At 68.1% G+C, this 55,078-nt stretch carries 57 protein-coding genes and 1 pseudogene (1 of these 58 cut by a window edge); 20 read left to right on the top strand and 38 right to left on the bottom strand.

The features are described from left to right. Positions 1–160 carry the 5' portion of a DUF1206 domain-containing protein gene (locus ACIA49_RS04615; protein WP_396375716.1) on the bottom strand. Its footprint begins 608 nt before the window's first position, so the window shows 160 of its 768 coding nt (coding positions 1–160); it begins with the start codon at positions 158–160; its stop codon lies beyond the left edge, outside the window. Between the two features lie 30 nt (positions 161–190). Beyond that, entirely contained in the window at positions 191–1,180 is a 990-nt protein-coding gene (locus ACIA49_RS04620) for a stage II sporulation protein M (protein WP_396375717.1), read from the bottom strand. An 81-nt stretch (positions 1,181–1,261) separates the two neighbouring features. Between ACIA49_RS04620 and ACIA49_RS04625 the strand changes: the two genes are divergently transcribed. Genes ACIA49_RS04625 through ACIA49_RS04635 form a run of 3 tightly spaced genes read left to right on the top strand, consistent with a single transcriptional unit; the run spans position 1,262 to position 3,670 of the window. Then, the gene (locus tag ACIA49_RS04625) at positions 1,262–2,224 is read left to right on the top strand and encodes an RDD family protein (RefSeq protein WP_396375718.1); all 963 of its coding nucleotides are present in this window, start codon (positions 1,262–1,264) and stop codon (positions 2,222–2,224) included. A 19-nt stretch (positions 2,225–2,243) separates the two neighbouring features. Continuing rightward, positions 2,244–2,993, top strand: coding sequence for a class I SAM-dependent methyltransferase (locus ACIA49_RS04630; protein ID WP_396375719.1), 750 nt, complete (start codon positions 2,244–2,246; stop codon positions 2,991–2,993). Between the two features lie 56 nt (positions 2,994–3,049). Then, positions 3,050–3,670, top strand: a complete 621-nt coding sequence (locus tag ACIA49_RS04635; protein WP_396375720.1) for a hypothetical protein — start codon at positions 3,050–3,052, stop codon at positions 3,668–3,670. A 50-nt stretch (positions 3,671–3,720) separates the two neighbouring features. Here the strand turns inward: ACIA49_RS04635 and ahcY are convergent, their stop codons facing one another. Next, entirely contained in the window at positions 3,721–5,157 is a 1,437-nt protein-coding gene (gene ahcY, locus ACIA49_RS04640; protein WP_396375721.1) for an adenosylhomocysteinase, read from the bottom strand. 116 nt (positions 5,158–5,273) lie between these two features. Between ahcY and ACIA49_RS04645 the strand changes: the two genes are divergently transcribed. Then, positions 5,274–5,633, top strand: coding sequence for a MerR family transcriptional regulator (locus ACIA49_RS04645; protein ID WP_396375722.1), 360 nt, complete (start codon positions 5,274–5,276; stop codon positions 5,631–5,633). A 99-nt stretch (positions 5,634–5,732) separates the two neighbouring features. Here ACIA49_RS04645 and ACIA49_RS04650 read toward each other — a convergent pair whose 3' ends face one another. The 8 genes from ACIA49_RS04650 to ACIA49_RS04685 form a co-directional block, all read right to left on the bottom strand. Continuing rightward, on the bottom strand, positions 5,733–6,692 hold the full coding sequence (locus ACIA49_RS04650; protein ID WP_396375723.1) for a cation diffusion facilitator family transporter: 960 nt from the start codon (positions 6,690–6,692) through the stop codon (positions 5,733–5,735). 25 nt (positions 6,693–6,717) lie between these two features. Further along, positions 6,718–7,875 carry a mannose-6-phosphate isomerase, class I gene (gene manA / locus ACIA49_RS04655; protein ID WP_396375724.1) on the bottom strand — a complete coding sequence of 386 codons (1,158 nt, stop codon included), beginning with the start codon at positions 7,873–7,875 and terminating at the stop codon, positions 6,718–6,720. Further along, the gene (locus tag ACIA49_RS04660; protein ID WP_396375725.1) at positions 7,869–8,945 is read right to left on the bottom strand and encodes an SIS domain-containing protein; all 1,077 of its coding nucleotides are present in this window, start codon (positions 8,943–8,945) and stop codon (positions 7,869–7,871) included. Before ACIA49_RS04660 ends, manA begins: the two co-directional genes overlap by 7 nt. Continuing rightward, entirely contained in the window at positions 8,942–9,148 is a 207-nt protein-coding gene (locus ACIA49_RS04665) for a Trm112 family protein (RefSeq protein WP_396375726.1), read from the bottom strand. The genes ACIA49_RS04660 and ACIA49_RS04665 overlap by 4 nt, the downstream gene beginning before the upstream one ends. After that, on the bottom strand, positions 9,148–10,551 hold the full coding sequence (locus ACIA49_RS04670; protein WP_396375727.1) for a phosphomannomutase/phosphoglucomutase: 1,404 nt from the start codon (positions 10,549–10,551) through the stop codon (positions 9,148–9,150). The genes ACIA49_RS04665 and ACIA49_RS04670 overlap by 1 nt, the downstream gene beginning before the upstream one ends. A 37-nt stretch (positions 10,552–10,588) precedes the next feature. Further along, positions 10,589–11,332, bottom strand: a complete 744-nt coding sequence (locus tag ACIA49_RS04675) for a ThuA domain-containing protein (protein ID WP_396375728.1) — start codon at positions 11,330–11,332, stop codon at positions 10,589–10,591. Further along, positions 11,325–12,413 carry a Gfo/Idh/MocA family protein gene (locus ACIA49_RS04680; protein ID WP_396375729.1) on the bottom strand — a complete coding sequence of 363 codons (1,089 nt, stop codon included), beginning with the start codon at positions 12,411–12,413 and terminating at the stop codon, positions 11,325–11,327. Before ACIA49_RS04680 ends, ACIA49_RS04675 begins: the two co-directional genes overlap by 8 nt. An 81-nt stretch (positions 12,414–12,494) precedes the next feature. Then, positions 12,495–12,941, bottom strand: a complete 447-nt coding sequence (locus ACIA49_RS04685; RefSeq protein WP_396375730.1) for a metallopeptidase family protein — start codon at positions 12,939–12,941, stop codon at positions 12,495–12,497. 31 nt (positions 12,942–12,972) lie between these two features. Between ACIA49_RS04685 and ACIA49_RS04690 the strand changes: the two genes are divergently transcribed. Continuing rightward, on the top strand, positions 12,973–13,344 hold the full coding sequence (locus ACIA49_RS04690) for a DUF3499 domain-containing protein (protein ID WP_391548940.1): 372 nt from the start codon (positions 12,973–12,975) through the stop codon (positions 13,342–13,344). 4 nt (positions 13,345–13,348) lie between these two features. Here ACIA49_RS04690 and ACIA49_RS04695 read toward each other — a convergent pair whose 3' ends face one another. The 4 genes from ACIA49_RS04695 to ACIA49_RS04710 all read right to left on the bottom strand — a co-directional run bounded on the left by ACIA49_RS04695 (position 13,349) and on the right by ACIA49_RS04710 (position 19,732). Then, entirely contained in the window at positions 13,349–14,830 is a 1,482-nt protein-coding gene (locus ACIA49_RS04695) for a DUF5719 family protein (RefSeq protein ID WP_396375731.1), read from the bottom strand. Next, positions 14,827–17,739 carry a glycosyltransferase gene (locus ACIA49_RS04700; protein WP_396375732.1) on the bottom strand — a complete coding sequence of 971 codons (2,913 nt, stop codon included), beginning with the start codon at positions 17,737–17,739 and terminating at the stop codon, positions 14,827–14,829. Before ACIA49_RS04700 ends, ACIA49_RS04695 begins: the two co-directional genes overlap by 4 nt. Positions 17,740–17,925: 186 nt before the next feature. Further along, positions 17,926–18,177, bottom strand: a complete 252-nt coding sequence (locus ACIA49_RS04705) for a WhiB family transcriptional regulator (RefSeq protein WP_203589828.1) — start codon at positions 18,175–18,177, stop codon at positions 17,926–17,928. A 334-nt stretch (positions 18,178–18,511) separates the two neighbouring features. Continuing rightward, positions 18,512–19,732, bottom strand: coding sequence for a hypothetical protein (locus ACIA49_RS04710; RefSeq protein WP_396375733.1), 1,221 nt, complete (start codon positions 19,730–19,732; stop codon positions 18,512–18,514). Between the two features lie 114 nt (positions 19,733–19,846). Here ACIA49_RS04710 and cofD point away from each other — a divergent pair, with 114 nt between their 5' ends. The 3 genes from cofD to ACIA49_RS04725 all read left to right on the top strand — a co-directional run bounded on the left by cofD (position 19,847) and on the right by ACIA49_RS04725 (position 22,602). Then, the gene (gene cofD, locus ACIA49_RS04715) at positions 19,847–20,824 is read left to right on the top strand and encodes a 2-phospho-L-lactate transferase (protein ID WP_396375734.1); all 978 of its coding nucleotides are present in this window, start codon (positions 19,847–19,849) and stop codon (positions 20,822–20,824) included. Further along, on the top strand, positions 20,821–21,795 hold the full coding sequence (locus ACIA49_RS04720; RefSeq protein WP_396375735.1) for a coenzyme F420-0:L-glutamate ligase: 975 nt from the start codon (positions 20,821–20,823) through the stop codon (positions 21,793–21,795). The genes cofD and ACIA49_RS04720 overlap by 4 nt, the downstream gene beginning before the upstream one ends. Positions 21,796–21,933: 138 nt before the next feature. Next, a complete protein-coding gene (locus tag ACIA49_RS04725) occupies positions 21,934–22,602 on the top strand; it encodes a DUF3105 domain-containing protein (protein ID WP_396375736.1) in 669 nt (222 codons plus the stop codon). Between the two features lie 169 nt (positions 22,603–22,771). Here ACIA49_RS04725 and ACIA49_RS04730 read toward each other — a convergent pair whose 3' ends face one another. From ACIA49_RS04730 to ACIA49_RS04750, 5 genes are all read right to left on the bottom strand, one after another. After that, on the bottom strand, positions 22,772–23,869 hold the full coding sequence (locus tag ACIA49_RS04730) for a mannose-1-phosphate guanylyltransferase (RefSeq protein WP_396375737.1): 1,098 nt from the start codon (positions 23,867–23,869) through the stop codon (positions 22,772–22,774). An 11-nt stretch (positions 23,870–23,880) separates the two neighbouring features. Next, on the bottom strand, positions 23,881–24,948 hold the full coding sequence (locus ACIA49_RS04735) for an NAD(+)/NADH kinase (protein WP_396375738.1): 1,068 nt from the start codon (positions 24,946–24,948) through the stop codon (positions 23,881–23,883). Positions 24,949–25,310: 362 nt separating this feature from the next. Further along, positions 25,311–26,405 carry a hemolysin family protein gene (locus ACIA49_RS04740; protein WP_396375739.1) on the bottom strand — a complete coding sequence of 365 codons (1,095 nt, stop codon included), beginning with the start codon at positions 26,403–26,405 and terminating at the stop codon, positions 25,311–25,313. After that, positions 26,402–27,739, bottom strand: a complete 1,338-nt coding sequence (locus ACIA49_RS04745) for a hemolysin family protein (protein WP_396375740.1) — start codon at positions 27,737–27,739, stop codon at positions 26,402–26,404. Before ACIA49_RS04745 ends, ACIA49_RS04740 begins: the two co-directional genes overlap by 4 nt. Before the next feature lie 164 nt (positions 27,740–27,903). Further along, positions 27,904–28,182, bottom strand: a complete 279-nt coding sequence (locus tag ACIA49_RS04750) for a twin-arginine translocase TatA/TatE family subunit (RefSeq protein WP_396375741.1) — start codon at positions 28,180–28,182, stop codon at positions 27,904–27,906. Positions 28,183–28,249: 67 nt separating this feature from the next. Here ACIA49_RS04750 and ACIA49_RS04755 point away from each other — a divergent pair, with 67 nt between their 5' ends. After that, the gene (locus ACIA49_RS04755; protein WP_396375742.1) at positions 28,250–28,930 is read left to right on the top strand and encodes a TIGR03089 family protein; all 681 of its coding nucleotides are present in this window, start codon (positions 28,250–28,252) and stop codon (positions 28,928–28,930) included. Then, on the top strand, positions 28,930–29,709 hold the full coding sequence (locus tag ACIA49_RS04760; protein WP_396375743.1) for an SDR family NAD(P)-dependent oxidoreductase: 780 nt from the start codon (positions 28,930–28,932) through the stop codon (positions 29,707–29,709). The genes ACIA49_RS04755 and ACIA49_RS04760 overlap by 1 nt, the downstream gene beginning before the upstream one ends. Here ACIA49_RS04760 and ACIA49_RS04765 read toward each other — a convergent pair. The 5 genes from ACIA49_RS04765 to ACIA49_RS04785 form a co-directional block, all read right to left on the bottom strand. After that, positions 29,706–30,020 carry a hypothetical protein gene (locus ACIA49_RS04765; RefSeq protein ID WP_396375744.1) on the bottom strand — a complete coding sequence of 105 codons (315 nt, stop codon included), beginning with the start codon at positions 30,018–30,020 and terminating at the stop codon, positions 29,706–29,708. The two genes, ACIA49_RS04760 and ACIA49_RS04765, sit on opposite strands and share 4 nt — an antisense overlap. A gap of 17 nt (positions 30,021–30,037) precedes the next feature. After that, positions 30,038–30,994 carry a UDP-glucose 4-epimerase GalE gene (galE, locus tag ACIA49_RS04770; RefSeq protein ID WP_396375745.1) on the bottom strand — a complete coding sequence of 319 codons (957 nt, stop codon included), beginning with the start codon at positions 30,992–30,994 and terminating at the stop codon, positions 30,038–30,040. 182 nt (positions 30,995–31,176) lie between these two features. Further along, positions 31,177–31,785, bottom strand: coding sequence for a class I SAM-dependent methyltransferase (locus ACIA49_RS04775; RefSeq protein ID WP_396375746.1), 609 nt, complete (start codon positions 31,783–31,785; stop codon positions 31,177–31,179). 53 nt (positions 31,786–31,838) lie between these two features. Further along, positions 31,839–33,923, bottom strand: a complete 2,085-nt coding sequence (locus ACIA49_RS04780; RefSeq protein WP_396375747.1) for a spermidine synthase — start codon at positions 33,921–33,923, stop codon at positions 31,839–31,841. Between the two features lie 147 nt (positions 33,924–34,070). After that, complete coding sequence (locus ACIA49_RS04785; RefSeq protein WP_396375748.1) at positions 34,071–34,898, bottom strand: serine protease; 828 nt, start codon at positions 34,896–34,898, stop codon at positions 34,071–34,073. Between the two features lie 291 nt (positions 34,899–35,189). Between ACIA49_RS04785 and ACIA49_RS04790 the strand changes: the two genes are divergently transcribed. Both ACIA49_RS04790 and ACIA49_RS04795 read left to right on the top strand, forming a co-directional pair. After that, positions 35,190–36,659: an LCP family protein gene (locus ACIA49_RS04790; protein ID WP_396375749.1), complete on the top strand. Its 1,470-nt coding sequence runs from the start codon at positions 35,190–35,192 to the stop codon at positions 36,657–36,659. A 6-nt stretch (positions 36,660–36,665) separates the two neighbouring features. After that, positions 36,666–37,670 (top strand): glycosyltransferase family 2 protein, encoded by a 1,005-nt coding sequence (locus ACIA49_RS04795; protein ID WP_396375750.1) that lies wholly within the window; start codon positions 36,666–36,668, stop codon positions 37,668–37,670. Between the two features lie 122 nt (positions 37,671–37,792). On the opposite strand, the gene ACIA49_RS04800 is transcribed toward ACIA49_RS04795, so the two are convergent. Continuing rightward, positions 37,793–38,494 (bottom strand): tyrosine-protein phosphatase, encoded by a 702-nt coding sequence (locus ACIA49_RS04800; protein ID WP_396375751.1) that lies wholly within the window; start codon positions 38,492–38,494, stop codon positions 37,793–37,795. 21 nt (positions 38,495–38,515) lie between these two features. On the opposite strand from ACIA49_RS04800, the gene ACIA49_RS04805 reads away from it, so the two are divergent. Next, entirely contained in the window at positions 38,516–39,271 is a 756-nt protein-coding gene (locus ACIA49_RS04805; RefSeq protein ID WP_396375752.1) for a S1 family peptidase, read from the top strand. On the opposite strand, the gene ACIA49_RS04810 is transcribed toward ACIA49_RS04805, so the two are convergent. Genes ACIA49_RS04810 through ACIA49_RS04820 form a run of 3 tightly spaced genes read right to left on the bottom strand, consistent with a single transcriptional unit; the run spans position 39,268 to position 40,931 of the window. Then, positions 39,268–39,915 (bottom strand): hypothetical protein, encoded by a 648-nt coding sequence (locus ACIA49_RS04810; RefSeq protein WP_396375753.1) that lies wholly within the window; start codon positions 39,913–39,915, stop codon positions 39,268–39,270. The two genes, ACIA49_RS04805 and ACIA49_RS04810, sit on opposite strands and share 4 nt — an antisense overlap. Before the next feature lie 18 nt (positions 39,916–39,933). Beyond that, positions 39,934–40,254: an AzlD domain-containing protein gene (locus ACIA49_RS04815; RefSeq protein WP_396375754.1), complete on the bottom strand. Its 321-nt coding sequence runs from the start codon at positions 40,252–40,254 to the stop codon at positions 39,934–39,936. Then, positions 40,251–40,931, bottom strand: a complete 681-nt coding sequence (locus ACIA49_RS04820) for an AzlC family ABC transporter permease (protein WP_396375755.1) — start codon at positions 40,929–40,931, stop codon at positions 40,251–40,253. The genes ACIA49_RS04815 and ACIA49_RS04820 overlap by 4 nt, the downstream gene beginning before the upstream one ends. 68 nt (positions 40,932–40,999) lie before the next feature. Here ACIA49_RS04820 and ACIA49_RS04825 point away from each other — a divergent pair, with 68 nt between their 5' ends. Both ACIA49_RS04825 and ACIA49_RS04830 read left to right on the top strand, forming a co-directional pair. Next, entirely contained in the window at positions 41,000–41,554 is a 555-nt protein-coding gene (locus ACIA49_RS04825) for a helix-turn-helix domain-containing protein (protein WP_396375756.1), read from the top strand. A 102-nt stretch (positions 41,555–41,656) separates the two neighbouring features. After that, positions 41,657–42,739, top strand: a complete 1,083-nt coding sequence (locus ACIA49_RS04830) for a ricin-type beta-trefoil lectin domain protein (protein WP_396375757.1) — start codon at positions 41,657–41,659, stop codon at positions 42,737–42,739. Between the two features lie 51 nt (positions 42,740–42,790). Here ACIA49_RS04830 and ACIA49_RS04835 read toward each other — a convergent pair whose 3' ends face one another. Continuing rightward, the gene (locus tag ACIA49_RS04835; protein ID WP_396375758.1) at positions 42,791–43,621 is read right to left on the bottom strand and encodes an SAM-dependent methyltransferase; all 831 of its coding nucleotides are present in this window, start codon (positions 43,619–43,621) and stop codon (positions 42,791–42,793) included. A 196-nt stretch (positions 43,622–43,817) separates the two neighbouring features. Here ACIA49_RS04835 and ACIA49_RS04840 point away from each other — a divergent pair, with 196 nt between their 5' ends. Further along, positions 43,818–44,651: a helix-turn-helix domain-containing protein gene (locus ACIA49_RS04840; RefSeq protein ID WP_396376034.1), complete on the top strand. Its 834-nt coding sequence runs from the start codon at positions 43,818–43,820 to the stop codon at positions 44,649–44,651. Here the strand turns inward: ACIA49_RS04840 and ACIA49_RS04845 are convergent. Continuing rightward, entirely contained in the window at positions 44,648–45,136 is a 489-nt protein-coding gene (locus ACIA49_RS04845) for a winged helix-turn-helix transcriptional regulator (protein WP_396375759.1), read from the bottom strand. The genes ACIA49_RS04840 and ACIA49_RS04845 overlap by 4 nt on opposite strands. Positions 45,137–45,209: 73 nt before the next feature. Between ACIA49_RS04845 and ACIA49_RS04850 the strand changes: the two are divergent. Next, positions 45,210–45,602, top strand: a pseudogene (locus ACIA49_RS04850) (GNAT family N-acetyltransferase); the annotation flags it as partial. A 78-nt stretch (positions 45,603–45,680) separates the two neighbouring features. On the opposite strand, the gene ACIA49_RS04855 reads toward ACIA49_RS04850, so the two are convergent. The 6 genes from ACIA49_RS04855 to ACIA49_RS04880 all read right to left on the bottom strand — a co-directional run bounded on the left by ACIA49_RS04855 (position 45,681) and on the right by ACIA49_RS04880 (position 51,345). After that, positions 45,681–46,790, bottom strand: a complete 1,110-nt coding sequence (locus ACIA49_RS04855; protein ID WP_396375760.1) for an epoxide hydrolase family protein — start codon at positions 46,788–46,790, stop codon at positions 45,681–45,683. Positions 46,791–46,884: 94 nt separating this feature from the next. Then, the gene (locus ACIA49_RS04860; protein WP_396375761.1) at positions 46,885–47,079 is read right to left on the bottom strand and encodes a ferredoxin; all 195 of its coding nucleotides are present in this window, start codon (positions 47,077–47,079) and stop codon (positions 46,885–46,887) included. Positions 47,080–47,098: 19 nt separating this feature from the next. Further along, complete coding sequence (locus ACIA49_RS04865; protein WP_396375762.1) at positions 47,099–48,310, bottom strand: cytochrome P450; 1,212 nt, start codon at positions 48,308–48,310, stop codon at positions 47,099–47,101. A gap of 25 nt (positions 48,311–48,335) precedes the next feature. Then, on the bottom strand, positions 48,336–49,487 hold the full coding sequence (locus ACIA49_RS04870; protein ID WP_396375763.1) for an NAD(P)/FAD-dependent oxidoreductase: 1,152 nt from the start codon (positions 49,485–49,487) through the stop codon (positions 48,336–48,338). After that, positions 49,484–50,125, bottom strand: coding sequence for a TetR/AcrR family transcriptional regulator (locus ACIA49_RS04875; protein WP_396375764.1), 642 nt, complete (start codon positions 50,123–50,125; stop codon positions 49,484–49,486). The genes ACIA49_RS04870 and ACIA49_RS04875 overlap by 4 nt, the downstream gene beginning before the upstream one ends. Before the next feature lie 5 nt (positions 50,126–50,130). Then, positions 50,131–51,345 carry a cytochrome P450 gene (locus ACIA49_RS04880; protein WP_396375765.1) on the bottom strand — a complete coding sequence of 405 codons (1,215 nt, stop codon included), beginning with the start codon at positions 51,343–51,345 and terminating at the stop codon, positions 50,131–50,133. Positions 51,346–51,467: 122 nt separating this feature from the next. Here ACIA49_RS04880 and ACIA49_RS04885 point away from each other — a divergent pair, with 122 nt between their 5' ends. Beyond that, positions 51,468–52,904, top strand: coding sequence for an MFS transporter (locus ACIA49_RS04885; protein ID WP_396375766.1), 1,437 nt, complete (start codon positions 51,468–51,470; stop codon positions 52,902–52,904). Between the two features lie 4 nt (positions 52,905–52,908). Here the strand turns inward: ACIA49_RS04885 and ACIA49_RS04890 are convergent, their stop codons facing one another. Next, positions 52,909–53,484, bottom strand: coding sequence for a dienelactone hydrolase family protein (locus tag ACIA49_RS04890; RefSeq protein WP_396375767.1), 576 nt, complete (start codon positions 53,482–53,484; stop codon positions 52,909–52,911). 57 nt (positions 53,485–53,541) lie between these two features. Between ACIA49_RS04890 and ACIA49_RS04895 the strand changes: the two genes are divergently transcribed. Together ACIA49_RS04895 and ACIA49_RS04900 are read left to right on the top strand one after the other, a co-directional pair. Next, the gene (locus ACIA49_RS04895; RefSeq protein ID WP_396375768.1) at positions 53,542–54,111 is read left to right on the top strand and encodes an ArsR/SmtB family transcription factor; all 570 of its coding nucleotides are present in this window, start codon (positions 53,542–53,544) and stop codon (positions 54,109–54,111) included. A gap of 9 nt (positions 54,112–54,120) precedes the next feature. Further along, on the top strand, positions 54,121–55,041 hold the full coding sequence (locus ACIA49_RS04900) for an aldo/keto reductase family oxidoreductase (protein WP_396375769.1): 921 nt from the start codon (positions 54,121–54,123) through the stop codon (positions 55,039–55,041). The last annotated feature ends 37 nt before the right edge of the window (positions 55,042–55,078 follow it).

Genomic DNA, 55,078 nt, shown 5'->3' on the forward strand with positions numbered 1-55,078 from the left:
GCAGTGCGCCTTGCTGGGACGCCTCCTGTGAAGACTTTCCCCAGGCCAGTTGGAGGGCGATCCATGCGATCAACAGATAGACGACGCCGTACGCGATCAAACCGACCGTGACGGCGGTGCCGTACCACTTACTGTGTCTGACTTCCTGGGCGGATCTCATTGTGTTCCAGTGCCCAGCGACAAACGACGACTAGGTTGCGAGCGGAGCGGCGGCGTCCGCTTCCTCTACGTCACCGGACTCACCGAGGCGGGCTGCGCGACGGCCGAGGATGAACACGTAGAGGAAGAAACCGATCTCGACCAGGATGCCGATACTGATCCGCACCGGCCCCGGCAGGAACGGCGTCACGAAGGCCTCGATCACGCCAGTCAGCAGCAGGATCGCGGCTAGTCCGATTGCCATCCCCATCGTCGCCCGGCCGGTCTGCGCGAGCGCCTGCATGCGCGTCCGAGCCCCGGGGACGATCCACGACCACCCCAGCCGCAGCCCAGCCGCCGTACCGATGAAGACGGCAGTGAGCTCGAGCAGGCCGTGTGGGGTGATCAGGCTGAAGAACAGGCCGCCCTTGTCGTGCCCGATCATCAGACCGGCGCTCACTCCCAGGTTGAGCGCGTTGTCCCAGAGGATGAAGATCGACGGGATCAATAGGATGCCCAGCGCCAGTACGGCGGCCGTCAGCGTCGCGTTGTTGAGCCAGACCTGCAGGGCAAAGTCCTGGGCCGGGTTGTTCGAGTAGTACGCCTCGAAGTCGTGGTCGACCAACTGCTGGATCTGGGCCGGCGCTGCGATCGAGTCGATCACCTCGGGGTGCGCCAGGACCCGCCACGCGGACCAGGCCGCCACCAGGTAGAAGAGCAGGCCGATAGTCAGCCACCAGCGTCTGGAGACGTAGAGCGATGCTGGGAAGGTCACCAGGAAGTACCGGGAGATGTCTCGCCACACAGGTGCCTGTGCGCCAGTCACAGCGCCTCTGGCGTCGGCAATCAGGCCGGAGAGCCTGCCGATCGACACTGGGTCCGCACCGGCCGCTCTGAGCGCGGACAGGTGCGTACCGACGCGCTGATAGAGCGTGACGAGCTCCTCGGCCTCAGCACCGGTCAACCGCCGCTGCCGCCGGGTCAGGTAGGCCAGACGATCCCACTGCGGCTGATGCACCGAAACGAACGCCTCGACGTCCATGACCCACCTCCTCCCCCAACTGGCTCCTTGCGCTGGCAGACTAGCCCGACTGAGTGTCTATGCAGGAGGGGGGACGGCAGCGTGTCTCAGTTGGTCACGGGGGAGGCGGTCGTCCTCCAGGTACGGATCGCGCGGATGCCGACTCGGGCGCTGGCCTGTGCGATCGACGTGATCATCCAGGGCATGGTGCTGAGCGGCATCATCAGTCTGCTGTTCGGATTCCTGATCAGCGAGCAGTCGAGTGAGGCGCTGGCGGTCGCGCTGGTGATCATCGTCGTCCTGCTCGTGGTGGTCGGCTACCGGCTGGTGATGGAGACGCTCACCCGCGGGCGGACCGTCGGCAAGATGGTTCTCGGGCTCAAGGTGGTCCGCGACGACGGCTCGTCGATCCGGTTCCGGCACGCGCTGGTACGGACGCTGATGTGGTTCTTCGTCGACTTCGCGCCGTGGTTCGCGGCCAGCCCGGGCATCGTGGCGAGCCTGATGAACAAGCAGGGCAAGCGGATCGGCGACATGGTCGCGGGCACGGTCGTGATCCGCGAACGCCAGCAGTCGATGTCGTCGCCGCCCCTGTTCGTCCCCGCTCACCTCGTGGCGTGGGCGCAGTCACTCGAGCTCTCCCAGCTCCCCGACGAACTCGCGAACACGGCCCGCGACTACCTGGCCCGCTTCACCGAACTCCAGCCCGCCGCCCGCGCCGCCCTCGGCGAAACCCTCGCCCACCGCATCGCCCTGGTCACGGCCCCCGCACCGCCGACCCCGATGATCGCGCCGGCCTTCCTCTCCGCCGTCCTGGCCGAACGCCGCCGCCGCGAACTCATCCGCCTGGCCGTCGTCCGCCCGGTCACCACCGGCCCGTTCGCCCCCGCGAACCCGTACGCCGTCCCCGCCGGCCCCTTCGCCCCACCCAGCCCGTACGGCGTCCTCCCGCCCACCCCCGTGCCGGTCTTCGCCCCACCCCCACCCACCGCCGCCGCAACCCCAGCCACCCACAACGCCCAAGGCTGGGCCACCCCCGGCAGCAACTCCTCCGGCTGGACCTGACCGGGTTAGTGTTGCGACTATGTCGCAACTGGTGGAGTGGAAGGCTTGGTCGGAGCGGTGGGATGTTCAGCAGGCTGGATACCTGCCGGATCGGGACGAGCAGTTCTGGTTGATGCTGACGGTGGTTGAGCGGGTGGTTGGGGCGCCGGGGCGGTTGGTGGATCTGGCGTGTGGGCCGGGGACGATTGCGACGCGGGCGGTTGAGCGGTTCCCACAGGCGGAGGTTGTCGGGGTCGACCTGGATCCGTTCCTGTTGGAGATCGCGCGGCAGACGGTCGACGGCGCGCGGTTCGCCGAGGCGGATCTGCGTGCAGACGGTTGGGACGCCGTACTGGGTGCGGATCCGGTCGACGCGGTGTGTTCGGCGACTGCGTTGCACTGGCTGGACCCGGCCGACCTGGAGCGGCTCGCGCAGACCATGGCACGGCGAATCCGGCCCGGTGGCGTCTTCCTCAACGCAGACACGATGCGGCTCGGCCCATCCGACATACCGCGACTGGACGCGCTCGCCGTCGAGCTGCGCGACGAGATCTGGGCCGCGTCGCACGCCTCCGGCGTCGAAGACTGGGCAACCTGGTGGGCGGCCGCCGCGGCCGAGCCGGCCTTCGCCGACCTGCTCGCCGAGCGCGACCGCCGGTTCGCGAACCGCGGCAAGTCGCGAGAGATCACCATCACCGACACCCTCGAGTCGTTCCGCAAGGCCGGCTTCGCCGAGGTCGCCGTACTAGGTCAGGTCGCCGACAAACACCTCTTCGCCGCCATCCGCTGAGGCAGCTTGCTGCCAGCGGATCAACCGGAACCCAGGCCCCACCTAGCGTTGCAGGCATGAGCTTGAGTCTGGAGATTTTCGCCGCCCAACCTGACAGGTTGCAGCGGGCCATCGGCTCACGGGACGCGAGACTGCTGCACGGGCTCAGGACGACGTCTGTCGAGCAGTGGGCGCATGACGACGACTACTGGGCGCAGGAGATCGCCGTCGGCGGGCCGACCAGCAGCTCGGCCGTGCGCGCGGTGCTCGGCGGTGGACCCTTCGACGAGCGCTTCGGTCACCTGTACGGATCGGCGTTCCTCAACATCTGCAGATTCCTGTTCGCCGACTACGAGCTGAGCAACGAGTACTTCAGTGGGTTCCGCAGTGGCTGGCTTGTCGATGTCGGCAAGGGGCTGCGGCAGCTCGGTATCACCACACCCCAGCTGGACGATCTGGTGTTCAGCGGAATGCCGGCTCCGCTGCCGGACTCCGAGGGCCTCGGGTACGGCGCCTGGGACACCGCTACCTGCCGAGCCGGCCTGGCGCAGTGGCAGGCCTCGACGGCTCAGCAACGAGCAGAGCTGCACCCCGAAGTGCTCGGCGCTGTCGAGAACTGCATCGCCTGGATGAGCGAGGCGGTCCTGCTCAGCGACCAGACGCCGGAGGAGTTCGGTGTGGTCGCCTTCCTCGGCTGACACAGCGAAAGCGCCCCACCGGGTAGGTGAGGCGCTTTGCTGTGGGGGGATCAGTAGCGGTAGTGCTCGGCCTTGTAGGGGCCTTCGACCGGGACGCCGAGGTAGGCGGCCTGCTCCTTGGAGAGCTCGGTCAGCTTGACGCCGAGGGCGTCGAGGTGGAGCCGGGCGACCATCTCGTCGAGGTGCTTGGGGAGCACGTAGACGTCGGTCGGGTAGTCGGCGGTGCGGACGAAGAGCTCGATCTGCGCGAGCACCTGGTTGGTGAACGAGTTCGACATCACGAACGACGGGTGCCCGGTCGCGTTGCCCAGGTTCAGCAGCCGGCCTTCGGACAGGATGATGATCGTGTGACCGTCGGCGAAGCGGAACTCGTCGACCTGCGGCTTGATGTTGACCCGCTCGATCCCGGCGGTCTTGTACAGACCGGCCATGTCGATCTCGTTGTCGAAGTGGCCGATGTTGCCGACGATCGCCTGGTGCTTCATCCGCGCCATGTGGTCGGCGGTGATGACGTCCTTGTTGCCGGTCGTGGTGACGAAGATGTCGGCGATCCCGACGACCTCGTCGAGGGTGGTGACCTGGTAGCCGTCCATCGCGGCCTGCAGCGCGCAGATCGGGTCGATCTCGGTGACGATGACGCGCGCACCCTGGCCGCGCAGCGACTCCGCACAGCCCTTGCCGACGTCGCCGTACCCGGCCACGACCGCGACCTTGCCGCCGATCAGGACGTCGGTGGCGCGGTTGATGCCGTCGATCAGCGAGTGCCGGCAGCCGTACTTGTTGTCGAACTTCGACTTGGTGACCGAGTCGTTGACGTTGATCGCCGGGAACAGCAGCGCGCCGGCCTTGTGCATCTCGTAGAGCCGGTGCACCCCGGTGGTGGTCTCCTCGGTGACACCCTTGATGCCCTGACCGATGCCGGTCCACAGCTGCGGGTCCTCGGTCAGCGTCCGGGTCAGCAGCTTCAGGACGACGGCGTACTCCTCGGAGTCCGCGGTCGACGGGTCCGGGACGGCGCCGGCCTTCTCGAACTCGGTGCCCTTGTGGACGAGCATGGTGGCGTCGCCACCGTCGTCCAGGATCATGTTCGGGCCCTCAGCACCAGGCCACTTCAGCGCCTGCTCGGTGCACCACCAGTACTCCTCCAGCGTCTCGCCCTTCCAGGCGAAGACCGGTACGCCGGTGGGGTTGTCGACCGTACCGTCCGGGCCGACGACGATCGCGGCGGCGGCGTGGTCCTGGGTGGAGAAGATGTTGCAGGAGACCCAACGGACCTCGGCACCGAGCGCGGTCAGCGTCTCGATCAGGACGGCGGTCTGGATCGTCATGTGCAGCGAACCCATGATCCGCGCACCGGCGAGCGGCTTGCTCTCGCCGTACTGGGCGCGCATCGCCATCAGACCGGGCATCTCGTGCTCGGCCAGCCGGATCTCCTTGCGGCCGAACTCGGCCAGCCCGAGGTCCGCCACCTTGTAGTCGAACGTCATACCGCTCCCCTGAAGACTTTGTGAGTGCTTCCTGCTTGCCTGAGCCTAGAGGGCCCGGACCGTGCGTTTGATCGCCTGACGGGCGTTTTTGACACCGAAATGTCAGGATTGGGGTCATGCGCATCACCGAAGCCGCGAAACGCCTGGGCACGACCCCCCGGATGCTGCGCTACCGGGAGGCCCTCGGGCTGCTGCCGCACTCCCGCCCGGGCCAGACCGCCCAACGCCAGTACGACGACCGCGACCTGGCCGCCGTCCAGCTCGCGCTCGACCTCGAACGCCGGTACGACGTCACGCCGGCCGCGCTGGCCTTCGCCCTCCGCGCCCTGGCCGAGCCGTCGGTCGCCGCCGACCTCCGCAACCTGGGCTACCGGACCGGCAAACTCACCACCCCACCCACCCAGTCCCAGATCGATCGGGACCGGGCACTGCGCTGGCTGGGACGTTCCGGCGTACTGCCGCCCCGCCCCCGCTGACCCCATTTCGCTGGCTAGGCAGTCATATTGGGGGTTCTCCACCCTTAACCACGGTGCAGAACCCCTAAGGGCGGTGCCTAGCCAGGCAAATGAGGTGGGTCAGTGGGCGGGAGCTTCGGGTACGGCGGGACGCTCGTCGGGGGCGTAGTTCTCGTGGAAGATGTCGGGCTCGAGGTAGATGTGCACCGACATCGGTTCGGCGGCACGGATGGCGCGCTCGGCGGCGTTGATGGTCTCGGCGACGACCGCGCTGTCGGTGGTCGGCTCGACGGCGAGCTTCGCGGCGACGAGCAGCTCCTCGGGACCGAGGTGCAGGGTCTTGATGTGGATCAGGCGCTGGACACCGGAGGTGCCCTCGATCGCGTCGACGATCTTCTGCTGCGCCTCGCGGGTCGCGGACTCACCGAGCAGCAGCGACTTCATCTCGATCGCCAGGAAGATCGCGACGGCGACGAGCAGCGCGCCGATCGCCATCGAGCCCAGGCCGTCGAAGATGCCGTTGCCGGTGATCAGCGTCAGTGCGACACCGATCAGCGCGAGCACCAGACCGGTCAGCGCGGCGAAGTCCTCGAGGAGGATGACCGGGAGCTCGGGCGAGCGGGCCTGGCGGATGAACTTCGGCCACGAGATGTGCCCGCGGATCTTGTTCGCCTCGATGATCGCGGTCCGGAACGACAGCGACTCCATCACGATCGCGGCCACCAGCACCGCGACCGGCACCCACTTCCAGTCGGTGATGCCGTGCGGGTCGTGGACCTTGTGCCAGCCCTCGTAGAGCGCGAACAGACCACCGACGCTGAACAGCACGATCGCCACGATGAACGAGTAGACGTAGCGCTCCCGGCCGAAGCCGAACTGGTGCAGCTCGTCGGCCTCGCGCTTGGCCCGCTGCGAACCGACCAGCAGCAGCACCTGGTTGCCGGCGTCGGCCAGCGAGTGGATCGCCTCGGCCAGCATCGAGGCCGACTGGGTCAGCCCCCAGGCGGCGAACTTGGTGACCGCGATCCCGGTGTTCGCCAGCAGGGCCGCGACCACGGCCTTGTTTCCGCCACCAGCCATGGTTGTTCAGGTCCTCCGTGAAAAATCAGGGTGCGGACACGACGAACGCCGTGCCGGAACCACGCAGGTTACAGGGTCCCTCGGGTCCACCCGCGAACGCGGACTGCCCGGCGGACAACGTCACACCGTCATAGGTGCCCCCGGCACCGACCTCGACCGATCCGTCCACACAGCAGACGATTCGCGGCCCGGACCCGGTGACCGTTTGTTCACCACCGTCGAGGTCGACCCGCCGTACGGCGAAGTATTCGCACCCGGTCTCGTAGACACCGTCGGTCGCGGTGATCACCGGGTCGGTCAGCGGCTCGAAGTCGACCACGGACACCAGCTCCGGTACGTCGACGTACTTGCTCGTCAGTCCACCCCGCAGCACGTTGTCCGAGTTCGCCATCACCTCGAACCCGAGTCCGTGCAGGTACGCATGCACGTTGCCGGCCGGAAGATAGACCGCCTCGAAGCGTTCCAGCCGGACCCGGTTGAGCAGCAAAGCAGCCAGTACGCCGGGATCATCCGGGAAGTCCGCGCACAGCTTCGCCAGCGTCTCGATCTCAAGCGTGTACGCCGAGCCGGCGTACTGCGCGCAGGCCTCGCCCAACGCAGCAACGAGCGGACGGATCGAATCCCGGTCGCTGCTCATGAAGTCCGTGAAGGCTTCCTGCAGCTTGCCGTCGCGCAACTGCTGGGTCAGCCCGTCGAGACCGACCGGGGCCAGCGCCTCCAGCAACGCAACCGTCGACGCCAACGGCCGGAAGCCGACCAGCGCGTCGAACGGCTCGAGGGCAATGAGGATCTCCGGCTTCGGCCAGGCGTCCTTGTAGTTCCGGTCCGCGGCATCGCGCGGGATCCCGGCTGCTTCATCGCGTGCATACCCGTCGATCGCCTGGGCGCGCGAAGGGTGCGCCTGGATCGACAACGGCTGCGCCGCCGCCAACAGCTTGGCCAGGAACGGGAACCGCCCCTCGAACTCCTCGGCGACCTCCACACCCAGTACGTCGGATGCGCCGGCCTGCACCACGTCGTACAGGGACTCACCGCTCGGCAGGATGGAGGGCGCCGACTCGTGCGCGCCCATCCACATCTCGGCCTGCGGTGTGCCGTCCGGCGCGACGCCGAGCAGCGCCGGGATCGCGGTCGACGATCCCCACGCGTAGTCGCGGATGGTGTTCTGCAGCCGAACTACCACGCCGGGTCCTCCGAGGGGATGCCTGGCTCGGTCGGTCCGTCGTCGACGGCCGTGCCGTAGCGGCCCAGCCCAATGCCCAGGTACGCCGCGGCATAGCGGCCGTGCTGGGTCAGAGCAGCGTACCGGGCGATGTCTGTGCCCGCCGCCTGCGTCACGACGTGCACTCGCACCTCGTGGCGCTCCGCCTTGAGTGCAAGCTTGTTGCGGGTCTCCGTGACGGCAGTGTCGGCCAGACCGTCGTCCAGAATGATCAGTGCGGGTCGCAGCTCATCGCCCTGGTCGAACGGGTCGGCGAAGAGGTCACGCGGCGGCTGGTTGAGCACCGGCAGCAGGTGACCGGCATCCGCAGCCAGAGCAGGCCGTCCACTCGCCAGCCGGAGTGCCTCGACCACTCGACGCGCTGCGCGGGCAGCCAGCACCGAGCCACCCCACACGAGCGGCAGCGCGTCGGCCAGCACAAGCGCGAGCTCCTTGGCCGGGTTGGACGCTACGTCGTTGTTGGGCGAGCACTCGATCGCTACGTCGTCGAGCATGGCCGCGACGGACTTGGCGTCCACCTCCGGCCCGAGGTCCATCTGATGCAGCCCCTGCAGTACGGCGACCGCAGCGGCGAGCTGGTCATCGGACTGCGACGGCAGCCGGATCGCATGCCGCAGACCGGCCGATGCGATCGCAACGGGCGAGTCCTCCGGGCTGGCGATGATCAGACCGCAACCACGACGCGCAGCCTCGGCAGCGGCCGACACTGCGTCGTTGTCCTCGCTCTGACCACCCAGCACGATCACCAGGTCCAGCGGTCCGGCCCAACCGGGCAGGCCCGGACCGGGCCACGCCACGAACGGCACTGGGCAGACAGGCTCCAGTACGGCGCGCACCAGCCGGGCGTCGCGACCAGCGGCCACAATGGCGCGCGGCCGGAAGCCGTCCGAAGTCAGCGAAGACAGTACATCGTCTGCTGCCTCCAGCTCGGCGCGCACGCGCGCACCGGCCATCGCCAGCCGCCGCAGCAGGTGATCAGTCGCCTGAAGCGCAGCCGGGTCGTCCAACCGCGAGTCGTCGAAAACACTCATGCCTGGTCCGCGGTCTCCTCGGCGCGGGTGTCCCGTGCCTCGTCGATCAGCAGCACGGGGATGTCATCGCGCACCGGGTAGGCCAGGGCGCAGCCGGTGTTGGTGCAGACCAGCTCGTTCGCCTCGTCGTCCACCCGGAACTCCGAGCGGCACTTCGGGCAGACCAGGATGCTCAGCAGATCCGGGTCCAGATTGACTGCCATCAGTTCTTCCCCTCGTTAGAAAGCACTGTCACAGAGGTGCCGGTGATCAGCGCCAGCACTTCGTCCCGGACCCGCTCCATCGTGGCGCGGTCCGCGGCTTCGACGTTCAGCCGCAGCAGCGGCTCCGTGTTCGAGACACGGACGTTGAACCACCACTGTGGCGCGGACACGGTCAGACCGTCCAGGTGGTCGACGGTGATGCCGTCTTGGCCGCCGTACGTGTCCTCGATCGCGGCGACCGTGGCCGCCGCGTCGTCGACCTTGTTGTTCAGCTCGCCGGAGGCGACGTAGCGCTCGTAGATGGCGAACAGCTCGCTGGCCGGCTTGTCCTGCTCGCCCAGCGCGGCCAGCACGTGCAGTGCGGCCAGCATGCCGGTGTCGGCCCGCCAGAAGTCCTTGAAGTAGTAGTGCGCCGAGTGCTCGCCACCGAAGACCGCATCGGTCTCGGCCATCTTCTGCTTGATGTTGGAGTGCCCGACCCGCGTCCGCACCGCCACGCCGCCGTGCTCGGTCACCAGCTCCGGCACCGCCTTGGAGGTGATCAGGTTGTACAGGATCGTCGCACCGGGGTGCTTGGCCAGCTCCCGTACGGCGACCGCGCCGGTGATCGCGCTCGGCGAGATCGGGTCGCCCTTCTCGTCGATCACGAAGCAGCGGTCCGCGTCGCCGTCGAAGGCGAGCCCGAGGTCGGCGCCGACCTCGACGACCTTGGCCTGCAGGTCGACCAGGTTCTTCGGGTCGAGCGGGTTCGCCTCGTGGTTCGGGAAGCTGCCGTCCAGCTCGAAGTACATCGGCACGATCGCGACCGGCCCGGTCGCGAAGACGGCCGGCACGGTGTGCCCGCCCATCCCGTTCCCGGCGTCGACGACGACCTTGAGCGGCCGGATCTTGGTCAGGTCGACCAGGTCGTGCAGGTGGTCGGCGTACGCGGTGAGCAGGTCCTTCTCGCGGATCTTGCCCGGTACGGCGCTCGGTGCCGGGCCGTCGACCAGTGCCTTCGCGACCAGGTCCGCGATGTCGCGCAGCCCGGAGTCCGCCCCGACCGGCGCGGCCCCGGCGCGACACATCTTGATGCCGTTGTACTGCGCCGGGTTGTGGCTCGCAGTGAACATCGCGCCCGGCAGGTTCAGCCGCCCGGACGCGAAGTACAGCTGGTCGGTCGAGGCCAGCCCGATGGTGATCACATCCGCACCGGTACTGGCCACTCCCTCGGCGAAGGCGGCGGCAAGCGCCGGACTCGACGGCCGCATGTCGTACCCGACCACGACCGCACCAGAACCCGCGAGCACGTCCAGGACCTCGACGAACGCCGCCCCGGTCGCCCGGGCCACCGACTCGTCCAACTGGTCCGGCACGACCCCACGAACGTCGTACGCCTTGAAGATCGCCGCAACGTCAACCATGCACGGACCCTATCCGGCCCAGTGTAAAAGCTGTATTTCAGCCCTTCTGGAACCAGCCCGACTCACCACGGTGGTGTACCTCTGGCAGCTGACGGGGGCTCGTGGGAGCTGCCCAGCCGACAGCATTGGCGATCACCTGCTGCACATCCGCGTGGTGGTAGGTGGGGAACTCCTGGTCGCCGGGGCGGAAGTAGAAGACCCGGCCCTGGCCGCGGCGGTAGGTGCAGCCGGAGCGGAAGACCTCGCCACCGCTGAACGAGCTGATGAAGACCAGTTCGTCGGGCTGCGGGATGTCGAACAGCTCGCCGTACATCTCCTCGCGGTCGATGATCAGCGGGTGCGGGATGCCGCGGGCGATCGGGTGGCCGGGGGCGACGGTCCAGATCAGCTCGCGGTCGTTCTCGGCGCGCCAGTCGAGCGAGCACGTCGTACCCATCAGCTTGATGAAGATCTTGCTGAAGTGCGCGGAGTGCAGTGCGATCAAGCCCATCCCGGACAGCACGTGCTTGTGGACGCGCTCGACGACCGCGTCGTCGACCTGGTCGTGGGCGGCGTGCCCCCACCAGGTCAGGACGTCGGTCTCGGCCAGCACCTCCTCGGTCAGACCGTGCTCGTCCTGCTGCAGCCAAGCAGTCCGTACGACGACGTCCTGGCCGAGCTTGTCGCGCAGCGCGGAGGCGATCGTCTCGTGCATGGTGTCGGGGTAGAGCTTGCGGACGGTCTCGTCACGGCCCTCGTGGACGTTCTCGCCCCAGACGGTGACGCGAATGGGATCAGTCATGCAGCACTACCTCTCGTCCTGCCTTCGCCGAGGCGTAGCAGGCGTCGATGACCTCGGTCCGGAGGAGTGCCTCCGAGCCGTTCTGCCCTTCCCACTCACCACTGCGGACGATCCGGACGAACTCCCGCACCACTGCGCGGTGGCCGAGGCCCGGTCCGGTCGCGGGGCGCACCTCGGCCGGGATACCGGCCACGTCGGTGTAGATCCGCAGCGTGTCGTCGTTCGTGTAGTTCTGGACGTCGATCTTCGCGCCACCCTCGGTACCGAACAGCTCGATGCCGAAGTTGTCCCCCGGCGCCCGGTACGTCGCCCAACTGGTCTCCAACTGCAGCGCGCCGCCACCTTCGAGTCGCAGGTACGCCGTCGCCAGGTCCTCGACCTCGAACTTCGAACCGAGCGTGTCGACCGTCGGGCGTTCCACACTGCTGACGCTGCCCCGGCCACGCGGACCGAGCTCGGCGAACGTGTTGGCCGACACCGTGGTCACCTGCGGCTCGCCGAGCAGGTGCAGTGCCATATCGAGGATGTGGACGCCCAGGTCGATCAGCGGGCCGCCACCGGACAGCTCACGGTTGGTGAACCAGCCGCCCATGCCCGGGATGCCGTTGCGGCGCATCCAGTGCGCCTTGGCGTAGTAGATGCGGCCGAGCTGGCCCTCGTCGATCTGGTGCTTCAGCGCGATGACGTCACCGCGCTCACGGTGGTTGAAGACCACCTTGAGCACCCGGCCGGCCTTCTTGGAGGCCTCCACCATCGCAGTGCCCTCGGCCACCGTCCGGGCCAGCGGCTTCTCCGACAGCACGTGCAGCCCCTTCTCCAGCGCTGCGAGCGCGATCGGGGCGTGCAGCTGCGTCGGCGTACCGATGCTGACCGCGTCCAGGCCGGGGGTCTGGAGCAGGTCCTCCCACTTCTCGTAGAGATGCGGTACGTCGTGCTTCCCACCCAGCGTGGTCAGGAGATCCTTCTCCAGCCCGGCGAGTGCGATCACCTCGACCTCAGGCAGCTCCGAGAACGCTTCCAGGGCGGTTCGGCCGGCAAATCCCAGCCCGACGACTCCGACGCGCAGTTTTTGATCGTTCACAGTTCACGATCCTCTCCCGTGACAACGAAGGTCACAAGGAGCCTTCCACACTACGGAACACGAACGAACACGTTGTGACGCCTAGTCCTCGTCGGCGTCGAACTCCGGGTCGATCTGTTCCGGGGACAGCGCCAGTACGTCGGCCAGCTCGAGCACCAGCGCGGACCGGACCAGCCAGGACAGCCCGGCTCCGGAGCGCTCGGCCCGCAGCTCGATCGGGCGCCGGAAGACCACGATCCGGTACGGCTCGTGCGACGTACCGCCGCTGGCGTGGGTGAGCGGGATCTCGGTCGCGTCCAGCTCGAGATTCGGCACGTCCTCGATGGCGAACTCGACCCGCGCGACGACCTGCGGCAGCCGCTTCTCGAGCCGGGTCACCTCGATCGCGACCACCTCGTCGAACTGGGCAGCGGCCGAGCGCTGCAGCGGCAGACCGCGCGGCGCGAACGAGCTCGGCCGGCTGATCGGTCCGAGCATGCCGCGGCCATGGCGGTCGATGTGCCTGCGATGACGGCGAGCCTCGGTCACGCGCTCAGCCTAGTGGGGGTAACGTCTTGACGTGAGCATCGCCAGGATCTGTTCGCGCGCCGCCTGTCATCAACCGGCCGTTTCGACGCTCACCTACGTCTACGCCGACTCGACCTGTGTGATCGGTCCACTCGCGACGTACGCCGAACCGCACTGCTACGACCTCTGCGCCGACCACGCCGACCGGTTGACCGCTCCGAACGGCTGGGAAGTCATCCGGCTCGCTCCGGACCCGGCCGCCGCCGGACCGTCGACGGACGACCTGGAGGCGCTGGCCAACGCCGTCCGCGAGGCAGCCCGGCCGCTCCCCCGCAGGGAGCCGGGCACCGACATGCCGGGCGCGCCGGTCGAGGTGACCCGCCGCGGTCACCTGCGGATGCTGCGCGACCCCGACGGAAACTAAGGCTTTAGCGCAGAGCGGCCCGTACGTCGGGCTGTGCGCCGAGCTGAGCGCGGAAGACCAGCGACGTGCTCAGCGGCCAGGCGGCCACCTGCGCCGTGTCGTCGTCGTCCAGCTTCTTCGGCGGCATCAGCGTGACGCCCGCAACGACTGTCCCGCGCGTCTGCTCAACCGTCAGGTACGTCGGCCCCGACGCCGCCTTGAGCGCAATCTGCGTCGTCGAACCAGCCACGACATCGACTGCCCGGCTCAACAGCGACTTGCCGGCCGCGTCGTGCAGGTCGAGCTTCACACTCGACGCCTTCCCCGGAGCCGTCACCTGGAAGAGCGCCTGCTCCTTGTGAGCCGGCAGCACCAGGTACGCCGGTCCGGTCAGGACCTCGGCCCCACCGATCGACGCGAAGTCCGAACCGCTCTTGTCGGCCATCCGCAGTGATGCGGCCACCGGCTGGTCCGAAACCAGACTGATCCCGCTCGCGTCCCCGTGCAGCACATCTTCGAGTTTGATCGTGCTGACCGCACCAGCAGGCAGCCGAACCGTCTCCAGGCCAGCCGGCTTGAACGGGCCGTTCGGACCGTTCACCGTCAGGCTGATCGTTGCCTGCAGGTCAGTGGGGTTCACCAGCACCAGCGTGCGCTGTCCAGCACCCGGCGCTGCGCCTGGCACGTAGACCTTGGTCGCCGGTGCTGCTGTCGGGCCGATCCAGTCCACTCCGGCCGGCGTCTTGTCCGCCTTGCTCGCATAGTCCCGCAGAGCCGGAGCGACGCGACCACCGGTCGACACGACGTGCAGCGCCAGGTCCTTCTGGCTCTTGGCGACCTGATCGAGGAACAGTTCGTACGTCGATCGGGCCGGGATCACCAGTCCGCGGGCGTTCGGCAGATCCAGCTGGCCCTTGTTCGAGTAGATCGTCACGTTCACTGCGGCGTTGACGCTGTCCAGGTTGGTCAGCGTGAGCACGTCCCGACGACCAGCCGCGGTGGAGGCGCCGACGTACCAGAAATCGGAGCCGGGCAGCTGGCAAGGTGCACTGGCCATTCCGCTGTTCACACCGGTAGTGGAGGTCGTCGTGCTCGTTCCGACCGTGCCTGCGGCCATGGGGCCGGTGCCCCGGATCGACAGGGTCTCCGGCTTGGCGGTCGCCGTACTGGATCCGATCTTGCCGCGGACCAGTAGTGAGCCGACCGGACCGGAGGTGGTGGCCAGCGGGCTGATCGACAGCGGAGTGGCGTTGCCGCCCGCGGTTGGCGTGTCCTCCGGCAGCACTGGCGCCACGCCGCTGACCACGCTGGTCTGCTTGTCGCCAGTCAGCGCTGGGCAGGCCAGTGCGGTCCGGTTGACGACAGTGCGGGCCGGGGACTGCGACGCGGCTTGCGGATTGACGTCCGGCTGCTTGGGGTGAGTGACGACGGCCAGCCCACCGATCGCGGCCATCGCCAGCACACAGGCGCCGAGCCGGATGCGCGGATCGGACAGCAAGCTGCTCATCGGTCCCTCCTCGCGTGCGTGCCATGCGGTACGGCGACGGTCCGGCGGACTGTCGGCAGACAGAAGATCAGCGCGATGATCCACGCGATCAGACCGAGGATGCGCCACAGGTTGTGGGTCACGTCGCCCAGTGGGGACTTGCCGCCACCGGCCGAGCGGTCGACGAGCCAGGAGGCATCGCCTTCGTTCGCACTGGCACGCGACAAGCCCGGCAGGGAGTCAAGCGTGGACTGCAGCGTCGGGTCCACCGGTGCCGGCAGGTAGACGTAGTCGACGGCCAGTGCAGCCAGCTGACGTCCTTCTTCACCAGAGCCGCCGCCACCCAGGGTCGCCAGCACGTCAGTGAGCGGCTTGATCTGCGCCGGCTTCGGCGCGGCCTCGACCGAACCCATCCGCGGCCCGCCGTCCTTGACCAGCGAGAACCGCATCGGACTACTAGGCGCTTTGCGCACCACCAGAATCGAGTCGTTGGCCGGTGGGCCCTGAGCAGACACCAAATACGCCGGGAGATCCTGGGCCGGCCCGCGCCACAGCGGACCGTCCACGCCACGCACTAGCCAGAAGCCGGCGGTGACGATCGTCGTCACCAGCACGATGCCGAGCACACCCTGGATCAGAAGCTCGTTGGTCTTGCCGACCGAGTCCCACGCCACTGTGACCGCAACAACCCAGCCAGCGGTCATGAGGAACATCAGCGGTCCGCTACCACCGCCCAAGCGGCTTGCGACCAGCGTGCCGATCAGTCCGGCCAGTGCGACGAACCAGCCAAGCAGTTCGTACCGCTGCCGCGACTCACGCAGCAGACTGACCAGCGCCACCACAATCAGCGGTACGGCGAACCACCACGGCGTCGGACCGCCAACCGACGTACCGGTCAGCAGGTGCGGCAGGCTGTCGCCCGGACCGATCGCGGTGGTCGGCTGACCACCCGCCTCCTGTCCCAGCAACGACGGGTGCAGCACCAGCTGGATCGTCCACGGCAGCACCAGCAGCAGACCGAGCACGACCGAGAAGACCAACTGCCGGCCCTGTCGACGCCAGCCCAGACCCAGCACGCCACCGACGGCGAGCGTGACCGCGACCAGTAGGCCAAGGGCAGGAGTGAAGGCGAACAGGACCGCCTGGCAGATACCCGCGAACCATGCGGCTCGCCAACTGCCCTGGATGACGACACGACGTCGCCGCGCCACGGTGTGGACAGCAGCACCGAGCAGGGGCAGCACGATCGCCGCCACCACAGTCCCGAGCCGACCTTGCGTGATCGCGCCGTTCGTAAAGACAGCAATGCCGTACGCCGACGCTCCCCACGCGCGGGCGCCACGGTTGACGATGAACGCCCGCAGCAATGCCCACGAGGCCAGCGCGGCCAGTGGGATCGCACCGAGCAGCAGAACGTTGGCCGCACCCGAAGGTCCGAACATGACGGCGGAGAAGGCCCAGAACTGCGCCAGCCAAGCAGGTGGCGTCACACCGGGCGGTGCGGAAGCTGCGGCATGCCAGAGCGCCGGAAGGCTCTCGTGCGCGGGCAACAACAAGTTGGAACGCAGTACGCCGCTGCCGATCAGACTGCGTGCGGCGATGAACGTCCCGAGGGCCAGCACGACCCAAGCGACCAGGAACGGCCGCCGCATCAGCTGACGACGCCAGCGTGGCTGGTCGACCGCTACCCGCGCGGTGGTCTTCGCACGGCGAGCAGTGGTGACCACCTGCTCTTCCGGCTCGTCCGCCCAGGCTTCACGGATCCGCTCGGAGATGGTGCTGGTGGTCTCCTCCAGGTTGTGCCGCAATGCGTGCACCGACCGGGAGAACAGTCCCTTGATGTCGTCGTACGGGACTCTGTCCAGATTGCGGCGGTCCTTGCGGGCCTGCGTCCAGCCGCCGGCCAGCAGCGTGCCGAGCAGGGCCGTCCACTCGTCGACGGCACCGGACGGCGTCTTGCCGATCAGGAACCAGACCGAGCGCATGATCGTGCCGAGCAGGAACCTGAGGATCAGCAGCGGCAGCAGCTTGCCAGGTGCGTTCGCCAGGACGGTGTAGTACGCGTGGGCGCGGTCGAGCTGGTAGGCGTGCCGGCGGGTACCAGCCAGCGCCCGCTCACCGGTCGCGGCGGCCTGTGCGTGGTAGATGACCGCGTCCGGCGCCACGCCGACCTGGAAGCCGGCCCGGCTCGCGCGCCAGCCGAAGTCGATGTCGTCGCGGAACATCGGCAGCCGCGGGTCGAACCCCTTCAGGGACTCCCAGACGTCGCGACGGACCAGCATGCCGGCCGAGCTGACAGCCAGCACGTTTCGCGGCTGGTCGTGCTGGCCCTGGTCGAGCTCGCCGTTCTCGATCCCGGTGTCACGGCGGCCGCCGAGCGAGGTCGTGACGCCGACCTCGAGCAGATCGCGGTCCCGCGGCCAGAGCCGCAGCTTCGGGCCCCAGATGCCGACCTCGGGCGAAATAGTGGCCTGGAGCAACAACTTCTCCAGCGCCTTCGGGGCGGGCGCACAGTCGTCGTGGAGCAGCCAGAGCCACTCGACCACCGGCATGTGCCCGTCGTCGCCGTACGGCCCGTACGGCGACGGGATCGGCGCGAACCCGACCGCCTCGACGCCACGGGCGACCGCCGTACCGAATCCGGTGCGGGCGGAGACGCTGACGACCGGCTCCACCCCGGGCATCGAGGCGAGCAGTTCGGCGGTCTCGTCGGTGGATCCGGTGTCGACTGCGATCAGCCGGTCCGGACGCGGGTTCAGCGCCCACAAGGCCTCGGACAGCCGCGGCAACCAGGCAGCACCCTCGTGCCCGACCACCACCGCGGTGACGACGTGCCGGACCCGCGGTCGACCCATCGGGTCATCGGTGTGATCGGTGGGGAAGTCGACAGAGTCGAAGAACTCCCAGCCGGCCGGAGCTTCTTGTTCCATGCGGAGCTGTGACACCTCAGTGGTTACGGACGGTCTGGGTCACCATACAGCCGCGTGGGTGACGGCCTGAAAAGTCATGGGAAAGCCGCGGGCCCCGGTGACAGGTCGTCGCCCGGGGCCTCGCGGAAAGCTCAGGTAGTGCATCTTCTTTTGTGAGGTTGTCTAACCCTGTGTGTCTGTTGGCGGTCAGACAGCCTTCTTCTTCAGCTTGCGGCGCTCCCGCTCCGACAGCCCGCCCCAGATTCCGAAGCGCTCGTCGTTGTGGAGTGCGTACTCCAGGCATTCACCTCGGACGTCACACCCGAGGCAGACCTTCTTCGCCTCCCGGGTGGAACCGCCCTTCTCCGGGAAGAAAGCCTCTGGATCGGTCTGGGCGCACAACGCCCGTTCCTGCCAGTTCGGCTCCTCCTCGATCGCCTCACCGTCGACAATCGCCAGTAGCTCTGTCACGGTACGACCTCCTCGACCCTGTTCGTTCCCCTGTACATGTGGGTTTGCGGTCCACATGCCTGACCTCGACCGTCTGGTGTGCTCAAACGGTCCCCGATACCGAGTGTCAACGAACGACACGGTTGAAATTACATTCCTGCAATGCACGAAAGTCAAGCTGTGGTCTGCTATTGGCATCATCCGCAACATGGCTGCAAAACAACGAGAGGCCTGTGTACACAGGCCTCTCGTGTTCATGTGCTACGTACTGAAACGCGATGAAGTTGTTTCGTCAGCAGCTTCGGTAAGGGCTTGCACCCTTACCGCACAGGCATCCTGGGGGTCAGGACGGCTGCGACCACCAGCCCTGCTGGCCCTGGTCGTCCTTCTTCTCGGTGTCGGAAACCCGCGGATCGACGCGGGTCTCGTCGGCGGCCGGCTCGGCGGCCGCGGGCTGCTCGGCAGCCTTCGGCTCCTCGGCCGGAGCGTCCTCAGCCGGCCAGGCCTGCTGCTGCTCACCGGACTGCCAGGTCGGCTGACCCTCCGCCTGCGGCTGCTCGGCGGCGTGACCTGATTGCGACGGCCACTCCTGCTGCGGGTAGTCCTGACCGGACCACTGCTGCTGGCTACCGTCGTTCCACTGCGAGCCCTGCTGCTGCTGCTCCTGAGGCCACTGGTTGCCCTGGGCCTCCTGGCCGCTCCACTGCTGCTGCCCTTCCGAGCTCCACGGCTGGGTCGCCTCGGTGCCCTGGGCACCGGCGGACCACGCCTGCTCGGCGGCCGGCTGGTGCTGCTGGGCCTCGGCCTCACCGGCGGACCAGGTCGGCTGCTGCTCGCCCTGGTTCCAGCTCTGCTCCTGCGGCCACTGCTGCTCGCCCTGACCAGCTGCGTAACCACCCGCGGCACCAGCGGCCGCACCGGCACCGGCTGCGGCGCCATAACCGCCGTACTGGCTCTGCTGGCCCTGCTCGTAGCCCGGCTGGCCGTACTGCGCCTGCTGGCCACTCTGCTGGCCGTACTGGCCGCCCTGTCCACCCTGCTGCCCGTACGGCGCCTGCTGGCCGCCGTACTGGTTGCCGTACTGGCCCTGGGGTGCGAACTGGCCCGGCTTCGGCGCACGCACCGTGGCCGGCAGACCCTGGAAGGTGTTGAAGATGTAGTACCCGACGGCGCCGGTCAGCGCGAGTCCGGCCAGCCCCCAGACGAAGGTGGCGGTCAGCAGGCCACCAGAGCCCTCGGCCGCGAAGACGGAGAACGTTGCGATGAGCCCGACCACTAGCGCCACACCCGTGATCACGAGAGCGACAAGCGTGACGAGGCGGGCGTTCGTCGTACGCTCGCCGGCTTCGTTGACCAGCCACACCGACGCGGCCAGTGTCAGCAGCAGCACGAGGCCACTGACATCGGTCGGTACGAGGCGGGTCTGCGCCCGGCCGGCGTTGATCGCGAACGTGCTGCCGCCGAAGAACAGCAGGATCAGGACCGCCAGCACGGACAGGGCAGCGAAGGCGAGCAGGATGTACGCGACCGGCTCTCTGAGCTTCTTGGTTGCGTCGGTGACCACGAGGGCTCCTCGGGATGTTGGGGGCCGTACAACTGAGCTGTGCGGATGTTCGGACCCACCGCAGCATAGTCGTGCGGTGGCTCGGCGCATTGACGACTCGTGCAGACTCTTCCCATGCGATTGACAGTGCTGGCCGGCGGCGTCGGTGGATCCACCTTCCTCCGCGGGCTCCTGAAGGCCCGCCCCGACGCCCAGATCACCGTGGTGGGGAACACCGCCGATGACATCACCCTGTTCGGACTCCGCGTCTGTCCCGACCTGGACACGGTGATGTACACCCTCGGCAACGGCATCTCGAAAGAGCGCGGCTGGGGCCGTGAGGACGAGACGTGGGTGATCAAGGAGGAGCTCGCCGAGTACGGCGTGGAGCCGACCTGGTTCGGGCTCGGCGACCGCGACGTCGCCACCCACCTGGTCCGGACCCAGATGCTGGACGCCGGCTACGGCCTGACCGCGGTCACCGAGGCCCTGTGCCAGCGGTGGAAGCTGCCGGTGCGGCTGCTGCCGATGAGCGACGACCGGGTCGAGACCCACGTCGTGGTCGACGACCCGGACCAGCCGGGCAAGCGCAAGGCCATCCACTTCCAGGAGTACTGGGTGCGCTGGCACGCCGAGGTCACCGCGCACCAGATCGTCGCCGTCGGCCAGGACAAGGCCAAGCCGGCCCCGGGCGTGCTCGAGGCGATCGCGGACTGCGACGTGCTGCTGATCCCGCCGTCCAACCCGGTGGTCTCGGTCGGCACCATCCTCGGCGTACCGGGGATCCGGGACGCCGTCCGGGAGACCGCCGCCCCGGTGATCGGGCTGTCGCCGATCATCGGTACCGGTCCGGTCCGTGGGATGGCCGACAAGGTGTTGGCCGCGGTCGGCGTCGCCTCGACCGCCTCCGCGGTCGCCCGGTTCTACGGGTCCCGGACGACGGGCGGCGTACTGGACGGCTGGCTGATCGACACCTCGGACTCGATCCAGGCCGATTCGATCGCCGGAGCCGGAATTCACGTGCAGGCGGTGCCGTTGTGGATGACGGACGAGACCACCACCGCCGCGATGGCTGACGCGGCTCTGAACCTCGCGGAGGCCGTACGGCGATGAGGAAACACCTGGAAGTCTTCCCGGTGACCGGACTGCCCGAGGTGGCGGCAGGAGACGACCTGACCGCGCTGATCGGGGACGGGACGGACCTGCGCGACGGAGACGTCGTTTCGGTCACCTCGAAGATCGTCAGCAAGGCAGAGGGGCGGCTGACGTTCGGCACCCGCCAGGAGGCGGTCGACGCCGAGCTGGTGCGGGTCGTGGCGCAGCGTGGCGACACCCGGATCGTTCAGACCCGCCACGGCCTCGTGATGGCGGCTGCGGGGACGGACACCTCCAACACCGCGCCGGGAACCGTCCTGCTGCTGCCTGTGGATCCGGATGCGTCTGCGCGGGCGCTGCGCGAGGCTCTGAAGGCCCGGTACGACGTGAACGTCGGTGTGGTCGTCACGGACACCCTGGGGCGGCCATGGCGCAACGGACAGATCGACCTGGCCATCGGCGCTGCCGGAGTGCGCGTGGTGGAAGACCTCCGCGGTACGACGGACAGTCACGGCAATGTGCTCGCGGTGACGGAGCCGGCGCTGGCTGACGAGATCGCGAGTGCCAGTGAGCTCGTGAAGGGCAAGGCCGACGGCGTACCCGTGGCGGTGCTGCGCGGGCTGGAGGACGTGGTCCTGCCGGCCGGAGAGCACGGTCCTGGCGCTCGGGCGCTGGTGCGAGACGCCGAACACGACATGTTCAGCCTGGGAACGCGTGAGGCCGCGCGGGCCGCCGTACTGGATCGCTCTGCGCCTGCTGGGCCGCGTGAGGTCGATCCGGCGCTGTGGGCCGGGCTGCTGGACGACTTCGAGGACGTCCACCTCACGGTGCTCGACGACGCGATCACAGTCTTCGGCGAGGAGCCGGTGACGGTGGGCGTGATCGCGGAGCGGTTGGCGGTGCTGCTGCACGCCGAGGGCTATGGCGTCAGCGTGCGCATCGGGCCGGGGAGTGAGGCGACGGTCACGTTCGGCTCACGGTCCCGATAGTTTTCTAGGCAACTTCTTAGGTACCTCTCGTACACTGCATGCGCACGGCGGCGACGATGGCCGCCCGGATCCGGGAAGTCCAACACTGTGGGTAAAGCGTCGTCGCAGAAGCAGTCACGCCGCGAGATGATCGAAAAGATGCAGCGCGACCAGGCCAAGTCCGACCGGAACCGGACCGTCCTGATCGTCATCGGCTCGATCATCGTCGGCCTGGCCATCATCGCCTACCCGGCGATCAAACTGATCCAGGACTCCCAGACCAAGGGTCAGGCGGTGAACGAGTTCGGCGTCGCCGCCAGCGCGGCCTCGTGCGACACCCCCACGGACGACAAGGCCGGCGGCACGCAGGACCACAAGCCCGACGGCACGGTCATCATGTACGACCAGTCGCCGCCGTCCTCCGGTCCGCACTACGCGACCTGGGCGCCGTTCGGCAAGAAGTTCTACACCGTCGCCGACCGCCCGCCGGTCTCCAACCTGGTGCACAACCTGGAGCACGGCTACACGATCCTCTGGTACCGCGACACCCTCCCCAAGGAGCAGATCGACCAGATCGAGCAGATCTCCAAGGGCAAGCTCCCCGACACCTCCTTCGGCAAGTTCATCGCGGCCCCCTTCAAGGCCGACGAGGGCAAGCCCTGGCCCGACGGCAAGAACCTCGCCTTCGCCCACTGGTCCGGCAACAAGGAAGGCGCCAAAGACGCCTTCGCCCACCGCCAGTTCTGCGGCTCCGTCAGCGGCGAGGCCCTGAAGAACTTCATGGAGAAGTACCCCGCCACCGACGCCCAAGAGCCCAACGGCGGCTGACAGTTCTTCCACAACACCCCGCAGCTCAGCAGGCTGCGGGGTGTTCTGTTGCCGGGTCCGACCGCGGACTTCCCCCACTCATCAACCCGGGGCCGTCACGCTCAGCCGCTGCCCGAACTCGACCGTTCCACCACGTTGGTGAGTGTCTGGGGTCCGCCTTCCGTTCCTTTTACAGGTACTTGGTGGCGTGGTCGGACTGGACTTGGGCTACCAGGTCCTTGACGCGTTCGCCGTCGGACAGCGGGCAGACCATCGTGACGTCCTTGGTGTGGACGATGATGTGGGAGCGCAGGCCGACGGTGGCGATCAGGTGGTCGGGGTCGTCGGTGACGACGATGTTGTCGTGGGAGTCGAGCAGGCAGGACAGCGTCGTACCGTCGGTGCGGTTGCCGTTGGGGTCGGCGCTGTAGGTGCCGGCCAGGGCGGCCCAGGAGCCGACGTCGAGCCAGTGCACCGGCATCGGTACGACGACCACCTCGGCGTCGACCTTGCCCTGGGATGCGGGCTCCATCACGGCGTAGTCGACGCTGATCTTGCGCAGGTTCGGGTAGATACCGGCCAGCGTCGCCTCACGCTCGGGCGTGTCCCACACGGACGCGACCTGGCGCAGGTTCGCGGCCGACTCCGGCAGCAGTTCGTCGAGAACGCTCAGCACGGTCTCGGCCCGCCAGACGAACATCCCGGAGTTCCACCAGAACCGTCCGGTCGCCAGGTACTCCTCGGCCGTGGCCAGGTCCGGCTTCTCCCGGAACCGGTCCACGACGAAGGCCGCCGTACCGTCGATCGCCGGACCGCGCTCGATGTACCCCAGCCCGGTATGCGGATGCGTCGGCTCGATCCCGAACGTCACCAGCGACCGCGGCCGCTGCTCGACCACCGCGAACCCGTTCTCGATCGCCGCCCGGAACTCGTCCTCCGGGCTGATCAGGTGGTCCGACCCCACGAACGCGACCACCGCGTCCGGGTCGTTCCGCGCGACCACGGCCGACGCGAGACCGACCGCGTTCGCGGTGTCCCGGCGGGCCGGTTCGCCGATGATGGCGTGCGGGCCGAGCTCCGGAAGCTCCTTGCGTACGACGTCGGCGTACGCCCCGACCGTGCACACGTAGATGTTCTCCGGCTCGACGAGTCCTTGCAGCCGGTTGTACGCCACCCGCAGCAGCGACTCACCGGCCGCCAACGGCAGCACCTGCTTCGGCCTGTCGTCCCGGGACAGCGGCCACAGCCGTGTCCCCGAGCCCCCGGCCAGGATCACCACGTTTCGCATGAGGAGGAACCCTACCGGGCCGCGGAAGGTGCCTGCGGCAGCCGCAGGTGCGCGAGGTCCGGCGGCACCGGCGAATCCGACGGCAGGAAGAACGCATCCGACTCCCCGTCGACCCCGGTCGCCGGCGCGTCGGTCAGCCGGAACCGGTCCCGCAGCCGTCCGTAGAAGTCGGTCGGCCGCAACCGCACCAGCCGCAACGGACGCGCCGACCCGTACACCCCGATCCAGTCCCCCGGATCCAGTACGCCGCGCAACTGCCCGTCGATGCTCACCGCCGCCTGCCCCGAATGCGGCAGCACCCGCAGCGCGATCGGCTCATCCGGTGCGGCGATCACACTCCGGTTGAACGTCATGTGCGGCGCCACCGGCGTGAACACGATCGCGTTCGTGTTCGGCGACAAGATCGGCCCACCCGCCGCGAAGCTGTACGCCGTCGACCCGGTCGGCGTCGCCACGATCACCGCATCCGCCGAGTACGACGCCAGCAACCGCCCGGCCAGATAAACCCCGAGCGCCACCTGGTGATCCCGCGCCAGCTTCTCCAGTACGACGTCGTTCAGCGCCGTCACGTCGAGCGCGACGCCCCACCCGTTGCCCTCAGTACTCTCCGGCCGAACCGCCGGCGGCGGCAACGCCGGCCCGTGCCCGTACCGCAGCAGCGACTCGATCCCATCCGGAATCTCGAGCGCCCGCGAAGCCCGCATCGTGAGCGTCATCCGCTCCTCGATCGTCGCCCCACCGTGGTGCACCGCCTCCAGCGCCGCCTCCACGTCCTTGCACGCGACCTCGGTCAGAAACCCGACCTTCCCCAGGTCCACCCCCAGTACGGCGGCATTGTTCTTCGCCGCGATCCGGGCACCCCGCAGGAACGTCCCGTCCCCACCCAGCGTCACCACCAGATCCGGGTCCCCCGCATGATGCAGCTCGGCCATCCCGCTCCGCCGGCCCTCATGGTCCTTCCACACGTCGATATCGGTACACCCGATCCCGTGCTCATCAGCCCAGGCCCGCACCGTCTCCGCCGTCCGGACGGCCATCTCCCGCCCCTGGTGAACCACAAGCCCGATCCGCTCAACCACGCCGCACCCTCCTCAGCCCACAGATGTGCCAACGGTAGCTGGCGGACTCGAGGGAGGTGGTGGGCTCGAGGGAGGTGGTGGGCTGGCCTGAGGTCGCTCGCCCAGCTCAAGCCGCCTGCTCGGCTGACCTGCTCCGCCTACCACCTGAGCCCCACCCACGCGCCCATCCCACCTCATCCGCCTACCACCCGAGCCCCGCCCGCCCGCGCACCCATCCCACCTCATCCGCGTCCAGCAAGCAGCGTGCACGCGACGAAGGAGCGGGCTAAGCAGCGGCGATGACGGATGAACAGTTCGATGGGATTGCTCTCTAAAGGAAGCGGCGGCGGCCGCGTCGAAGGGCGGGTGGGGCAGCTGGGCTCTCAGCGAGAGGTATCAGCCGCATCCTCAGACCGGCGCTCCGGTGATTTTGCCGCGGCGCTGACGATCGGGTCGGTCTCGTCGTCGAACTCGCCGATCACCTGCTCCAGCAGGTCCTCGAGAGCCACCACGCCCAGCGGTTCGGCGCCTGTGCAGACGACGGCCAGTTGAGACCGCTGGTCCCGCATCGTCCGGATCGCGGTGGCAACTGGAGTCGCCGGAGCGAGGTTCAGAGGCGCGGTCATCAGCTCGGCGGCGGTGAGCGTCGTACCGCCGCCGGTGGTGGCGCGGGCGGCGTCGCGGACGTGCACGATGCCGCAGATCGTCGTACCGGTCATGACGGCGAGGCGGGAGCGGCCTTCGCGTCGGCTGGTCAGTTCGACCTCGCGGGCGCTGGCCGTCGACGCGACCGTGGCGAGGCGCTCCATCGGCACCATCACCTGGGAGATCGTGATGTTCTGCAGGGCGAGCATCGCGGTCAGCAGTTCGTGCTCAGGCTCCTCCAGCGTGCCGTGCTCACGGGACGACTCGATCAGCAGCCGGAGCTCGTCGGGACCGTGAGCGCTCGCCAGCTCGTTCTGCGGAGCGACGCCGACCAGGCGGACACACAGGTTGGCGACCCAGTTCAGGCCGAGCAGGAGCGGGCGAACGACGTACGTGAAACCGCGGAACGGCATCGCCAACGCCTGAGCCGCGCGCTCCGGGTTGCTGATCGCCCACGACTTCGGCGCCATCTCGCCGAAGAGGACGTGCAGCAGGCCGATCCCGACGACCGCGATGATCAGCGCGATCACATGCCCAACGGCTTCGGGGATGTGCACGAGTTCGAACAACGGATGCAGCAGATGCGCGACAGCGGGTTCACTCAGCGAGCCGAGACCCAGGGTGCACAACGTGATCCCGAGCTGCGCGCCGGCGAGCATCAACGACAGTTCGCTGATCCCGGCGATCGCGGCGCGGGCTGACCGGTTCCCGTTCGCCGCGGCCTCTTCCAGCCGGTGCCGCTTGGACGCGACCAGCGCGAACTCGGCCGCCACGAAGAACCCGTTCAGCGCGAGCAGGCCGACCGAGATGATCAGAGCGAGCGTCGTACTCATGCGGTCCGCTCCATCACGACAAGACCGGGCACCCGGCGCTCCAGTGTCTGTACGACGAGTTTGACGAACTCGGCCGGAATCGACCGACCCTCGTGGTCGAGCCGATGCGGAAGCTCGATCACCACCTCGTCACCGACGACCGGAATCCGGCCGAGCCGCGCCATCACCAGCCCGGACACGGTCTCGTAGTCGTCGTCCTCGGGGAGCGCGATCCCGGTCGCCTCCTCCACCTCGTCGAGCCGCCAACGCGCCGGCAGCACCCACGACCCGTCACCGCCTTGGACCGGCGAAGTCTCCGGCAGGTCGTCCTCGTCCCGGATCGCGCCGACCAGCTCCTCGGCGATGTCCTCCAACGTGACGATGCCCGCGAAACCGCCGTACTCGTCGACCACGATCGCGAGCTGGCGGTGCGACGTACGGAGTCGTTCGAGGACGACGGGCAGCGGCAGCGTCGACGGTACGACGACCGGCGGGGAAGCGAGTGAGCCGACGGTCACGTGGCCGCGGTCGGCGGGTTCGACCTCGACGACATCGCCGATCGCGATCACGCCGACCACCTCGTCCACCGAACCCGCGATCACCGGGAACCGGCTGTGCCCGGTGTCCTGCAGGTCGACGACTCTCGTCAGGGGGTCGTCCTCATGCACGGTGACCACATCGACCCGCGGCACCATCGCCTGCTCCGCGATCCGGCCGCGGAAGTCCAGACCGCGATCGAGCAGCCGCATCGTGTCCTCGTCGAGCAGCCCTTGCTCGTACGACGTGACGATGATCCGGTCCAGCTCCTGAGCGGTGGCACCCTGCGGTAGCTCCTCGACGGGTTCGATCCCGACCCGGCGCAGGATCCGGTTCGACGCGGCGTCGAAGACGCGGATGATCGGGCCGGCGATCGTCAGGTACATCAGCGTCGACCGCGACAACCGGAGCGCGATCGCCTCCGCCTTCGCGATCGCCAGGTTCTTCGGCGCCAGCTCGCCCAGCACCATCTGGATCACGGTCGCCAGCAGCAGCGCCAGAATCACCGACACCGAAACACTGACCGCCTCCGGCACCCCGGCGGACCCGAGCACCTTCTCGAGGCCCTCGCCCAGATACGGCTCGGCGAAGTACCCCGCCAGCAGCGCGGTCACCGTGATCCCGACCTGCGACCCCGACAACACGAACGACAGCCGCGACGTCACCTTCAGCGCCCGCACCGCCGCCGCATCCCCCGCGTCGGCCAGCGTCCGCAGGCGGCTCCGGTCCACCGCCACGTACGCGAACTCCTGTGACACGAAGTAGCCAGTGGCAACAGTCAGCACCAGGATCAGTCCCAGGCCGCCCAGAATCAGCATGCCCCGACCCTAGTCAATCCCCCGTCCAACGCCCCCGCCGCCGTGCTGTCCGTCCACCAGGCGGCCCGGGAGCGCAGTCACCTCCAGCCGCGTGATCCGACGGCTACGGCTGGTGGTCGGTGGGGGCGTGATTCCCGGCGCGGCGGCGACCGGCGCCCCGGCGACTACGGCTGGTGGTCGGTGGGGGCCTGGTTCACGGCAGGCGGCGCGGCGGCGGTCGGGGAAGCCACTGGCGGCGCGGCGGCCACAGGCGGTGCGGCGGCGACTGGAGCCGCGACGGCGGGGGTGTCGTCGCTGTCGTTCTGTACCTTCTTGAACTCCTTCATCGCCTGCGCGGCACTCCGCGTGAGCTCCGGGAGCTTCTTCGCTCCGAAGAGCAGCACCACGATGATGAGGAGGACGACCCATTCGCCGCCTTCGGGCAGCGCGAGCAGTGGAGCCATGACCCAGCCTTCTTTCCGGTAGTCCCCCACCAAGCTACGTCGGTCTGGCGAACGTAGGGTGGGCCATATGTCACAGGTTCTGCCCGAGCTTTTCGCCGCTGCGGTCCGCCGGGACGGGGCGAGCCCCTTCCTCACCTACTACGACGACGAGACCGGTGAGCGGATCGAGCTCAGTGCGGTGACCACCGCGAACTGGGTGGCCAAGACCGCCAACCTGCTCGTCGACGAGTACGACCTGGAGCCCGACGAGACCGTCGCGATCGGATTGCCGCCGCACTGGCTGGGCGTGGTCTGGGCGCTGGCGACCTGGTCGGCCGGGGCCGCGCTCACCTCGAAGACCGGCGCCCTCGCGATCACCGGGCCCGACTTCGCCGTCCGTGGCGAGCGGGAGACGATCGCGTCCGCGCTCCTGCCGCTCGGCGGCCGGTTCCGCGCACCGATTCCGGAGGGCATCCAGGACTACGGCGCCGAGGTCTACAACCACCCCGACCTCTTCGTCCCGTTCAACCCGCCGACCGCGGAGTCCCCGGCGTACGACGAACTCACGCACGCCGACCTGATCGGTACGGCGGAACCGATCGCCGACCGCATCCTGACCACTCGCGACCTGACGACCCGCGACGGAATTAGGGTCTTGATCGGGGCGATCATCGGCGGCGGCTCGATCGTGTTGTGCCGCCACCTGGACGCCACGAAACTCGACCGCCGGGTGGCGGACGAGAAGGTCGATCGAGTCCTGGAGGACTAGTGCAGCGGTTCGAGGGTCGGGTAGCGCTCGTCACGGCGGGTGCCCAGGGGATCGGCGCGGCGGTGGTACGGCGGATCGCGGCCGAGGGCGGTTCGGTGGTGATCACCGATCTGCAGGAGGACAAGATCGGCGAGCTCGCGGCCGAGCTCGGCGAGCAGGCGATCGGGGTCCGCACCGACGTCACGAACCGCGCCGATGTGGACGCCGCGGTGGCGGCCGCGGTCGAGCGGTTCGGCCGGCTGGACGTGGTCGTCAACAACGCGGGCGGGTGCATCGTCACGAGCGTTCCCGAGGACACCACGGACGAGGACTGGCACCGCCAGCTCGACCTGACCCTGGTCGGCGCCTCACGCTGCATCCAGGCCGCCCTCCCGCATCTCGTCAAGAGCCGCGGCAACGTGGTCACGATCAGCTCGGTCAACGGGCTCGCCGCCTTCGGCAACGTCGAGTACTCCGCGGCCAAGGCCGGTCAGATCGCGATGACCCTCAACTACGCCTCCCGGTACGGCGATCTCGGCGTCCGCTTCAATGTCGTTGCCCCCGGCACCATTCGCACGCCGAACTGGGACAACCAGCAGGACACCCTGGAGCGGTTCGCCAAGATGTACCCGCTCGGCCGGGTCGGCGAGCCCGAGGACATCGCCGCCGCGGTCGCGTTCCTTGCCTCCGACGACGCCTCCTGGATCACCGGCCACACGCTCCCGGTCGAGGGTGGCGTGCTGACCGGTCCGGTCCTGGTCAACCTCAGCACCTCAGGACACGCGAAGAAGGAGTACTAGAAGTTCAGCCAGTAGGCGACCCGCAACGGCAACCCCGGTACGGCGACCCCGAACCACGCCCCGCGTGCGATCAAGCAGCCGCCGCGATGCCGTCGTACCGACTGCAGAACCACTGAGCCGAGCACCAGCGCAACCAGCACCCCGAGCAGCGCGCTTCCGAAGACGGTCCAACCGCCGAGGAGTGAGCCGACGCCGAGCGCGATCCATACGAGACCACCGATGAACGACGCGGGACTGTACGCCGAGTCCCGCGTCCGCCACGGCTGCCGAACGCGCACCCCACACGGGCACGCGGCCGGCTCGTCATTCATGACCGGACTGTAGAGGCTCAGCGGTTGGCGGGCCAGGCCTTCCAGGACGACGCGAACATCTCGTCGACCGTGTGCGTGTTCTTCCAGCCGAGGTCGCGCGCCGCCAACTCGCCCTGCGCCACAACGCGCGACGGGTCACCCGGCCGGCGCGGACCTTCGGTCGGGGTGAAGTCGATGCCGGTGACCCGGCGGGCGGCGTCCATGATCTGGCGGACCGACGTACCGGTCCCGCTCCCCAGGTTGTAGACGGGTTCGAGCGCCGTACCGGCGTCCAGCGCACGTGCCGCCGCGACGTGGGCACGCGCGAGGTCGGCGACGTCCACGTAGTCCTTCACCGACGTACCGTCCGGGGTCGGATGGTCGGTGCCGTAGATCTGCGGCACCTTCCCCTGCGAGAGCAGGTTGCACACGATCGGGAACAGGTTGTACGGGCTGGCGTCGTACACGACCGGGTCCCCGGAGCCGACCACATTGAAGTACCGCAACGAGGTGTGGTTGAGGTCGCCCGCCTTGGCCTGGTCGCGCAGCAACCACTCGCCGATCAGCTTCGTCTCCCCGTACGGCGATTCCGGCGCGGGCGCGGTCTCCTCCGTCACCGTCTCGACCTTCGGCGTGCCGTAAACCCCCGCGCTGGACGAGAACACCATGTTCCGCACGCCCTGCGCGTCCATCGCCTCCAGCAACGAAACCATCGCCGACACGTTCTGCGTGTAGGTGTGCAACGGCCGATCGACCGAAACCCCGGCGTACTTGAACCCCGCCAGGTGCACCACCCCACTCACCCCCTCGAGCGCTCCCCGCACCGCCGCGCCGTCCAGCAGATTCGCCTGTACGAACGGAACCCCGTCCAGCACGAACTCCGCCTTCCCACTCGACAGGTCATCGACCACCACCACATCGATGCCATCAGCAAGGAACGCCCGCACCACATGCGCCCCGATGTACCCAGCCCCGCCACTCACCAGCCATGTCATACAACGATCTTCGCACCCCCGCCCCCAGCTCCTCCGCCGAAACGGGCCGATCCCGTACCACGCCGCGTACACCGCCGACACCACCCGACGGACCGGGCCGCCGTACCGGGGGCTTGAACAGGAAACGGTGGGCCACCACAGGTCATACCTTGTTCAAACCCACCACGCCATGGGTTGCGGGGCTAGCGGGTGAGGGTGGCGAGCCAGAAGTAGGTGAGGTCGGTACGGCGAACCGCGGCAGGGGCCACGTCGGCCTCGAACTGGGAGGGGGTGGGGAAGTTCTTCAGGATCTCGAACTCGCGGCCGTCTGAGAGGCGGCGGGTTTGGTAGGTGTCCCCGTCCACGCTCGTCCGGGTGATCGGGGAGCTGCTGCCGTCGACGTACCGGTTGTCGGCGAGGATCACCAGTTCGGCTTGCTCGAGCAGGCCGCGGACGAAGCGCCGTACGTCGGCTCGCGGCACGTGGGACCAGAAGAAGCCGGCGAAGATCGCGTCGAACTCACCCGGGATCGGGGCGAAGGCGTCGGCGGTCGCGAACGTGACGTCACCGGCGGAGGAGCGCGTGCGGGCGATCGCGAGCGTCTCCTCGTTGATGTCCGTCGCGTGCACCGAGCGGGCAGACGACGCCAGCGCAGTCGTCCAGTAGCCCGTACCGCAGGCGATCTCCAGGACCGAACGTCCCGCAACGAGCGACGGCAGGAGGCCTCGCAACGTGGCGAGATCCTCCTGCCGTTCGGGCTTCTCGTAGATCTTGTCGTACTCCGCAGCGCGCTCGCGGTAGTAGTCCTTCATGGTCGCTCCCTCCGGACGGAGGTCCGAGCGACCCAGACATCAGAACCTAGCAGCTAGCTCCCTACGGCCGCAGAAGATTTCGGCCGCAGCAGGAACGCTCCCAGATACAGGAGGGCGGCGATGATCAGCAGGCCGTGGAAGCCGATGATCAGCGCGGCGTATTCGAGGCAGCCGCCGAGCATCGCGCCCAACAGGTTGGCACCGAACGACGCCGTACCGTCCTCGGTGTCGGTGAAGCGTTTCGCGAAGATGACGTTGGCGGCGAAGATCGGGGTGAACGCGATGATCACCGCGACGATCGCCCGCAGGCCGAGCGGCATCGAGAGCAGCCAACTGTCGGGGAAGATCCACGACAGCACCAGACCACCGAACAGGATCGCGAACATCACCTTGATCGGTGGAGTCCGGAACCGTCTGGTGACTTCGACGGCGGCGAGCACCGCGACCAGCACTCCGGCGAACACGATCGCGTTGACGACCCACGTCGTACCGAAGAGCAGTGCGAAACCGGTGATGCTCTTGGTCTCCAGCAACATGAAGCCCGCGCCGAGCAGGAACAGATCCGTGTAGGGACGCATCCGCTTGTACGACGATCCGCCGCCCGCGATGCCGACGCCGACGATTCCCGCGACCAGGATCAATCCGAGAGTGATCAAGTACAGCGAGGGAATCCGATCCGTGAACAGGTACAGGAACGGCCGGTTGTCGGTGGCCGGCGGCGGGGTGATGTCGGTCGCGCCGGCCCAGTCGGCTGCGCAGTTCTGGTCGGCCGCGGTGAGGCCGACGGTGACGACGGCCTGCTGCAGCGAGTCGCCCATCTTGTCCACGCAGGGCTTGTGGCCGAAGGCCTTCTCGGCGGTCAGCGCGAGGCGGTCGATCAGCCAGGTCTCGCGGTAGTAGTTGTACATCGCGAACGCGCCACCCGGAGCCAGGTGGTCACGCGCGGACTCGAACGCCTGCTGGGTGAACAGGTAGCTCTCGAGCCGCAGCGAACTCGCGCCGTTGACCAGCGTCAGCGAGTCCGGCAGCGCGAGCAGGATCAGGTCGTACTTCTTGTCGGTCCGGGACAGGAACGCCCGTCCGTCGTCGATGTGCGACGACACCCGCGGGTCCTGGTACGGCCGGTCCGGGTGCAGCGCCTTGCCGATGTTGCGGATCCGCGGATCGATCTCGACCGCGTCCACATGCTTGGCGCCCTTCTTCAGCGCGATCGCGACATCCGAACCCGAGCCGGCTCCGATGATCAGCACGTTGTTCGGAGCCTTGCCGGCGTTCGCTCGCTCGTACGGCGTCCCGTACTGCGGCTCCCACGCCAACCGGGAGTCCGCCGCGATCGCCTGCTGATGCGGTACGCCGTTCACCGTGATCGTCAGCAGCGACTGACCGCGGTACTTGTCGTAGGCGGTCTGCACCTTGTAGTACGGCGACCAACTGTTCCCCGCCGTGGTCGACTCGTTGAACAGCACCCCGACCATCACCAGCAACGGCACCAGCACCAACGCACCAGTCAGTACGCCGGCCACCAGCGACTGCACTCCCCGCGGCCGTGGAATCATCAACCCGGCGAAGGCGACCGTGACGATCAGCCCCCACCAGATCGGGGGCGCGCCCAGGAACGACAGCGCCGTGAAGCTCACGATCCCGATCAGCGAACCCACCAGATCGAACCGGTACGCCGTCAGTCGTGGCAGCTCGGTGAAACAGCGGCCGACGAGTTCCGCCGGACCGGCCAGGATCACGGCCGCGGCCAGGAAGATGATCGGCAGGATCACCCAGACCGGCGGTCCCTTCGTGTCCAGGCTGGTGAAGTAGATGACGCTGGACGAGGAACCGCGCTCGACGGTGACGGGCTTCCAGGTGATCACCAGGACGAGCAGTCCGAGCATCACCGGCGAGTAGTAGGGCAGCCACTTCGCGCGGCTGGACCGCAGGATGCCGATCCCGATCCCGAGGAAGGAACCGAGCAGCACGAAGTTGGAGAAGTAGCTGAGGTGGACGACGTTCGAGCCGGTCCAGCGGATCAGCGCGAGCTCGGTGAACAGCATCAGCGCGCTGGCCGCGACCAGCCGGGTCCGGACCCCGAAAGGGCTCGGCCAGTTCGTCGTCGCTACGGGTGCAGGAGGGGATTCGACAGCCATGAGCCGGGACGTTACCTGAATCACAGTGTCCTACGTCACCCTCCCGAACCCCATTTGCCTGGCTGGCCACCCAGGTTGGGGGTTGTACACCCTGAATAAGGGTGTACAACCCCCGATTTGGCTGGCGAGCCAGGCAAATCGGGACTACTACGGGCGGGGGAGTAGGCAGCCGGCCTTGGTCAGGTCGATGGTGCGGGTGGCGGACAGGCAGGTGTAGAACCACCAGGTCTGCTGCCCGTACGCCGCACCCTGGTCGACGGTGATGTTGCCGTTGGCGTCGACCTCACACGGGTTGTTCAGCGTGCAGCGTTCGCCGTCCTCGTTGCCGGTGTTGTTGACGCCGATGACCTGACCGGTCGAGGTGCTCACGATCGGCGAACCCGACGTGCCGCCGATGGTCTCGCAGCCCGGCTGGCGGTACTTGATCGAGCTCTCCATCGTCCAGCTGGCCTCGCGCAGCTTGTAGATCGTGGACTGCACCGAGCAGGTGTAGATGCGCTTCCAGTAGCCGGAGACGACGGCCATCCCGGCGCCCGCGGCCGGCGCGGACTGGGACAGCGTCAGCGCCGGAACACTCAGCCGGGACTGGATCGCGCCGTACGTCTCGGTGAGCCGGTACAGCGTCACGTCGGTCTTGGTCATCGTCGAGTACAGGACGCGGTTGGCGTAGACCGTACCGGCCTTGCTCCCGCTCGGCCGCAGCAGCGAGAACGAGCGGCTGGACGACTTGTCCGTGATCACGACGCCCGGGCCGGGCATGCCGCCTTCGTAGCAGTGACCGTTGGTCAGGATCAGCGCCGGATCGGTGGAGACCGACGACGCGAACCGGACCAGCGAACCCGAGCAGTTACTGAGCGCCGCGATCCCGGTGAAGTCGGCACCGGGCGCCCGGACCGCGGCCGGAGCAGGAGCGGGGGCGGGCGCCGCCTGCGCAGTACCGAGGCCGGTCAGGATGGTCGCAGTGGCCGCAGCCACGGCAAAAAGGGGACGGAACAGTTTCATGGGGGGCGGTTCCTCACTGTCGATTTGGGCACCACTTTGGTAACCGATCTCAACCCCCGAACACCATCACAACCGTGTGAAACCACCCGATCACAGGGTGTACGCAGGGGTTTTCCTGCACTCCGTAGGTGGGCTGCTACTCTTCGTTTTCGGACCCGCTCCGGCTCGAACCATCGCGTCCCCCGGCACGTCGTACCAACTGACCGCCAGGACGACACGGTACGGTCGGCAACAGCCCGCCCGAGCCGAGAACGGAAGGACCTCATGCCGCAGGAGAAAGCAGACCTGCGCAACCTCAGCGAGCCGAAGCGGTTCAAGCGGGCCCTGGCATTGCTGTTGATGACCCTCGTACTGCCGGGGTCGGCGCAGATCGTGGCAGGCAGCAAACGGGCCGGGCGGTATGCCTGGCGGGTCGTCGCGGGGTTGCTCGCGATCATCGTCTTCCTGGTGGTGCTGGGGCTGATCTGGCGCTCCGGAACCATCAACCTGCTGGCCCGCCCGGGCACGCTCCGGGTCGTGCAGATCCTGCTGATCCTGCTGGCGATCGGCTGGGCCGCGTTGCTCGTCGACGCCTACCGGCTCGCGCAGCCGATGATGCTCGAGCGCAATCACCGGCTCGCGACCAGCATCCTGGACGGCGTGCTGGTGTTCGTCGTCGCCGGTGCGCTGATCTGGGCCAGCTCGTTCGTGAACACCCAGCGCGACTTCGTCGCCAGCGTCTTCGGCAACGGCCAGAAGTCGAACGCCGAGCACGGCCGCTACAACGTGCTGCTGATGGGCGGCGACTCCGGCGCGGACCGGATCGGTACCCGGCCAGACAGCATGACGGTGGCCAGCATCGACGCCGACACCGGCCGGACCGTGCTGATCGGCCTGCCGCGCAACCTGGCCAAGGTCCCGTTCCCCGCCGGTACGGCGATGGCCAAGCAGTTCCCGGACGGATTCCAGTGGAAGAACTGTGCCGCCGAGTGTCTGCTGAACGCGGTGTACACCTACGCGGCCGGCCACAAGAACCTGTTCCCGGGCGACCCGAACCCCGGTGAGACCGCGACCACGCAGGCCATCTCGGCGGTCACCGGGCTGAAGATCAACTACTACGTGCTGATCGACCTGGCCGGCTTCCGTGACCTGCTGAACGCGGTCGGCGGGATCACCCTGGACATCGGCAAGCGGGTCCCGATCGGTGGCGGCAGCTCGCCGATCAAGGGCTACATCGAGGCCGGCAAGAACCAGCACCTGGACGGTTACCACGCGCTCTGGTTCGCCCGGTCGCGGGCGGAGTCCTCGGACTACGAGCGGATGACTCGGCAGAAGTGCGTGATGTCTGCGATGCTGAACCAGCTGTCGCCGTCCACCGTGCTGACCAAGTTCCAGGGCATCGCGTCGGCCAGCAAACAAGTGGTCAAGACGAGCATCCCGGCCGGCGAGCTGGGCACCTTCACCGACCTCGCGCTGGACGCGAAGAAGCTGCCGGTGTCAAGCTTCTCCGCGGTCCCACCCCTGATCCACACCGGCAACCCGGATTTCGATCTGATCCGGACCAAGGTCGCCCAGGCGATCGAGAAATCGGAAGCGCTGGACAAGGCCGCCTCCGAAGGAGACGGTAAGACCACCAGCACGCCGAAGAGCACGTCAACCACCAAGAAGCCGAGTACGTCGACCAGCAAGCCGACGACCTCACCGACCAAACCCGCCAACGACGTCGACGACGTCGCTTCGATCTGTAAGGCCTGACCTGATATGCCGTTGTCCCAGTGGCCGCCCGTCTCCGTCGTGATGCCCGTGCTGAACGAGGAACGTCATCTCGAAGAGGCAGTAGGGCGTGTGCTCGACCAGAACTACCCCGGTGAGCTCGAGGTCGTGCTCGCCATCGGCCCGAGCAAGGACCGGACCCAGGAGATCGCGGACAAGCTCGCCGACCGCGACAGCCGGATCAGCATCATCGCGAACCCGACCGGCAAGACCCCGGCCGCGCTGAACGTCGGGATCGCGCACGCGCGGCACGACATCCTGGTCCGGGTCGACGGCCACGGTGCGCTGACCGACGGGTACATCACCCGCGCGGTCGAGGTGCTGGACGAGAGCGGCGCGGACAACGTCGGCGGTGTGATGGCGGCCGAGGGCCGGACCCCGACCGAGATGGCGGTCGCCTGTGCGTACCGCTCCCGGCTGGGTCTGGGCGCGTCGACCTTCCACCAGGGTGGCAAGGCCGGTCCGGCGGACACCGTGTACCTCGGGGTCTTCCGCCGTACGGCGCTCGAGCGGGTCGGCGGGTTCGACGAGACCATGCACCGGGCCCAGGACTGGGAGCTGAACTACCGGATCCGCAAGACCGGTGGACTGATCTGGTTCAGCCCGGACCTGTCGGTGACGTACCGGCCGCGGTCCTCGCTGTCCGCCGTGGCCAAGCAGTTCTTCCACACCGGCCAGTGGCGCCGCGAGGTGATCCGCCGGCACCCCGAGACCGCGAGCAAGCGCTACCTCGCGCCGCCGGTCGCCGTGATCGGCATCGCGCTCGGCACCATCCTCGGCATCATCGGCCTGATCACCGGCATCGCCTGGCTCGACCTCGGCTTCCTGGCCCCCCTCGGGTACGGCATCCTGCTCCTGATCGGCTCCGCCGTCGAAGGCCGCTACCTCCCGTGGAAAGCCCTCTTCTGGATGCCGCTCGTCTGCGCCACCATGCACATGTCCTGGGGCCTGGGCTTCCTCATCGGCCTCCGCGAAAAGCCCCGCACCGTCTAACCCCTGGTTAACGTCCGAAAACACGCCGACCACGCACTACGGTTCTTCGGACGCTGCGACGGGGACCTGGTTAACGTCCGAAAACACGCCGACCACGTACTGCGGTTCTTCGGACGCTGCGGTTAGGCGACGAGGCGGTGGCGGAGACGGTCGAGGTCTTCGGTGGTGAGGCCGCCGTGGCGTAGGTAGGCCTCGGGGCCGCCGTAGACCTCGTCCACGTGGTGCAGGATCGCGACGAGTGATTCGGCGCGGGTGTCGCGGAACTCGATCATCTCCGGGTGCTTGGAGACGTCCGGCTCGGCGGCCAGCTGCTCCGCCAGCCAGGGCGCGAGCCGCGACTGGGTGAGGAAGTAGTCCGCGATGATCTCGTCGCGCGGTACGCCGGCGATGCTGAGCGCCAGCGCGACGACCATCCCGGTCCGGTCCTTGCCGCCGTGGCAGTGCACGACGACGGCACCCTCGGGTTCGTCCGCGATCGCCTTCACCGCGGCCGCGAACAACGCCGGCCGCTGGTCGAGCATCCAGGTACAGGCCGCGATGATCGTCGGCTGCCCGTGCTTCGGGTCGGCCGGATCCGCGACCAGTTGCCGGACCGCGATCGGCGTACCGGTGAATGGCGTTGGCGCCTCCTGAACCTCCTCGTCCGTGCGCAGGTCCAGGATCCGGCTGACCTCGGAACGCCGTACCGCCTCGACGCCCTCGGGCGTCAGGTACTGCAGACTCTCGGAACGGATCAGTACGCCGTCCTTGATCGTGCGGCCGTCGGCGGTGGGCAACCCACCGACATCGCGGACATTGCGGCAGCCGGGCCAGTTGAGATCCATTCGGCCATTATCGTGCGAGGCATGCGACGCCAACTCCTGCTTGCCACGGCGGTCCTCACAGTCGCCGCCACATTGTCCGCACCGAATGCCAACGCCATCATCGGCGGTACGACGGTCGATCCGCCGCCGTGGATGGTCGCGGTCTCGAGCCCCGGAATGCTGCTGCGCCCGTCGGGCCAGCTCTGCGGCGGGGTCCTGGTCCGCCCCGACAAGGTGGTCACGGCCGCGCACTGCGCCAACCTGTTCAAGCTCACGCCGGGCCTGCTCCGCGGCATCTTCGGCCGCGCCGACCTGCACGGCAAAGACGGCGAAACCGTGTCGGTGAAGAAGATCTGGATCCATCCCGGGTTCAAACAAACCAAGTTCATGGGCGACACCGTCGAGCACAACGACGTCGCCGTCCTCACCTTGAGCCGCGCGGTGAATCGCGCCACGCTCCCGGTCGTCGACGCCGGCTCGGCTTACCCGGCCGGCGCACCGGCCGACGTCCTCGGCTGGGGAGGGACGTCCGAGGGCGACACCTCCAACGCCGTACTGCGTCAGGCCGTCGTACCGATAGTGGCCGACTCGACCTGTACGACGTCCTACGGCAGCTCGTTCGATGCCGGGATGGTGTGTGCCGGCACGACGCAGGCCGACACGTGTCAGTACGACAGCGGTGGTCCGTTGATCCTGGACGGCAAGCTGGCCGGGCTCACCTCCTGGGCGCACGGCTGCGCCCGTGAAGGCTTCCCCGGCGTCTACACCCGCCTGTCGGCCTTCACCCTGCCGCTCTAGCGGTCCTGCGGCCGGTCGGGGTTCGGACCCGGCTGGTACGGCGGGGGCGGGGGAAACGTGTTGGCCCCAGGCGGAGCCGGGCTGCCGGGCGGAGGTGCATAGCCCGGCACCCGACCGACCGGCTTCGGCCGGCGGCGGACCAGACCGATCACCAGCAGCACTCCCCCGAGTGCGCCGAACAGCAGCACCGAACCGATAGCACCGAAGATCGACAGGATGAACCCGGCCACGGTCGAGCGCGGACCGGCGGCGTACGTCGCGCTGGTCTCCTTGTCGGTGCACGTCACCACGTAGTCGCCGGCCGGGACCGGGTTCTCCGAGCGGGCGACGACGTACCAACTGTCCCCGTTGACGGTGATCTGCTCGGTGCCGTGCGGCTGCACGACCGGTACGTCGCCGGCCTGCGCGTCCTTGATCCGGCACGGCACCTCGAGCACCGGGATCGACGAGTAGATCGTCATCCCCTTCTCGTCCAGCGTCACCGGCGTCGCGTCCGCGCCGATGACTTGCGGCGCGACCGGTGCCAACGTGACGATCCGTACGACGAAGAACGCCGTCAGGGCAAGGCCGACCACGAAACAGCCGAGTGCGATCCAGATCAGGGTTCGTTTCGGCGCAGCAGTGGTGGCGGAGGGGCTGCTCATGGCAGCACGGTAGCCGTTTTACGGAACGCCGAGGAGTCTCAGTCCAGCAGCAGTGGCGGCGGCCGCGACGACGACCAGGATGAACGGCGCCTTGCGCCACGCGAGCACCCCACCGACCAGTACGCCGGCCGGGCGGGCGACCCCGGCCGAGCCGCCGCCGTCGGTGAGTGCGGCGGTCGCGACCAACGCGGTCAGCAGCACGATCGCGGCGGCCGCGAGCAGGCTCTGGACCCGCTCGGGGATCTCGAACCGGCTACGCAGCACCGGGCCCGCGATCCGCAGCGAGAAGGTGCCGATAGCAAGGATCACGATGCCTGCCAGCAGCAACGGAGTGTTCATCGGACGGGCTCCAAAGCAGGGGTGCGGTAGAACAGCAGGCCGGTCAGCGCGAAGAGCACTGGGAGCCCGGCCGGCAGGAACGGCGTTGTGGCCAACGCGACCACGGCTCCGACCAAGGCCGCCGTACGGGTTGATCGATCGCGGAGGGCCGGGAGGACGAGGGCCAGCAGGACTGCGGGGAAGGCTGCGTCCAGGCCGAAGACGTCGGTGTCGGTGATCACCGAACCGGCCGCCGAGCCGAGCAGGACGCCGAGGTTCCAGCAGATGAAGATGCCGATCCCACCGGCCCAGTACGCCGCTCGCCGGTGCCGCGGGTTGTCCTGGCCGAGGGCGAAGGCGACGTTCTCGTCGGTCATCAGGTGGCTGCCCAACCAGCGGCGCCAGCCGGAGCCGACCTCGTCGCTGACCGCCAGGCCGAACGCGACGTGCCGGGTGTTCACCAGCAGCCCGGCGATCATCGCGGCGATCGGGCTGCCGCCGGCGAGCACGATCCCGACGAACAGGAACTGCGACGCTCCGGCGAACACGATGATCGACAGCAGCACCGGCACCCACCAGGGCAGCCCGCCGCCGACGCTGATCGCGCCGTACGAGAGACCGACGACGCCGTCGGCCAGGCAGACCAGCCCGATGTCGCGGGCCAGCCGGGGGTCGAGTGTTCGCCAGATCGAACGCATGGACATTATGATGAACACGAGACGAGTGTTCGTCAACTCGAACGACTGGACCGATGGAGCGAACACGGATGGATAGCAAAGCCCCACTGGATGTGATCGCGGCCTCGCTGCGCCGGCACCGCGCGCGAGCCGGGCTCTCGCTGAGCGAGGTGGCCAAGCGGGCGGGGGTCGCGAAGTCGACGCTCTCCCAACTGGAGTCGGCGACCGGCAACCCGAGCGTGGAGACGCTGTGGGCGCTGGCGGTCGCGCTCGATACGCCGTTCGCCACGCTGCTCGATCCGCCGCGGCCGAAGGTTCAGCTGATCAGGGCGGGTGAAGGGCCGGTGCTCTACTCCGAGAATCCCGAGTACAGCGCGACGCTGGTAGCCTCGAGTCCGCCGTACGCGCGGCGTGACATCTACCGGATCGAGGTCAGCCCTGGGCCTGGCCGTAAGTCCGAACCGCACAACCCGGGCGTCGTCGAGCACGTCATCCTCGGCACCGGCCGCGCCCTGATCGGCCCGGCCGACGAACCGGTCGAACTCCACCCCGGCGACTACATCTCCTACCCGGGCGACCTGCCGCACGTCTTCGTCGGACTGGAGGAGCGCACGATCGCCACGCTCATTTCCGAGCACGTGTAACGTTAACTGCTCACCTCTGGACATTCCTGCGCACTTCCGCGCATCATCATCCACGAGCGCTCTGAATCGAAGTCCGCCCCACTTCGCCTTTGGAGGATGCACGTGAGACTCAAGTCCCTACTGCTCTGCGCCCTGCTCAGCCTCGGCGCTTTGGTGCCCGCGCTTCCCGCGGCCGCCATCGGCGTCACGCCCGGCACCTACGTGAACTACACCTTCGACTCGGCCTCCCTCTCCCAGGCCGAGTTCCGGATGACGATCAACGCCTCGCCCGGCCGCGCCAACGTCTACTGGGCCAACCAGTTCAGCTTCACCGCGAGCGACGTCGGTGGCTACACCGGCATGCAGACCCACCGCGACGGCGTCGGCATGTTCATCTACTCGCTCTGGAACTCGACCGACTGGCGCGTCGGCGACGCCGGCACGTATTGCATCCAGTTCCAGGAGGACGGCACCGGCGGTAGCTGCCGCCTCGACCGCACCCCGATCGCCGGCCACACCTACGCGTTCGCGATCGCCGACGAAGGCAGCGGCTGGTACGGCGTGACCGTCCGCGACCTCACCGCCGGTACGTCGTTCAAACTCGGCAGCCTGCAGACGGGAGCCGGCAACCGGATCAGTACGTCGGGCATGGTCAGCTGGACCGAGTACTTCGACTGGAACAACAGCAAGGCCACCTGCGACGACGAGCCGTACGCGAAGCTGACGATGCCCGCACCGACCAGTGGCAGCAGTACGGCGCACTTCACCGGCAGCTCGGAGAGCAGCGGCTGCGCGGCCGACAGCCAGGTGACGATCTCCGGGACAACCGCCGTACAGGAGAACGGGATCGGCAACTCGTCGTCCGGCGAGGTGCGCGGCAGCGGGGGCTGTCTGGACGTCTCGGGATCGGACGGTACGACGGTTCTGCTCTACAGCTGCACTGGTGGAGATAACCAGAACTGGGTGCACGCCGAGAACCACACGCTGCACGCACTGTTCAGCTGCCTGGACGCGAGCGCGACCCAGGCCGGAACCGTGCTCGCCTACAGCTGCCACGGCGGCACCAACCAGCAATGGACAACCGCCAGCGACGGCTCATTGCGGGTCAACGGCAAGTGCCTGACGGCGCCGACAAGTCTCGGCAGTCCAGTAACCGTTGCCGCATGCAACAATTCGGCCGGGCAGCGCTGGACGCTCCCGGTCTAGGACGCGAGGAGCCCCGGGACCAGCGAGTCCCGGGGCACTTCGACGTACTGGCTAGAGCTTGCGGCCGACAGCGCCGACGATGCACTCCTCGACCTGGTTCAGCGGCTTGAGCCGCGGGCCGTCCGGCCACCAGTCGTCGCAGAGCACCAGACCAGGGGCCACCAGCTCCTGGCCGGGGAAGAACTCCATCAGCTCCGCGCGGGTGCGGAACCGGCCGCTGCCCATCGGGCTGTGGATGAACTTGTCTTCCATCTTCTGGGCGACCTCGGTGTGCTCCGGAGTCTCCGGGTCGTAGAAGTGCGAGATCACCGTGTACGACCCGGGCACCACCGCGTCGACGTACGTCTTCATGATCTGCGCACCTTCGCTACCGATGTAGTGGTGCAGCGTGCCGGCCTGCACCACGGCGATCGGCTGGCTGAAGTCGAGGAAGTTCCGCACCTCGGGCCTGCTCAGCACCTCGTCGGGCTCGAAGATGTCGGCGCTGACGAACAGCGTGTTCTCGTTCTCCTCGAGCAGCGCGCGGCCGTGCGCGAGCACCACCGGGTCGTTGTCGACGTAGAGCACCTTGGCCTCGGGCTGGATCCGCTGCACGACCTGGTGGGTGTTCTCGGCGGTCGGCAGACCGGAACCGCAGTCCAGGTACTGCGTGATCCCCGCCTGGCCCGCCAGGAACCGGCAGGAGCGGATCAGGAAGTTCCGGTTCGACCAGGCCAGGTCCTGGGCCTGCGGCGCGGCGGCCTGGACCCCGCGCAGTACCTCGCGGTCGACCTCGAAGTTGTCCTTGCCTCCCAAGAAGGCGTCGTACACCCGGGCGATACTGGCCCTGGTGGTATCCACCCCGACCGGAACCGAACTGGGAGCCTTGCTGGAGTCGGGCATCGATGAACCTCGCAACCGTCGGGAAGTCTGTGGGAAGACTCTACTGACAGTAGGGCCTGGTGGACACGTCGTGCACGCGGGTTGCGCTGGACGTGTTTACGTTCTGTTGTGAAATGATCGCTGACGACGGTAAGAACCGAGGGGGAGGGCAGGCGTGACGGAACCGGCGTACGGCGGCCCTACCGCCCTGCGCATCATGCTGGGCGCACACCTGCGCCGGCTGCGCGAGGAAGCCGGTATCTCCCGGACCGACGCGGGCTGGGCGATCCGCGGCTCGGAGTCGAAGATCAGCCGGTTGGAGCTCGGGCGGGTCGGCTTCAAGGTCCGTGACGTCGCGGACCTGCTCGCGCTGTACAAACTCGACGACGAGGACGAGCGGGACCGCCTGCTGGGGCTGGCCCGGGAGGCGAACAACCCCGGCTGGTGGCAGCGGTACGACGACCTCACGCCGAACTGGTTCCACTCCTACCTCGGCCTGGAGATGGCCGCGGACCTGATCCGGACCTTCGAGCTCCAGTTCGTCCCCGGCCTGCTGCAGACCCCCGAGTATGCCCGCGCGGTGATCAAGATGGGCCGGCTCGAGGAACCGCTGCCGCGCGAGGAACAGGACCGCCTGATCGCCCTGCGGATGCGTCGCCAGGAAGTGTTGACGCGGCAGCGACCTGCTCGCCTCTGGGCGGTCATCGACGAGGCCGTGCTGCACCGGCCGATCGGCAGCAAGACGGTGCTGCGCAATCAGCTCGAGTTCCTGATCGAGCAGTCCCGGCGGCACAACGTGACGCTGCAGATCATCCCGTTCGGCAAGGGTGGGTACACCGCGACCGGCGGCGCGTTCACGCTGCTGCGGTTCAACGACTCCGACCTGCCGGACATCGTTTACATCGAACACTTGACCAGTGCGGTCTACCTGGACAAGCGCGAGGATCTCGACGCGTACGTCGTCACGATGGACGCACTGTCGATCGCCGGCGCACAGCCACGCGACACCGAGCGGCTGCTCCGCGCCGCCATCGAAGAGCTCGACGCCTAACTGGCGATCGTGCGCCGAACGGCACCCGGGCCCGGCCGGATCGCCACCTGGCGCGGCTCCGGCTCGTGGCCGGCATCGCAGCGCAGTACGACGCTCACGTGCTCACCGCAGTCGCGATGCCGCGGCTCGATCGGCGCACCACCCTCGGTCTCGAGGTACTGATCGCCCCACTGGATCATCGCGACCATGACCGGGTAGAGGTCCAGACCGGCCTGGGTCAGGCGGTACTCGTACCGCTCGCGCTGGCCGGGTTCGCGGTACGGCTGCCGGCGCAGGACGCCGCGCTCGATCAGCGAGGCGAGCCGGTCGGTCAGCACCTGTCGCGGAATGCCGGCCCGGATGCGGATGTCCTCGAACCGCCGGACCCCGACGAACAGCTCGCGCAGGACATGGAAGGTCCACTTGTCGCCGAGGATCTCCATCGTCCGGGAGATCGTGCAGTTCTCCGTCGAGTAGGCCATCGCCTCCGGAACCTGGGTCGTCATCCCTCGATGATAAGTCTGCTTGACAGACTTAGCCAAGTGCAGTCACGCTGAATCCGTGAACCAGACTCAGCCAGTGACCCTCCGCCGGGGCGACGAGGCCGACCTGGACGGGCTCGGGCACCTGCTCGGCGGCTTGTCCGACCTCAGTCGCTGGTTCCGGTTCCAGACCGCGATCGGCTCGCCGCCGCGCTCCGCCCTGCTGCTCCGCATGCTCCGGCCGGCGGGCGGAGCCTGGGTAGCCATCCGCGACGACCGCATGATCGGCCACGCCATGTGGGCTTGGGCCACCCTCGGCCTCCCGGACCAGGCGGACGGCCGGGTCGCCGAACTCGCTGCCGTGATCGCCGACCACGAGCAGCACCGCGGCCTCGGCATCCACATGCTCGCCGTGGCAGCCGCCGACGCCATCGCCTCCGGCGCGACGCATTTCCTCTTCGTCGTCAGCGCCGCCAACGACGCCAGCCTCCGGATGGTCCGCCGCCGCTGGCCTGATGCGGTGGCCGAACGCGACGGATCGCTGATGACGTTCGTGGCGCCGGCGCGGCTACCGGACCAGCCGAAAGAATCGCCGGATGTCGTCCACGAGCAGATCCGGTGCCTCCAGGGACGCGAAATGCCCGCCACGCCTGAACTCCGACCAGTGCACGATCCGGTGCCGACGCTCTAGCACCTGCCGGATCGCAGGGTCGGTCGGGAAGACCGCAACCCCGGTCGGTACGTCGGACCGCGCGTGCTGGTCGCTGCCTTCGTAGTACAGGTTGGCAGAGGTCGCACTGGTGTTGGTGAACCAGTAGATGGAGACGTCGAACAGGATATGGTCGAGGTCAACCGCCTTGTGGGGCAGGGGTTTCGCGGGGTCGGTCCATTCCCAGAACTTCTCGAGGATCCAGGCGAGTTGCCCCACCGGTGAGTCGCTCAACGCAGCCGCTACGGTCTGCGGCCGGGTGCCCTGGAGGTCGGCGTATCCCGTGCCGACCGCGCGCAGGCGATCCGCCGCTTTGAGCCGCTCACGCTCCGCCTCTGTCAGCTCATCCCCTGGTCGGACCTCGGGATAAGCCAGTCCCCCATTGATGTGTACGCCGGCCACGTGCTCCGGATCAGTTGCCCCGAGCAACGGTGAGACGACGGACCCCGTGTCACCGCCCTGAGCGCCGTACCGGTCGTAGCCGAGTCTCCGCATCAGCTCGGCCCAGGCCTTCGCGATCCGCAGGTGATCCCAACCGGACTCGAGAGGTACCGAGAACCCGTGGCCGGGGACGGACGGCGCGACGACATGGAACGCGTCGCGCGGATCACCGCCGTACGCGGTGGGGTCAGTCAGCGGCCCAAGGATCGGCAGGAACTCGGCCACCGACCCCGGCCACCCGTGCGTGAGCACCAACGGCAACGCATCAGGCTCGGGCGACCTCACGTGCAGGAAATGAATGTCCTGCTCGTCGATCCGCGTCACGAACTGCGGATAGCCATTCAGCCGCGCTTCCCAAGCCCGCCAATCGAACTCGATCCACCGCTCAACCACCCATCGCAAGTACTCAACCGGTACGCCGCGCGCCCACCCCTCCCCCGGCAACTCCCGAGCCCACCGAGTCCCCCGAAGCCGCTCCCGCAGCCCCGCAACCTCCGCCTCCGCCACCACAACCCTGAACTCCCGCACCCCCCAAACCTACGCCGGGCACGTGCCGCAGTGGGCGTGAACACGGTATTACCTGTTCACGCCCACCACGATGTGTTCAAGGCCCCGGGTGGGGTCAGTCCTCGACGACGATGGCCAGGGCGGGGCAGACGGCGGCGGCCTGGTGGACGTCGGCGGCGAGGGATTCGGGCGGGTTGTCGGTGAGGAGGACGACGATGCCGTCCTCGTCCCGCTGGTCGAAGACGTCCATCGCGGCCGTGACGCATTGGCCGGAGGCGACGCACTTGTCCTGATCGACGATGACCTTCATGGGTGTGCCTGCTTTCTGGTTACCAGGTGACCGGGAGCGAGTAGACGCCGTACACGCCGCCGTCGTGCTTGAACGGGACGTCGTCGAGCTCGACGGCGCGGCGCAGCGTCGGGATCCGGCGGTAGAGGGTGCCGTAGACGACCTGCAGCTCCATCCGCGCCAGTGGTTGCCCAAGGCACTGATGTACGCCGAAGCCGAAGGCGATGTGCCGGCGTGCGTCCCGGGTGACGTCGAGGGTGTCGGGGTCCGGGAACATCTCCGGGTCCCGGTTGGCGATGTCGTTGGGGAAGATCACCCCTTCGCCGGCCTTCAGGATCTGCCCGTCGAACTCGATGTCCTCCAGGATCGCGCGGCGGCGGCCCTGGTGGGTGATGGTCAGGTAGCGCAGCAGTTCCTCGACCGCCGACGAGATCAGCTTCGGGTCGTCGGTGTCGCGCAGCTTGGCGAGCTGGTCGGGATGCTCGAGCAGTGCGAGGGTGCCGAGGGCAATCATGTTCGCGGTCGTCTCGTGACCGGCGATCAGCAGCAGGACACCGATTCCGGCCGCGTCCTTGCGGGTCAGTTCACCAGCGGTGACCCGTTCGGCCAGCCCGGACAGGAGATCGTCCTTCGGGTTGGCGATCTTGTCGCCCATCAGGTCGTTCAGGTAGCCGCCGATGTTGCCGCGCGCCTTGGTCCGCTCCTCGATCGAGGCGCTGGTCCGGAGCAGGATGCTGCTGTTCTTCTGGAAGAAGTCGTGGTCCTCGTACGGAACGCCGAGCAGCTGGCAGATCACCAGCGACGGGATCGGCAACGCGAACGCCTGCACCAGGTCGACCGGCTTCGGCCCGGCCAGCAGCTCGTCGATCAGGTCGTCGACGATCTGCTGCACCTGCGGGCGCATCGCCTCCACGCGCTTGATCATGAACGGCGCGGTCACCATCCGGCGCATCCGGGCGTGATCGGGATCGTCCATCAGGATGAAGCCGATCCCGGTGTCGTCGTCCTGGCGCGGCAGGATCCGGTTGCCGGCCGGATACCCCGGCTTGTAGATGTCCGAGCTGATCCGCGGGTCACCGATCAGCCGCCGCTGGTCGTCGTACCGGGTGACCATCCAGGCGGTCTGGCCGAAGACGTCCACCTTCGTCAGCGGCGCCTCCTCCTGCAGCTCGCGCAGCTTCGGCGGCGGATCGAACGGGCAGCCGGCGGCACGGGCCATCGGATACTCCGGAGCTTGATGAGTTGCTGTCATCACGTTCCCCTTCCCCAGCGAGGGTTCACACGTGCACCAGGTGTGCCCGGTGCAGACGGGTTTGTTTGGGCATGTTCCAGCCGAGTACGGCGACTGTGCGGCCGTCGCGGCGGTAATGGGTGACGAACCGGCGCTCGTCGAGTGCGCCCTCGGCGACAACGACCTCGGCGTTGGCGCCCGGGATGCCGTGGACCTGGATCTTGGTCGCGAACTGATCGGTCCAGAAGTACGGAATCGGGGTGTAGCAACGGTTCTCGCCGAGGATGTTGGCCGCGACACAGGCGGCCTGCTCGGTCGCGTTGGTCCGATTCTCCAGGCGGAGCAGGGTGTCCAGCTCGTCGTGGCGCCACCGCGCGACATCACCGGCGGCATAGATCCCGTCAGCCGCCCGGCATTGCGCATCGCACACCACACCGTTGTCGAGAGTCAGCCCACTGTCCGCCAACCACTCCGTAGCCGGAGTCGCTCCGAGCGCGACGACCACGACATCGGCTGGCTGATGGTCACCGTTCGCCAGCTGTACGCCGGTCACCCGGCCACTCGCCGACGTCAGCCCACTGACCGCCGTACCCAATCGCAGATCGACACCCTCGGCGGTGTGCAGCTCAGCCAACAGCCCGGAGACGATCGTTCCGAACTGACTCTCCAGCGGAGCCGACTGCGGTCCCGCCATGGTGACGGAGCAACCCAGTTTGCGAGCAGTGGCAGCGATCTCGGCGCCAAGCACGCCGTCCCCGACAACAACCACTTGGGGAGAACCCACCAGGTCTTGGCGGAGCGCGTCGGCGTCGCCGAGCGTGCGGAGTACGTGGACGCCGGCGAGAGCCGCCTGTCCTGGCAGCATGCGAGCGCGGAGGCCGGTGGCGATGACGATCGAGTCGGCCGAAAGCTCGCGACCGGACTCGGTGCTCACCACGCGCCGATCCACATCCAAGGCACGGGCCGGATCGCCGAGAACGAAGTCGGCACCGAGCTTCGCGAGCATCTCCTCCGGCCGCAGCCGGGTCCGTACCTCGTCCCAGTCGCCGACCAGGTACTGCTTGGACAGCGGCGGCCGGTCGTACGGCAGGTGCGTCTCGGCACCGAGCACCGTGATCGACTCCTGATAACCCTGCCTACGCAAGGCTTCCAGCGTCGACAACCCAGCCGCCGACGCGCCCACAATCAAAACGCTCATCGGGTCACCGGCGCGGTCCAGATCCCGACGATGCCGTCGATCAGGCCGGTCGCCATGTCGTGCCAACTGGTCCGCGCGGTCGCGCGCCCCTCGGCCAGGTCGCGTTCGTGGTCCGCGATCATCTGGATGATCAGGATCCGCGCCATCGTGCCGCGCTCCATCCGCACCGGCATCGACTGCTCCCCGATGCACTCGTTGAGGGCGTCGATGATCTTCAGCATCGACCCCGGGATCAGGACCTCGTTGAAGACCTCCTCGCGCAACGCCGGATCGGTCATCAGCTGGGCGTTGAACCGCGCCATCCAGGTCGGCACGCCGCGCGACGCCAGGTAGTCGGTCGACGGGCGGACCAGGCACTCGACCCAGTCCCGCAGCTCGCGACTGCCCTGCACCGCCGCGACCATCTCCGCGCGACGCTCCTCGACCGCCGACGAGTGCCGGCGCAGGATGGCGCGGATCAGATCGGTCTTGGTGCCGAAGTGGTACCCGACCGCGGTGTTGTTGCCCTGCCCGGCCGCCTCACTGATCTGCCGGTTCGAGACCTCGTGGATCCCGCGCTCGGCGAACATCCGCTCGGCCGTGTCCAGGATCAGCTCACGGGTCGCCGACGCCTTGTCGGTCCGGACGGTCTTGGCCATCATCATCACCAGACCACCGGGACTTCCCGCAGTCCACCGACGAGCAAACCCTCGACCGGCGGCAGTTCTGCGACCGGTACGGCGAGCGCGAGCGTGGGCAGGCGACGCAGCAGCACCTCGAGCACAACCTGGAGTTCGGTCCGGGCCAACGACTGTCCGACGCACGAATGCGGTCCGGCGCCGAACGTGATGTGAAGGTTCGGACTCCGAGTCAGGTCGAGCTCGGCCGCATCGGTGAAGACGCTCTCGTCCCGGTTCGCCGCGGCCATATTGCAAATCGCGGTCGTCCCCGCGGGCAGCACGCCACCACTCGGTACCTCGACGTCCTCGTCCAGGTACCGGGTCAGACCGAAGCCGGGATTGGCGTCGTACCGGAGGATCTCCTCGACGGCCGTCCGCACCAGCGACGGATCGGCGACCAACTGCTCCCACCGGGACCGGTCGGCGAGCAGCATCGCCATCATCTTGCCGATCATGTTGGTGGTGGTCTCGTGTCCGGCGATCAGCAAACCCTTGCCGGTGGCAACGAGTGCCTCCGCGCTGAGCTTCTCCCCCGCCGCATCCGCGCCGGTGATGAGGTCGCTCAGCAGGTCGGTGCCCGGCTGCTTGCGCTTGGCCTCGACGAGCTCGGTCATGTAGGCGGTGAACTCCGCCTGTGCGGCGTCGATCTCGGCCGGCTTGTAGCGGCTGAGGCTGAGGAAGGTGTCGGACCAGTGCGAGAAGTGCTCGCGGTCGTCGTTGGGGACGCCGAGCAGATCGCAGATCACCCAGACCGGCAGCGGGTACCCGAAGGCGGCCTTGAGGTCGGCCGGCTGACCGCTCGAGATCATCTCGTCGATGAGCTGATCGGCCATCGCCTCGATCCGCGGACGCAGGGCGGCCATCCGCTTCGTGGTGAACCACTTGGTGAGCATCCGGCGCCAGCGCTGGTGCCCGTCACCGGACTGCGGGATCGGCGACGGCTCCTTGCGATCGAACACGCCGCTCGACCCCTCCGCCGAGATCCGCGCGGCCCCCTCGGCCTGCGTGGTCCGGCCGAAGCGCGGATCCGCGAGCACCTGGCGGACGTCGTCGTACCGGGTGAGGAGCGCGGCCTGGTCACCGCTCGGCAGCCGGACGTGCGCCACCGGACATTGCTGACGGAGCTCTTCCCACTCGGCCGGTGGCTCGACAGCGGCCACCGGAGGCATCGGATAGTCGATTAGGTCACGTTCGGTCACGAGACATCACCTCCGCGTTGATCTCCTCCCACCTTGCCTCGCGATCTTGTTTAAGTCAACTGCCTGACTTAGTCTTTGGTTGCAGAAACCAACTATTTATCCGTCCCCTCGGAGGCATCCCGATGTCCGCTGTCCCTGCGGCTCCGCCCGTGCGTGCTGGAGCCGTCGTCCCGGTGCTCGCATCCGCCGGCATCACCGTCGCGCTGATGCAGACCCTGGTCATCCCGGTCATCCCCGAACTGCCCCGGCTCCTGCATGCGTCGGCCGGTTCGACCGCCTGGGCCATCACCGCCACCCTGCTCGCGGCCGCAGTCGCGACGCCGATCATGGGCCGGCTCGGCGACATGTACGGCAAGCGCCGGATGCTGCTGATCAGCATCGGCCTGCTGATCACCGGCTCGATCGTCGCGGCACTCAGCAGCTCACTGATCCCGCTCGTCGTCGGCCGTGCCCTGCAGGGTTTCGCCTCCGGCGTGATCCCGCTCGGGATCAGCATCATGCGCGACGAACTGCCGTCCGAACGCCTCGGTACGGCGACCGCCCAGATGAGCGCGTCCCTCGGAGTCGGTGGCGCACTCGGACTGCCCGCTGCCGCCTTGCTGGCCGAGAACGTCAGCTGGCACGCACTGTTCTGGGTGTCGGCCGGACTCGGCATCGTCATCTTCGGCCTGGTACTGCGGTTCGTCCCCGAGTCCGCGGTCCGGTCCGGCGGGCGCTTCGACGTACTGGGTGGGGTCGGTCTGTCGATCGGCCTGATTTCGTTGCTGCTGGCAATCTCTCAGGGCGGCGACTGGGGCTGGGGCAGCACTCGGGTCCTGGCGCTGTTCGCGCTGGCGGTCGTCGCGATCCTCGGGTGGGGATGGTGGGAACGCCGTACCAGCGAGCCTTTGGTCGACCTCCGCACCACCGCGCGACCGCAGGTACTGCTGACGAACCTGGCGTCGATGGTGTTCGGGTTCGCCATGTTCGCGATGTCGCTCGTCGTACCGCAGCTGCTCCAGATGCCGAAGGCAACCGGTTTCGGACTCGGCCAGTCGATGCTCGCGTCCGGTCTGGTGATGGGCCCGTCCGGTCTCGTCATGCTCGTCACCGCGCCGCTGTCCGCGAAGATCTCGGCTGCGCGTGGACCCAAGGTGACGCTGATGCTCGGCGCCGTCGTGGTCGCCGCAGGCTACGGCGTCGGCAGCATCCTGATGAGCCAGGTCTGGCAGATCGTCCTGGTCTCGCTCCTGATCGGCGCCGGCATCGGCCTCGCGTACGGCGCGATGCCCGCGCTCATCATGTCCGCCGTACCGGTCTCGGAGACCGCCGCCGCCAACAGCTTCAACACCCTGATGCGTTCGATCGGCACCTCGGTCTCCAGCGCGGTCGCCGGCGTCATCCTCGCCCAGCTCACCATCAACCTCGGCGGCTACACCCTGCCGTCCCAGAACGGCTTCCGCACCGTCCTCATCATCGGCGCCGGCGCCGCCCTGGTCGCCCTCGCCATCGCCGCCTGCATCCCCACCCGGTCCACCGCGGACGCCGCCGAGCCGGTCGCCGTCGAGGCGACCGCGTAACCCTTCAGCCCAAGAACTCCAGGGTGCGGGTCATCAGCAGCTTCGCCGCCTCCTCGTTGTAGTCCGACAGCGAGGAGTCGGCGAAGAGGTGCGTCTTGCCGGGGTAGAGGAACAGCTCCGCGTCGTTCGGGTTCGCCTTGACCAAGGCCTGAGCCGACGCCAGGTCACCGTCTTCCTCGGTGAACCACGGGTCCTCGTCCATTGCGTGAATCTGCGCGCGCACCCCGGCCGGCCAGGCCTGGCTGAACTCCGAGACCGGGATGCAGGAGTGGAAGAAGAGGCCGCCGAGCGCGCCGGCGCGGGTCTGCGTGAGCTGCTGCGCGGGCATGACCCCCATCGAAAAGCCTGCGTACACGACGTTTTCGGGCAGGTCCTGGGCGTAGGCGACGCCGGCCTCGAGCAGGTTACCGAAGCCGACACTCTTGCCGTACGCCATGCCGTCGTCAAGGTTGTCGAACGTGTTCCCGGCGTAGAGGTCGGGCAGGTGGACGGTGTGCCCGGCCTGGCGGAGTTCCTCGGCGAAGGCCTTCAACCCGTCGGTGAGCCCCTGCGCGTGGTGGTACAGGACAACCTCGGTCATGATCCGCTCCAATGATCCAAATATCTCGAACAATCGACGATGCTAGTATGTTCGATCGTGACGGGCAACAGTCAAGTGCCGGATTACGAGCTCGCGGAGACGATCGAGCTGACCACCGCGGAGCAGGTGCGGGCGATCGCCGACCCCCTCCGGACGACGATCCTCGGTCTCCTGCATGAGCGGGCCGCGACCGTCACCGAGCTGGCCACCGCGGTCAAACGGCCGAAGAGCACGGTCGCCCACCACGTGAAGGTGCTCACCGACGCCGGCATCCTGCGCATCGTCCGGACCCGCAAGGTGCGCGCGATCGAGGAGCGGTTCTACGGCCGCGCCGCGCGGGCGTTCTACGTCGGACTCGGCCGCCAGGGCCTACCCGAGGACTTCAACGACTTCGAGGTCGCCGCCGAGGAGTCCAGATCCGCGTACGACGAGGGCCGGCTCCGCTCGTTCATCCGGCACGCCCGGATCCCCGAGGAACGCGCCGCCGAGTTCTGGGCCGGCGTCCACGACCTGATCCTCGAGTTCGACAGACTCCCGCGCGCCGGCGACACGACGTACGGGTTCACCGTCGGTCTCTACCCGATCGTCGACTACCCGACGCTGCCGCCGAAGCCGGACGAGGACTAGGGTCGCAACGTGACAACGATTGACATGAACGGGACCACTGCGTCGCAGGTCGTGCTCGGGCTGATGCGGATCAAGGACAAGACCGACGAGGAGATCCGCACACTCGTCGGGACCGCGCGCGACGCCGGCGTGACGATGTTCGACCACGCCGACATCTACGGCGGGCCGCACGGCTGCGAGCAGCGGTACGGCGAGGCGCATCCGGTGCCGGAGTCCGAGCGGGACCAGATCCTGCTGCAGTCGAAGGTCGGGATCCGGTCGGGCTTCTTCGACTCGTCCCGCGAGCACATCCTGTCGAGTGTCGAGCAGTCGCTGACCGCGTTGCGGACCGAGTACCTCGACGTACTGCTGATCCACCGTCCGGACACGTTGGTCGAGCCGGACGAGGTCGCGGCCGCGTTCGACGAGCTGCACGGCGCGGGCAAGGTGCGCGCGTTCGGCGTCTCGAACCACACGCCCGGTCAGATCGAGCTGCTGCGCAAGTCGGTCCAGCAGCCGCTGGTCGCGAACCAGCTCCAGTTCAGCATCACGAACGCCGCGCTGGTCGCCCAGGGCCTGGCCGCCAACATCATGGGTCTCGAGCAGTCGGCCGATCGCGATCTCGGCATCCTCGACTACAGCCGGCTGCACGACATGACCATCCAGACCTGGGGTTCCGTGCAGTCACCCAACAACGGTGGCGTGTTCATCGGCGACCGGGAGAACTACCCGGCGCTCAACGACGCCCTCGACGAACTCGCGAGCGCCCGCAACACGTCTCCGGACGCGATCGCGATCGCCTGGCTGGCCCGGCACCCCGCCAACCTGCAGATCGTCATCGGCACCACGACGCCGAGCCGGGTCCAGGACGCCGCCGCCGGCGCCGCGATCCGACTCACCCGCGAAGAGTGGTACCGCCTCTACACCTCCGCCGGCAACACCCTGCCCTGACGACCGGTTGCTGTCATGTCTCGCCAGCTTCCCGGTA

This window comes from Kribbella sp. NPDC051587, from assembly GCF_044453945.1.
Taxonomy (GTDB): Bacteria; Actinomycetota; Actinomycetes; order Propionibacteriales; family Kribbellaceae; genus Kribbella.

Bases quoted from the DNA above. Each gene is read 5' to 3' on its own strand.
- ACIA49_RS04620 (WP_396375717.1), bottom strand. From the start codon at position 1,180: ATGGACGTCGAGGCGTTCGTTTCGGTGCATCAGCCGCAGTGGGATCGT.
- ACIA49_RS04630 (WP_396375719.1), top strand. From the start codon at position 2,244: ATGTCGCAACTGGTGGAGTGGAAGGCTTGGTCGGAGCGGTGGGATGTT.
- ACIA49_RS04635 (WP_396375720.1), top strand. From the start codon at position 3,050: ATGAGCTTGAGTCTGGAGATTTTCGCCGCCCAACCTGACAGGTTGCAG.
- ahcY (WP_396375721.1), bottom strand. From the start codon at position 5,157: ATGACGTTCGACTACAAGGTGGCGGACCTCGGGCTGGCCGAGTTCGGC.
- ACIA49_RS04645 (WP_396375722.1), top strand. From the start codon at position 5,274: ATGCGCATCACCGAAGCCGCGAAACGCCTGGGCACGACCCCCCGGATG.
- ACIA49_RS04650 (WP_396375723.1), bottom strand. From the start codon at position 6,692: ATGGCTGGTGGCGGAAACAAGGCCGTGGTCGCGGCCCTGCTGGCGAAC.
- ACIA49_RS04660 (WP_396375725.1), bottom strand. From the start codon at position 8,945: ATGAGTGTTTTCGACGACTCGCGGTTGGACGACCCGGCTGCGCTTCAG.
- ACIA49_RS04665 (WP_396375726.1), bottom strand. From the start codon at position 9,148: ATGGCAGTCAATCTGGACCCGGATCTGCTGAGCATCCTGGTCTGCCCG.
- ACIA49_RS04670 (WP_396375727.1), bottom strand. From the start codon at position 10,551: ATGGTTGACGTTGCGGCGATCTTCAAGGCGTACGACGTTCGTGGGGTC.
- ACIA49_RS04675 (WP_396375728.1), bottom strand. From the start codon at position 11,332: ATGACTGATCCCATTCGCGTCACCGTCTGGGGCGAGAACGTCCACGAG.
- ACIA49_RS04695 (WP_396375731.1), bottom strand. From the start codon at position 14,830: ATGAGCAGCTTGCTGTCCGATCCGCGCATCCGGCTCGGCGCCTGTGTG.
- ACIA49_RS04700 (WP_396375732.1), bottom strand. From the start codon at position 17,739: ATGGAACAAGAAGCTCCGGCCGGCTGGGAGTTCTTCGACTCTGTCGAC.
- cofD (WP_396375734.1), top strand. From the start codon at position 19,847: ATGCGATTGACAGTGCTGGCCGGCGGCGTCGGTGGATCCACCTTCCTC.
- ACIA49_RS04720 (WP_396375735.1), top strand. From the start codon at position 20,821: ATGAGGAAACACCTGGAAGTCTTCCCGGTGACCGGACTGCCCGAGGTG.
- ACIA49_RS04725 (WP_396375736.1), top strand. From the start codon at position 21,934: ATGCAGCGCGACCAGGCCAAGTCCGACCGGAACCGGACCGTCCTGATC.
- ACIA49_RS04730 (WP_396375737.1), bottom strand. From the start codon at position 23,869: ATGCGAAACGTGGTGATCCTGGCCGGGGGCTCGGGGACACGGCTGTGG.
- ACIA49_RS04740 (WP_396375739.1), bottom strand. From the start codon at position 26,405: ATGAGTACGACGCTCGCTCTGATCATCTCGGTCGGCCTGCTCGCGCTG.
- ACIA49_RS04745 (WP_396375740.1), bottom strand. From the start codon at position 27,739: ATGCTGATTCTGGGCGGCCTGGGACTGATCCTGGTGCTGACTGTTGCC.
- ACIA49_RS04750 (WP_396375741.1), bottom strand. From the start codon at position 28,182: ATGGCTCCACTGCTCGCGCTGCCCGAAGGCGGCGAATGGGTCGTCCTC.
- ACIA49_RS04755 (WP_396375742.1), top strand. From the start codon at position 28,250: ATGTCACAGGTTCTGCCCGAGCTTTTCGCCGCTGCGGTCCGCCGGGAC.
- ACIA49_RS04765 (WP_396375744.1), bottom strand. From the start codon at position 30,020: ATGAATGACGAGCCGGCCGCGTGCCCGTGTGGGGTGCGCGTTCGGCAG.
- galE (WP_396375745.1), bottom strand. From the start codon at position 30,994: ATGACATGGCTGGTGAGTGGCGGGGCTGGGTACATCGGGGCGCATGTG.
- ACIA49_RS04775 (WP_396375746.1), bottom strand. From the start codon at position 31,785: ATGAAGGACTACTACCGCGAGCGCGCTGCGGAGTACGACAAGATCTAC.
- ACIA49_RS04780 (WP_396375747.1), bottom strand. From the start codon at position 33,923: ATGGCTGTCGAATCCCCTCCTGCACCCGTAGCGACGACGAACTGGCCG.
- ACIA49_RS04790 (WP_396375749.1), top strand. From the start codon at position 35,190: ATGCCGCAGGAGAAAGCAGACCTGCGCAACCTCAGCGAGCCGAAGCGG.
- ACIA49_RS04795 (WP_396375750.1), top strand. From the start codon at position 36,666: ATGCCGTTGTCCCAGTGGCCGCCCGTCTCCGTCGTGATGCCCGTGCTG.
- ACIA49_RS04800 (WP_396375751.1), bottom strand. From the start codon at position 38,494: ATGGATCTCAACTGGCCCGGCTGCCGCAATGTCCGCGATGTCGGTGGG.
- ACIA49_RS04805 (WP_396375752.1), top strand. From the start codon at position 38,516: ATGCGACGCCAACTCCTGCTTGCCACGGCGGTCCTCACAGTCGCCGCC.
- ACIA49_RS04810 (WP_396375753.1), bottom strand. From the start codon at position 39,915: ATGAGCAGCCCCTCCGCCACCACTGCTGCGCCGAAACGAACCCTGATC.
- ACIA49_RS04815 (WP_396375754.1), bottom strand. From the start codon at position 40,254: ATGAACACTCCGTTGCTGCTGGCAGGCATCGTGATCCTTGCTATCGGC.
- ACIA49_RS04820 (WP_396375755.1), bottom strand. From the start codon at position 40,931: ATGCGTTCGATCTGGCGAACACTCGACCCCCGGCTGGCCCGCGACATC.
- ACIA49_RS04825 (WP_396375756.1), top strand. From the start codon at position 41,000: ATGGATAGCAAAGCCCCACTGGATGTGATCGCGGCCTCGCTGCGCCGG.
- ACIA49_RS04835 (WP_396375758.1), bottom strand. From the start codon at position 43,621: ATGCCCGACTCCAGCAAGGCTCCCAGTTCGGTTCCGGTCGGGGTGGAT.
- ACIA49_RS04840 (WP_396376034.1), top strand. From the start codon at position 43,818: ATGCTGGGCGCACACCTGCGCCGGCTGCGCGAGGAAGCCGGTATCTCC.
- ACIA49_RS04845 (WP_396375759.1), bottom strand. From the start codon at position 45,136: ATGACGACCCAGGTTCCGGAGGCGATGGCCTACTCGACGGAGAACTGC.
- ACIA49_RS04860 (WP_396375761.1), bottom strand. From the start codon at position 47,079: ATGAAGGTCATCGTCGATCAGGACAAGTGCGTCGCCTCCGGCCAATGC.
- ACIA49_RS04865 (WP_396375762.1), bottom strand. From the start codon at position 48,310: ATGACAGCAACTCATCAAGCTCCGGAGTATCCGATGGCCCGTGCCGCC.
- ACIA49_RS04870 (WP_396375763.1), bottom strand. From the start codon at position 49,487: ATGAGCGTTTTGATTGTGGGCGCGTCGGCGGCTGGGTTGTCGACGCTG.
- ACIA49_RS04875 (WP_396375764.1), bottom strand. From the start codon at position 50,125: ATGGCCAAGACCGTCCGGACCGACAAGGCGTCGGCGACCCGTGAGCTG.
- ACIA49_RS04885 (WP_396375766.1), top strand. From the start codon at position 51,468: ATGTCCGCTGTCCCTGCGGCTCCGCCCGTGCGTGCTGGAGCCGTCGTC.
- ACIA49_RS04890 (WP_396375767.1), bottom strand. From the start codon at position 53,484: ATGACCGAGGTTGTCCTGTACCACCACGCGCAGGGGCTCACCGACGGG.